Raw genomic sequence first — 57,671 nt, forward strand, 5'->3', positions numbered from 1 at the left:
TATATAACTTTGTTTATAGCGAATACTCATGCACCTAACAAGTTAAAAAAACTCATGAAGTGCACAAATAAACTACGATAAGCGCTTGTACAAAGTATATTCTTTCTCTTGAATTTAGCGACTAATTTAATTCGCTATCTGGCCAAAACTTCGTACCTTTAATTGTTGCTTGCAACGCTAAACCACTCTTTGTCATGGTGTAGACAGACATATCACCATAGTAAAGCTCTCCCTGCACGGACGCGCCCTTTTCTGACGCCTTCGCCGCAGCATCGGCATTACCACCAAATGTCCAACCGTGTTCAATAAAAGTATCTAGCGCTTTTTGAGTATGAAACACTAAAACGAGTCTATAGTCTTTCACCCCTAAGCCCAAGCCTACGCCACCTTCGGCCATATTCATGTAGGTAAAATTACCCGTCTTATTAGTGTGCACCACGCCATATCCTGTACCTGCTGAAACGAGTAGTAAGTTGACATTGGCATTAGAAAACACCGCATATCCCACCGCGGATCTTAATTGGGCCCGCGTATCAGGCTTTTCGGAATATAACTGTGAAAGCGTTTCATTTTTCATTTTTATGATATCAGATCGTTTTTGCGCGATATCTCCTCCCCCCATCGACGCGCACCCAGCCAATACCGCTGCAAACCAAAGCACAGTTACTTTAAGCATATATTTCATAATTTTTCTCCTAATCAGGTACTGTGAACTGCAGGTTGTGCATATGCGCACAACAATTGTCGGGGACTATGCACTCACCAAGTTTAGCCCAAGATGAACGAAGCTAAATTAAAATCAAAATGATAGTTGAACGGGCGCGATATTTACCCAGAGTATATTTCAAGCATTCAATAGCTAGCAGATTATATAACTTACAAAAACTCACAGTTTAAAGCCTTGCCGCAGATGAATCTAAGTGCATAGGTTTTCAGCTACAGTGAAAGCCAATCATGCTCAGTAATACGTTTTAGGCAATCATTGAAAAAGTAATAAAGTGCTGAAAATAAAAAGGCCGCCTGGGAAGGGCGGCCTTTAACACATCATGGGTAATCATGAAAGGGATAAATGTGAAAACAACTTCATTGTAACCATTGAGTAGTAAATTAAAATCATATTATAACGGTTATTTACTTCGTTATTTTCGAACTATTATATTTTCAATGAAGTTAGGTTTCCTTCTGAACACAGCTCCACTATATGAAATTTCTATCGATTTCATTTCTTATTACGCATAAAATGACTAAAAAACTCAGTCAATCTCTATGCTACATTTATCACTTGTCACCGCACTGTGGGCATTTTCATTTAGTCTTATTGGCGTTTACTTAGCAGGTCAGGTTGATTCTTGGTTTGCAGCAATGAGTCGCGTATTTATCGCGACGCTCATCTTTTTACCATTTATAAAAGTTGGGCAGGTCCCACTGCAAACAGCTTTAAGGCTCATGCTGATTGGAGCCATCCAAATAGGTGTAATGTACGGATTTTACTACCATTCATTTTTATTTCTTAGTGTCCCTGAGGTATTGTTATTTACTGTAATGACACCTGTTTACATAGCCTTGATTAATGATTTTTTGAATAAGCGCTTTCAAGCTCACCATATTCTGGTAGCACTTATCGCAACCTTAGGTGCTATTACTATTCGCTATGAACAAATCAATGAGAAATTTTGGGTTGGCTTATGCTTAGTGCAAGGTGCCAATTTGTGCTTCGCACTTGGTCAAGTGCTCTACAAACGATTAATTCAACATTCATCCATATCACAACATAGCAGTTTTGGCTTTTTCTTTATTGGTGCACTGATTGTCTCTGGCGCAGGCTTTATGTTATTTGGTGATAGTAATAAGCTCCCTACAACCACCAAGCAATGGGGGATTTTACTGTATCTGGGTCTCGTAGCATCAGGGCTTGGGTATTTTCTTTGGAATAAAGGCGCAACTTTGGTATCAGTTGGTACATTGGCAGCAATGAATAATGTGCTGGTACCAGCTGGAATTTTGGTTAACTTGGTTATTTGGAACAGAGAAACCAGTTTAGAGAAACTGGCTATTGGCAGTGTAATTATTTTCTTTGCTCTGTATCTGGATAGATATTTTGAAGCCAAACATTCTAAGACTCAGACATTCGAAAACGAGTAATAACTAGAGGCCACAAGCAAACATGAGGCCTCTCAACCTAACAGCTTTAGAAATTTGATTTTACTATCTGTTCCATCATTGACAGGGTTGCAAGCCACAATGTGATAATTATTTTTTAAAAGCATCATAAGCATAGATTTAAACTTATTCATGGACTTCACAGATATAAATTCATAGCCCTGCTCTAGACACCACCTTTCTTGTTCATTCAGTAATGATTGCGCAATGCCACTACCGCGATACTCAGGTATTACAGCACCTAACCAACTATAAAAGTGCTGTGTCGATTTCTCGTAGCCTAGTTTATACGCAACAGGCTTTCCATTTACCTTAGCAACCAACAGCAACGAGCGACGGTTTTGTAGACGTGCAACTATCGTATCTTTAGATTTAAGGAATTTGTTGTTCTATCTCAGACAGCTCGTCTAGCGTGCCTTGTTCAACCAAATACTGCACTTTGCTGTGACCCCCTTAGGTGTATTTATCAGTAACTCGTTAGATCTTTTTTAAAACTATTTGTCGGTAAAATAGTTTATTTTTTGAATGATGGTTGCTATTTCCCGATAGAAAAATTATAGCGATACTTTTCAACATATTATACATCATTACTCAATATTTTTTTAACCGCAAGGTCTAAAAACAACTGATGAAAAGCCCAATAATCTGACTATTTATCAAACCAAAAAAACGCGAAACAGTTAACCTAATGTAAAAAACCTTTGACAAAGTACATTTTACAACCAATTATTAAAACGTTCCAATAAATAATAACAGTGACAACGACACAAAAAATATGAGTTAAGCAAGAAAGAACTTATTGGAACATCAGGCAAATTCGAATAATTTTTGGAACGATACAAGGTTGCGTAAAAATGAATCAAAGACATACAAATAACGCTTTGAAGTACACAAAGCTTGCGTGCATAATTGCTGCTACTTTATCAATTTCGGCATATGCTAATACAGATCTCACATCAGCAAACCCAAATGCAATATCCGCTTCTGGTGAAAATGGCACTTTCGAAGGACGTACCAAAGCCTTTGATAATGACCAATACAGCAAATGGCTCACGTTTTCTCCATCAGGCTGGATCAGCTATCAGTTCGACCAGCCGCAGCGAATTACCAGCTATACACTCACATCAGCAAATGATGCACCCAGTCGCGACCCTCAAGACTGGCAATTGCAAGGATCTTCTGATGGCGTTAATTGGTACACATTAGATACCCGCAATAACCAGTCATTCGGCGCTCGCTATCAAACTAAACAATTCAATGTACCTAATCCGCAAGCATTTCAATTTGTTCGTTTAAACGTAACGGCAAACCATGGTGCCAACATTTTACAGCTAGCTGAGGTTGAGATGTTTGGTTCTAGCATAGTAACCCCACCAAATGAGCTGCCTATCACACAAACTAATTCATTAAATGCGCGCCAATGGCAACACTTTGGTCCATTTAATGTTGCAAATAAAGTGATTGCAACCACCAGCGGCTCTGGCGATGCTGACTTGTATATGCGATTAGGTGCTCAGCCAACAACACAGAATTTTGACTGTAGCAGTACATCACCTACCACAACTGAATCATGTAATTTACAGGGTAATGACCTCTATGTATCTGTGTACGCATACAGCAATACAAGCTATACCGTCAATATCCTAGAGCAAACCACAACGCCGCCCGATGGACAGTGGAAAAAGCCACAAGTCGATTTCGTTGATGTAGACCCGCAGACTCAAGGCTCAATTCTATTCAAACGTATAATATCTGATCCCTCTGGACATATGGCGAATCGATGTGTCGATGTTGCCAAGATCCTTTATAGCGATCCAATAGAATCGAACAGATTTAGAAATCTTAGGTTCGAGCTAAGGGCAAAAGATCACTGGGGCAATGAATTTGTCGCTTACAAAATGGGAGAAGATGGCTCTGGAGAAATGACCATTGTAGTCAGTACGACCCATCTAGCTAACCTTTATCGAGACAACGGAAATTCTGACGCAGCCATAAGAGATGAGATTGATGGTATTCTTTTTCATGAAGTAACTCACGGGTACAATAACTCACCGCTCACCCGCGACAGTTATGGTGATGGAAAAGCGTTTTGGGCATATACCGAAGGACTTGCCGATGCGGTAAGGATCGGAGAAGGCTTTCATAAAACGAGACAGCCTAACGTTACCGATCCAAAAAAATGGTTAGGTGGCTACACTACCACAGGCTTTTTCTTGCATTATGTCAGGGTCACACATGACCCAGAATTCTTGTATAAATTTAACAAGACAGCTAAAGATCTTGGTAATTATACATGGTCATTTGATTCCGCGTTTAGAAGTATTTTAGGAAGAGGTGTTGACGATCTTTGGCAAGAATATGCCAACTTTATCAATAGTGGTGGACAACTCCCATATTGAAAGGTGATAACTGATCCCTTCCCCGTCTAAAACCCTGCAAGCTGCATTTGGCTTTTAAGTTTGAAGCGGCTTGCTTTCACTAAAAATCAAACCAAATTATTCTGAACATAGATAAATAGCCCTAGCTAAGATCATATTTTTTTAGCGCATATAATCGTTCTACACTATGCTGTTGAGAGTGGTACATTTTATCTAGTTTTACCAGCTCACAGTAGGAGTATAAGAATCATGTCGGGCAACGCTAAGGTGCTAATAGTTGATGATGAAAAACCAGTGAGGGATATGATCCTCGCCGCACTCGAGCCTTGTTTTTCATGTGAGCAAGCCTCATCCGCACAAGAGGCCTATGAGATTCTTGAGAATTATAGCCCGCAAGTAATTTTGATGGATATTAGCATGCCAGGTATTGATGGGCTTGCAGCTTGCGAGAAAATCAAAAACGAAATTTTAACCAGCAATTGCGCCCTATTTCTGGTGTCCGGGTACAATAATTTAGATATGCGTTTACGCGCTTTTGATGTAGGCGCAGATGACTTCATTGCAAAGCCATTTCAAATCAAAGAACTCGTCACAAAAGTACAGAAGGTGTCTGAGTTTATTCAATCACAAGTGGAACTCAAAGCCAGCGAACAAGAGTCGATCACACTGGCCCTCTCTTCAATGCAACAGGCTTCCCACTATAGTTTGGTAATGCAGTTCTTCAAATCACTTAACCAGTGCAAAAATGAGCATCAAGTAATCAATCAATTTTTCGCTACCATGAAACAATTAGGATTACTTACAAGCGTCATGGTCAAAAAAGAAGAGATTACTTTTTATGGTCCAAATGGCGCAAGTATCAGCCCAATAGAGCAAAACATATTTGAGTTACTCTGTACAAAAGGTCGTCTGCATAGCTTTGGTAGACGATTGATTGTAAACGAAAAGCACATATCTTTTTTAATCAAAAACATGTCTGAATCACCCGAGGATAGCGGTGCTATCAATGATATCTCAGTTGCTATAATTGAGGGGCTGGAAGCCAAATTACTGGACTTGTACCGCCAGCAAGCAATGGAACAAATCGTTGTAGATATCACTTCAGGCATTGGCGAATTACACACTTTATCAGAAGAGTATAAATGTTTAATACATGATGTCATGCATGACTTAAACCAGCAAATTACGTCTAGTTTTCATATTTTAGATTTAACTGAAGAGCAGGAGCAGTTTATTGCCAATTTAATTGAAAAAGAGGCCAAAAGCCTCGGCTCAATTGAACCGAAAATTAATTTATTAAAATCAAACTTAACCAGCATAATCCAAAAAACTGATAAGTACTTTGAAATGGAGCAAAAAGTAGCTCCCGAGTTGGAAACGGACCTTGATTTAAACAATACTAAGCCAGAGTTATTTTGAGCAAAGTGTCGCTACTCTATTTAGTAACTCCTGAGGGCGAAACGGTTTGCGAATAATGTTTGCGTAAAGGGCACTATCAAAATCGCTGACTTTTTCAATATCCACATAGCCGCTTATCATCTGCACTTTTATCTCTGGATGAAGCCCCTGAGCCTGTTTGACTAGACTAAAGCCATTTACATCGGGCATTAGTACATCCGATATGATCAAATCATATGCGTTTTCTTTTAGTATCTCCAGCGCTTCGATACCACAAGTTTTAGTGTCTACAGTGTGACCCGCCTGACATAGAAGTTTTGCCATTACGCCTGCAAGTGATGCTTCATCATCAACAACTAAAATGCGGCATGGCGTTTGGTGTACATGTTCATAGTTAAGCTTAGCTTGAGACATCAGCTTGGACTTAGATTCCAACGCAGGAAAATAAATGGTAAATGTAGTGCCTCTTTGACAGCTCTTTACATCAACAACGCCCAGACTGCGTTGAATAAATGCATATACTTGGCTTAACCCCAAGCCAGTGCCTTGATCACCCTTGGTTGAAAAGAAAGGATCAAAAATATTGTCTAAATGCTGCTCTTTAATACCTTCTCCGGTATCTATTACTTCACACTTAACATGTAAACTCGTTGAGTGATCTATTTTATCATTTTGATACCAATCCAGACTTGTTTTGATGGTCACACTACCTGCTTCTTTAATTGCATGAACACTATTAATCACCAAGTTCAATATCATGTCATCAAAATCATGCCTATCAAGCTGCACATCAGGTAAATCCTCAGCCAAGTCAAAAATTAGCTTTATATCAGGCTTTAGTGACTTTTCTAGTAATTGGCGGCTATCAACAAGGGCGTCATTTAAAGAAAAAACCTCACTCAGTGCACTTTCTTTTTTTGAAAAGCTCAATAATTTGTGGGTGAGATTTGTTGCCCGCTCTCCTGCTTTTACTATTTCTTGTACATAACTTTTGATTTCAGGCTCAAGAGATGACTGCATCGTAATAATATCGCTATACCCCAGCATTATCCCTATTAAATTATTGAAATCATGCGCTATCCCTCCCGTTAATTTACCTAGCGCGTCCATTTTCATCGACCGCCTGAGCTGCTCTTCCTTATCTTTGATGTTGGTCAAGTCAACGCAGTTACCAATAAACCTTCTCACCCCATTTGGCATAATAGGCAATTCGCTAATAGACAAGTGCATAGGAAACACATCTCCACAGGCCCGCTTGCCCATCACTTGCCTACCGATACCAATTACTTGTTTGTGACCAGTTGTAATGTAGTTAAGTAAAAAGGAGTCGTGGTGCTTTGCAAACTCCTCTGGCATCAACATTTTGACATTTTCACCAATTACATGCTGCGCCTCATATTGAAATGCAACCTCTGCGGCTTTGTTAAATGTCAGTATTTGCCCTTTGTCGTTGATGGTAATCACAGGATCAACCATTGATTGGAGCACTTCGTCTTTTTCTGCTTCTTTAAGCTCAAGTGATTCAATCACCTCGCGTAGCATCGTAATATCAGAAATTAGCGAAGCATATCTCGCTGCCTCGCTGGTTTCATCAGAAAGAATGAAACTATGCCACTCAGTAACCCGTTGCCTGCCTTTTTTATCTGCTATAGCAATTAACTGTTTTGCATTGTGTTCGTTCGATATAGTTTGAAGTAAGTAACGCTCTAGATCAGAATAGAAGTCAACTGCAACGAGCTCCGACAAATTACTCCCTACAAGAGAGTGTTGGCAACTGCCAAAAAGATCTGAAGCAGCCTGATTACAAAATACAATGTTAAGCGCTTGGTCCCATTCAATAATTGCCATCGGAGCGTGGCGAACCAACTCAGCTAATCGTTTTTGAATCTGCTGTAGTTCATAATCAGTTTTCTTTTGTACCGTAATGTCTGAAATAAACCCAGCCATTGCATAATTGCTTTTATTTTGCTTGATAATTGGAAACAGCGTAATGGCACAATAATACGTTTCTCCGCGAAATTTATAATGTATTTCTTCTCTTATATAGCTATCTCCAGACATCACCGACTGCATACGAAGCTCTAAGAAAGTGGCGATATTTTTTGGACATGCCTTTAATAACTCTTCGGCATTCGATACCTTAGTATCCGTAGTTAGAAAACGCTTCAACTGCCCGTTGAGATAAGCAACCTCACCATTCTCCTGCAATAAAAATACGCTTTCAGGTAAGTTCTCAATGATGGAAAACAGTTTTCGCTCACTCAGCTGTAATTGCAACGTGAGTTCAAACTCTTTCTGTTGGTCTACAAATGCGATCAAATAGCAAGATAACCCCTGCTTTGCCATTGTCAGTTTAGTAATAGATAAGTTGATCGCATGCCATTTTTTCTGATTTAGCCAAAAGCTTTTTATACTTTTTCCCCTGTGGCTATCCGCTTCTTTTGAAAGAGATACTAACTGTTTGGTGTCAAAGTCATGAGATAATATGAACTGCTCGTTAAATTGCTTTGATTCAGCCAAACCCTTTGAAAGGCATTGCTTGGCAGTATGGTTCAAGTCCAGTATTGCACCTTGCTCATCCACAATGACGACGGCATCTGTAATGCCCTCAAATAGCGCTTGAAAATAGTCCTTTTGCTGACTAACCTCGGAGTGACTTATGGCTAGGTCTTGGAACAATACATTGCTCCTTCTAGCCAGTTCACTAAGTTCATCTTTTCCACCAATATCAATAAAGGTGATACCTTTTTCGGCATGGAAATTATCAAAGTGAGTAAAAATTTTTCGCAGCCGCTTTTGAATCGAGACATGAAAGATCATTGCAACTAACAATGCGGTAACGAGCATGATGACAAAGAGCGGTGTAAAGGCATGCATGGTGGAATTTTCTATGTATTTTTCTGCATAGGAATAATCCGCCAAGATCAATAAACGCTTGGCATTTTCTTGATGAGTGGTACTTTGCGAAACTATCGGGCCAGACATAACAAAAAGGTTTGACTCGCGGTCAAATGAATCCATTGTCTCCTTTTGCACTAACACGTTTGATAAATTTGATGACTCAGATTCATTGAATTCAAACTTCGCGAGTACTGCGCTTGCAGTCATGCCGATATACTCAGGTTGAGTAGCTAAAAACACTTCACCTTTATCATCAAATACAACGGCTAATTCAACGTCTGAGTGGGATTTCATTAAGTTTAAATATTTATCAATTGCATCCTCTCGATTCTCAGAGACCATAAACTCTAGAGCTGTTTGTGCTTGCACGAAAAGGCTCATAACCTCGTCCACACGCGTATTAAGATGACTATCAACGGTTTGTTTGAGGGTAAATAATTGTAAGGTCGCCACCTGAGCTAATAAACCAAACACCACTACAACAAAAATCTTCAGTGCAATAGGCAATCTGACAAAGTTTTTCACCGAGTGCATGTCAGTCCCCTACAGTGGTGGATTGACTTATTGTTTTTATGCACTTTTTATTCTGGGATTGAACGCAAGGAAGCAAACAACCAAGGGGATAAGATGAACGAAGCACTTTGCCTCTCAAAGCATATAGTTAATGCTCTGAGCATAGTACATAACAAAAAAACCACCCACTTATCAAAAAAAGGGCATCAAATTTACTACTTTGAAGATGAGAGAAATACAAAATTAAGCTTAGGTATTTACCTAAGTTGCCCCATTAAGAGGAACAACACCTAGCTGCTTTACACTCTTTAATATTTTTTAAATGTGAAAAGGCAACAATGAGGCTTCCTACAACGGTCAAAATCGTTTCACCATATTCTCCAAGAAAATCATGCCCAAAGAAAGCCGCGATTGATAGTACTGCCAGTCCTGTAATCCCAAACGAAAAAATGTGCCATTTACTATGTGTTTTACAGCCTGATACCAAAGCTAAAACACTTGTTAAAAGTACACCTCCAAGGAGCAATTGGTGAAATGCCTCTTCTTGTAAAAAGCTTACCGATAAGAAAGGCAATGCCACAAACAAAATAGGCAGCACAATACAATGAATGACACACATTGTTGCCAAGCCGATAGACACTTTGTCTCCAACTTGTTGAAATTGACCACGCAATTTAAATCTCCTCAAATTAAAAAGAAACAATATAACATAACAATGCTGAGCAAATAATTATAAATTTCATGTCTTATTTAATACCTCGGTCATCACATTCACCCTCAAGATCTCTATATCCAATCGATTTAGTACATTTAGCAAATCCATAAAAGTTAATAAAAAAGACATCAACAACACATTTTTTTGTGAAATAAATTATGGCTTTACAAACGATAAACAACGTCCTCCCATACACAAATGGCCCGAATTCAAGTCAAAAAAAACACAAAATTAAAAATTTAAAACACAGAATTAACCTTTACAAACATTTTTTCAGTAAACTATCCACAGCTTTAACATCAGAATACAAGGAATAAGCATGAGTACGACTACAGCAGAAATGAGCACAATAGATGAGCAATCCGAATCTCCTTTGCTCACCGGACCTATATTTAAACAGTTCTGCTTTTTAGCAATCCCAACAATTTTAGGTATGGTCATTAATGGGCTGTACACTTTTGTTGATGCACTGTTTATCTCTCAAGGGATTGGCGCGCAAGCAATGGGCGCTGTATCAGCAGTTTTCCCCATCCAAATGATACTCATCGCTATCAGCACAATGCTCGGCAGCGGTATGGCTTCTCTTGTGTCTAGATATCTAGGCGCTAAACGACAAAAAGATGCAAACGAAGTATTTTCTGCTTCATTTATGTTAGCCATATTGAGTGCATTGCTACTTTGTACTCTCACCTACTTGAACCTTGGCAGTATTTTTAGCCTGTTGGCTGTTCCAGAGTCTTTACAAGCTCAGGCAACTAGCTACATTACTCCCATTGTGTTGTTTTGGGTAATTGGGTTTATTTGTAACCAAATTACTGAAGGCTTTCGCGCATCAGGAAACCCAAAAGCTATGATGCAAGTACTCTCTACTGCATCTATATTGAACATATTGTTGGATGCTCTTTTTATTTTTGTATTTGAGTGGGGAGTTGCAGGTGCCGCTTGGGCAACTATCTGTGCTTTAAGTATTGCCTTAGTTATTGCAATTCAACTTCAATCTAAGGGCGAAAGCGCTGTTAAATTCCAACGTCGTAGTTTACTGAGCCCAATCCAAGTTCATCTCAAAATGCTAAGCCTGGGATTACCAGTTTTACTTTCACACGGTGGCTTTTCAGTGATCTTAGCTGCAACAGTGTATTCAATCTCTACTGTATTCGCGCAAAATTCTGAGCCCCTTATCACAGCCCACGGAATTTTGGTTCGATGTTACATGTTCTTGTTTTTACCAGTTATAGGCATGATGGTGGCGCTGCAAACCTTGGCAGGCTTTAACTATGGCGCTGGAGAGTTTTTGCGCGTTAAAAAGGCCTATCTGGTCGCGTGCCTAATCAGCACAATATGGGGATTGGTCGTTACCTTTATCCTGTGCTTAAACGCACAATGGCTTATTGCACTATTTACCAGCGATGAACTAGTAACGAATTTAGGGAAAGAGATTGCTTTAATTGCATTTGCAGGTTTTACCACTGCAGGATTCTGTATGATGTCTAGTGGATTGTTTCAAGGAATGGGTAAAGCAATCCCAGCTACCATGTTAGATGCCGCCCGCACTTATGTATTACTTTTACCTTTAATGGTAACTCTACCAAAACTATACGGTTCGGACGCTTTATGGTGGTCATTTCCCATTGCAGACGTGGCTGGTGGAGTTTTTGCCCTCAGCTTTTCAATTTTCACACTTAACAGGCTAATAAAAAAGAACTAGAAAAGGATGGAGTTATAAAAAATTCATCTTACTTTTTCCATTGCAAATAAACAAATACCGGGTTATCTATTGTTTTCCTACTCTAGGTAACCGGTACAAGCTAAGATCAAACTCTCGTTAAAAGTGCAATCTTTCACAAAGAAATTTTCTCAATTTAAATAACACGCTTTAAATTCTTCATATTCCCTTAAAAAAGAGTTGTTTTTTGCTATTAGTTCAGTTAATTCATGGTCTTATTCAATAGTCCTAAAGAACTATCTGCATAGTGACGTACACTTTGTAACCCGACTTGTAATACAATGAAATTACAGCTCCACATTTCCAACATATTTATCCCCAAATTGAAAACAAAAATTCATCGATTTATCACCCAACCTGCACATTGATTTATCCCCGAAAATAAAATTAAGGCTAACTTTGCAATAGAGCAAATGCACAAATTGCAATAATAAGGACAATGAAGGATTTATTTCAGACCGAAAATATCATTATTTTAATAACATTTTACTGATCTTTGTTAATTATGAGGAACAACAGTGGTATCATTTAATAAAACGCATACTGCGGGTTTGAATTATCGTAATCGATTGATTTTAGGGAATACGAATTTAATTTCATCGTGAACCAGTGAATAAACCGGCTTAAAAGTGATATTTGATATTTAATTAATGTTAATTATTGATGAAGTCTCATTTAAAGCTATAAGTTTTTAGGAAAACTCAAGGAAATATGGAACATGGCGATTAGAGAAAACACTATCTCGATCATAGGTGCAGGAATATCAGGCATTATTTGCGCGCTTACATTAGCAAAATCAAAAGCATGCAAAAAGAGTTCAATTAAGGTTTATGAACATAAGAAACGAGTTGGTGGTCGAGCACATGCAGTTAAAGTCAATGATCACTTTGTGGACCTGGGTGCAGGCAGATTTTCTTCCCAGCTTCATCACAATGTCAAGGAACAAGTGACGTCTTTAAACTTACCTTACGAAACATTCCCTTTTACACAACTAAAGCGTCCACAAGCATTGCATAAAAGTTTAAAGAGCATTTTAAAAAATTTAAAACCTCTATGTGATGAACACCCAAACGATTCTTTTGAAGAGTTTCTAACTATTTATGTTGGCAGACATCAAGCTAAGGAAATGATCAACGCACTAGGCTACGACTCTTTATCACTGCCCAACATTTCACCGCATATTGCTTTTGATATAATTGAGAAACACCCCGAAATACAGGGCTTTTCTGAAAATGCGGGATATGAGTGGTTTAACTTAAAAGAAGGCTTTTCAGCGCTAACAGAAAAGCTATATCAAGAAGCATTGGCACATGGCGTTGAATTTTACTTTGACCATGAACTTGCAGGTATAGAAACCAACAATAACGGCTCTGCACTCAAATTAATCAAAGATGGGAAGCAAGAGGTCACTATTTCTGAAGGTGAGATGATACTAACCTTTCCTCCAACAGCGATGAAAAAGCTCAATTGTGGCTTTCCACAAAATTGGAGTGACTACACTTACGGGTCCATTCCTTTGTTCAAAGGCTTTTTATTTTATGATGCACCTTGGTGGCAAGAGTTAGATCTGGCAGATCATGTTGTAATTACGAATAACCCTATACGTAAGCTGTATTTCAAGGACAACAGGTATGTATTTTTTTATACCGACAGCGATTACGCAAACTTTTGGCGTGATACGACCTTAAGGGGCGAAGCTCACTACCTAAGCACAGTAAAAACACTGATGGCTGAAGCATTGCGATGCCATGAAAGCCAACTGCCTGATCCGCATATCCATACCTACAAACATTGGACTCATGGCGTTGAGTTCTCTCAGGAGTGTTGCCCAAATCACCCTATGACATTAGTGCATAAAAAATCTCGCATAATCTCTGCGAGTGATGCCTATACACCGCACTGCGGCTGGATGGAAGGCGGTATTATGGCTGGCAGGAGTGCAGCTGAAACACTATTGAAGCGACTGGGTTCTGAGCAAGCTCAAAAGCAGAGAAGCGAAGAACTGGCACACGTTTAATTGTCATCTACACAGTACAGACTAAAGAAAAGTAACTAGGAAGTTTGAATTAAATGAGTATTCTCGATTTTCCCCGAGTTCATTTTAAAGGAATTGCACGGGTTAACGTCCCAACGGCAAATCGCAATATCAACAATACATTAGATATTGCGACCAATACGGCAATAAAAGATGGAAAGCCCTATGATGTGGCACAGCCACCAGCACATTTCCACGAATACTTAACAGATATAGGGCCCAAATTTGATGCGCAAGGACGTGTTGATGAATCTGGACCGTTTAACCTCGCTGCTGGATACAATATGCGAGGAAACAACCATTTCAGTTGGGAAAATACACTCATTACCAGTGTACAACTGAAGCCGGGGGAATATATTACCAACGATAAGCTAGTTGGTCACAAGCTATCTCTTTGGGGACACTACAACGAATACTTGCGGACTTCTTTTAATCGCGCTAGATGGGTAGATAATGATCCTACTAGGCGAGACTCTGCGCTTATATATGCGGGTCAACTAACAATTACAGATCCAAAAGCATCAGCAAATACGACCCACGTATTGTCGGCTGATATTGATTGCACTCACGGAGTGCGATGGATAAACAAAAGCTATATCGCTCAACCTATTTCTCACTTCTTATATGAAGAAATGAGCGAAGCTAGACTGTTCCAATTTTCGATAAGAAAAAACAGTGACGAGTTTCTATTTAATCAATTAGGGCTTAATTCAGAGTTTATGGCTGCCCTACAAGTTGCATTAGATGACCCTAAGGTTTTGGGGTTAACTGTACAGTATTGCGTGAGTAATTTATCTCCTCCAGCGGGCCCAAATATGCCAGTGTTTTGCGACTTGCATGGCACCATTGGCTTATGGCGCGAGGAAGACATGATGACTTCACCGACTGGGCGTATCTTAAGACCAGAAAACAGCGAGCAATATGCACCGATTGCAGTATCAATCGGGCAAGATTGGTTGAGTTTAAACGCTGCTGTAGGTTTACCGCATGGAAGTTACCAAGAAAGCCTCCCTGTCAATACTGGCATGCCACCAAAACTGAGTAGCAAAGTGGATTTAGGTAATCTATACCTCAAATCAAACAATGGGCAAATCATCGCAACAATTGCTCTAGATGATTACAAAGATAATGCGCTGAATTCAGGTATTATTGATATTACGCTCCAGCAGATTGATGAACAATTTCATCAGCAGTCACTCCGACTATGCTCTGAGGAGCATACATGGTATGAGAGTGACTGGCACATCCAAGCTGAACAGCATATTTTTTCCATGGAAAGCCCTAATCATATTAAGGGTGACAAGAGTACAACATCGGTTGCAATTCGCAGTTACTTTCACGGTAAGCCGATGCCAATTGCAAAACTGGCCTCTCATGTAAGAGATTCAAAAACTCTGAGTTGTGACCAATTTATAGCGACAGACTTAGAGGGCAAAGGTTCAATCACCATAGAAAGCCTAAAGCCCGGTAGTACCGAGTTATTTTTAGGCGAGTATCACAACGCCATCTTAGTGCGCGTTTTGCCAGACGATTGGGCACTCATGGATACGCCAACAGAGCAAGTCGACTACGACTTTTTGTATAAGCATGTTATGGCTTACTATGAGCTGTTCTACCCTTTCATGACCGAAGCGGTATTCAGTATGGCTGACAAATGTAAATGCGAAACGTACGCACGGCTAATGTGGCAGATGTGCGATCCTCGAAATCGCGACAAAAGCTACTACATGCCTAGCACCCGAGAAATGCCACAAGCCCATGCTCAACTCTTTTTAAAATACCTATGTAATGTTGAGCAATCGGCTATGCCAAAGATTTTACCTCCCCAAAAGCCACAATTTAAAGCTAAGGGGAACATTAAAAGTAAATCGCAATTAATCAGTGCACTACGTGATGCTGTAGATCTTGAGCTCTCAATTATGCTTCAGTATTTATACAGTGCGTACTCGTTACCAAATTACAGCGCCGGAGAACACTTCGTCAGTGCTGGAAGGTGGCAACAAGCGCAACTCGAGTTAGTCAATGGCGGTGCAGACAGACGTCGTAATAGTGGCTGGCGCGGTGCATTATTAGAGATAGCCCATGAAGAAATGATCCACTACTTGGTGGTTAATAACTTGCTTATGGCACTGGGAGAACCTTTTTATCCTGGCAAACCCGTTTTAGGTGAGGAAGCCAAAGAGAAATTCGGCTTAGATACCGAGTTTTCATTTGAGCCTTTTTCGGAGCATGTCATTGCCAAGTTTGTGCGCTTTGAGTGGCCAGCATTCTTTCCAACGGTAGGAAAATCAATCGCTGATTTTTATCACGATATCACGGTCGCGATTGGAGAATTACCAGATTTATTTTCATCAGAAAAGGTCAATCTAGGTGGTGAACATCACTTATTTTTGAATGAAATTGTTAATCGAGAGTATCCGGGTTATCAATTTGAAGTCTATGACAGAGAAACGGCAATTTTTGCTATCAACTTTGTAACAGAGCAAGGTGAAGGCGTTTCTGCCGACTCACCCCAATTTGACGTAAGTCACTTTAATCGACTGCGTTCGATTTCAAAAGCACTTACACACAGCGATATTCCGTTTGAGCCTTCCTATCCAGTGTTGAAAAACCCAGTGTTTGAACCTCGCCAGGGATGCAACCTCGTGACGGATCCAGAAGCGGCAGAATTAATGGCATTTTATAAAGGCTGCCATGAATTAATGTTTCAGTTGATGATGCAACATTTTGCCATCAAGCCTCTGGGCAGCATGCGCCGCTCACGCTTAATGAATGGCGCGATTGACCTGATGACCGGGATTTTAAGACCACTATCAGTACAGTTGATGACCCTGCCCTCTGGCGAGTTGGGACGCAACGCAGGTCCCCCTGTACCCGACGCAATTTCGACGGAAGTCTTCGACAATTTAGAACAAGGATGCATGGCCATCTCAAGGCAATGCAAAGATTTGGTAAGCATGGCTAAAAGTATGGTTTCGGCCACGCCACCACAAACACAAATTGAGTTATTAGAGTTTTTTCAAAATCAGATGCAAGAAATCGCAACTGGCAAACTTTCAAGGGAAGCGTAAATATGAAGAAAATAATTGTCATTGGCGGCGGTCTAGCCGGTGGCTTAACAGCCATTTACTTAGCAAAACGTGGATACGATGTTCACATTATAGAAAAACGCGGTAACCCTTTGCTAAGCCAAACAGACTATATTGATCAAGTCAGCTCGCGCGCAATTGGCGTTAGTATGACTGTGAGAGGTATTGAAGCGGTTGTCTCTGCTGACATTCCACAGGCTGAATTACAAGAGTGCGGTGTTGAAGTGTCAGGCATGTCATTTTTCGTTAAAGGTGAGCCTAAAACGCGTGAGCTTCCGCCTCTTGATAAACTTAAACCGTTATCACTTAGCCGCAGTGCATTTCAGGTGTTGCTTAATAAATATGCTGAACTAGCAGGAGTTCATTATCACTACGACCAACGCTGTATTGAAGTGGACCTAGATGGTTGCAGCTTAATGACCAAAGACAGCGAAGGTAACTTTACTACCCACAAAGGTGATTTACTCATTGGTGCAGACGGTGCTCGCTCTTGCTTACGTGAAGCGATGCAAGCCAACGGCCGACGCTTTGAATTCCACCAATCGTTCTTCAAACATGGTTATAAAACCTTGGTTGTGCCTGATGCGTCAAAAGTTGGTTTAAGAAAAGATTTGCTGTACTTCTTTGGTATGGACTCACAAGGACAATTTGCTGGACGCGCGGCAACTATTCCAGATGGTAGCATCAGCTTTGCAGTCTGTCTGCCATATACTGGACAAGTGAGCTTGCACAGTGATGATAGAAAAGCGATGAAGGCGTTTTTTGATCAGTACTACCCAATGGTGCCAGAAGATATCCGCCAAGATATGTTTGAGCAATTTATGGTTAAGCCGAGTAACGACTTAATCAATGTCCGTTCTTCAACTTTTCATTATAAAAACACGGCATTGTTGATAGGTGATTCCGCACACGCCACAGCTCCTTTCCTCGGTCAAGGCATGAATATGGCACTCGAGGACTCCTTCGCCCTTGATCAGCTCTTCGGTCAATACGGAGATGACTTCGAAAAGATTTTAAGTGAGTTTACTGAACAACGTAAAAAAGAAGCCGACGCGATGCAAGACATGGCCAGAGCAAACTACGAAGTACTCAGTTGTTCAGACCCAATATTCTTCATGCGTGCACGCTTTGCACGTTATATGAATCAAAAATTCCCAGACCATTACCCACCGGATATGGCTGAAAAATTATATTTCACTTCAATGCGTTACAGTGAGTTACGAGAAGAGCAAGAAAAGCAAAATGTTTGGTACAAAATAGGGAGAATGAATTAATGAAGATTTTAGTGATTGGCGCCGGCCCTTCAGGCCTTATGTTTGCAAGTGAAACAAAAAGATTTAAACCTGATTGGGATATCAAAATAATTGAGAAAAACCACCCCGATGATAACGTTGTTGGGTGGGGGGTTGTACTACCTGGGCGTGCCCCACACCACCCAGCTAACCCTCTGTCGTATCTCGCCAATTATGAAACTTTAGATGCGCAGTACCTTGAAGATTTTAAACTCACCCACCACAACCAGAGCGCCTTGAAAAGTACCGGTGTCACTTTATGTGGTGCTGAGCGTAAATCAATGGTGAGAGCGCTACGCCAAATGTGTATTGGTTTAGGTATTGACATTGAGTTTGAGCAACCAGTTTTAACGGATGCCGAACTGGCGTCTAACGACTATGATCTAGTAGTTGTGTCAAACGGCCTTAATCACACTACCACCTACTATCGTGACGCATTAAAGCCAAAGGTAGAATTCGGTAAAAATCGCTATATGTGGTACGGCACAACCAAAACTTTTGATGCAATGAACCTAATCTTTAAAGCACATTCAAAAGGTGTTTTTGTTGCGCACTCTTATAAATACTCCAGCAAAATGAGTACTTTTGTTGTTGAATGTAGTGAAGAAACTTACAAAAAGTCTGGCCTAGATGAAATGACTACAGCAGATGCAGAACGTTTCATTGCTTCGGTGTTTGAAGAAGAGCTAGATGGCAAAGCGGTCATTGCGCAAGAAGGTCTCAAATGGCGTAACTTTATGACGTTGAGCCATGAGAAGGCATACGATGGTAATGTAGCACTACTCGGTGACGCACTCCAGTCTGGGCATTTCTCCATCGGCCACGGAACAACAATGGCTGTTGTAGGTGCGCAAATATTAGTAAAAGCGGTCTACGATAACCCAGACAATGTTACTGCGGCACTTGAAGACTTTAATCAACATGTCATGCCTGTTATGCAACTGTTTGCTCAACATGCAACCGTGAGCCGCTTATGGTTTGAGTCAGTAGAGGACAGAATGCACCTATCTACAGGTGAGGTCGCGCAAGGGTTCGCTGAACGACGAGGTCAGCTTCCTCCATTGCCGGCCGCGCTTGGCCAAGCATTGGAAAGAGCTTTAGACCGTGGGGAAAAGTAACGTGGAACTAAACAAGCAAATAACCCCACCAAAATTGCCACAACAATGGAGCAGTAGTTACATTTCATACTGGTCACCCATGCAACCTGACGAGCATATAACATCAGGCTATTGCTGGTTTGATTACAATAAAAATGTATGTCGTATCGATGGGTTATTTAATCCATGGAGCGAGGAAAAGACAGGTCATAGATTATGGATGTCAGAAATCATGTACCCTGGCACAAATGAGTCGTTTAAAGCAAAAGTTGCTTATTCTCGTGAACACATGGACAAACAAAGTGAGTTCAAAGGTGAAGTACTAAATGACGAAGTAGACCCGTGTCACGAGCTGATTTTAATGCAAGATGTATTGCAAACGTGCAATGCTGAACATCAGGGCACTTGTGACGTACTGGGGTTTGAAGCTGACATTTGGCATTTCCAGAGACCGAATAGCAAAGGCCCGGCTACTTACTATTTAAAAGCAGGCACCAATGAGCTACTTAGAATGGTTACGGGTGACCCTAAGGTCATGGCATCTGTGAGAGATTTTCCTAACTTCAATACCAGAGAAATCGATGCAGATATCTTCAAGCATGAGCCCTTGAAGCAAGCATAAAATACCAAGTAACATTGGGAATGAGGCGTGCCGGCCACAATGTTTATTTTATTGTGGTCGGTCACATTGAACGATACATCCCCTTTCAAAGTACATTTAATCCAAACGCACCTTTTACTCGATTGAGCACTTGTTGAGACTGCTGATCAGCTTTCTCTGTACCCGCTTTTAATATTTCACGTAGCTGTACAGGATCCGATAGAAACATTTCACGCCTAGCACGTATCGGCGTAATAAGGTTAATCAAACAATCCGCTAAAATACCTTTCAGTTTACTGTCACCCAATCCACCGCGACGATAATTCGCCTTGAGCGTTGACACGTAATCTTTGTCCTCATGAAATGCATCTAAGTATGTAAAAACAACATTCCCTTCAACTTGGCCAGGATCTTCTACTCTAATATGGTTTGGATCCGTGTACATCGCTCGCACAGCCTTTACGATTTCATCATCACTGCTACCAAAGGTGATAACGTTACCAAGCGACTTTGACATCTTTGCTTTGCCATCTACACCTGGTAGCCTTGAAACCTCACTCAGGAGTGGCTTTGCTTCTACTAACACTTGCTTGTTTGCTACGCTGTTGAGCTTACGAACAATTTCGTTTGTTAATTCAAGCATGGGGAGTTGGTCCTCTCCAACAGGCACTAAGGTCGCGTCAAAGGCAGTAATATCAGCAGCTTGGCTTATAGGGTAATTCAGGAAGCCCGCGGGAATTGACGCGCCAAAGTCTTTGCTCGCGATCTCAGCTTTTACCGTTGGATTACGCTCTAACCGCGACACGCTCACAAGGTTTGCATAATACATACTTAGCTCAGCCAACGCCGGCAATGCGGACTGTAAGCAAATTGTTGTTTCTTCTGGGTTGATGCCAACAGCAAGGTAGTCGGCCATCACATTAAATATATTGTCGGCAACTTTCTGCGGGTTGTGGCCGTTATCAGTCAAGCCCTGCATATCTGCGATTAGAATTGTTTGAGCATGCTGAGATTGCAATGAGATACGGTGTTTTAAAGAACCCACATAGTGGCCCAAATGTAGAGGTCCTGTTGGTCTGTCACCGGTAAGAATTGTATGTTTCATGTCTGTCTCCTTATTTTGTTTGCTACCGAAAGAGACAGTGGTCATGTCAACTATTACCTTTCGGCAGCAGTTGAACACGTGTATTCAAGCGCCGCTCTAATAAGAGCGCCACCAAGAAATTGTGATGTGTCGTAAGCTTGATAAAATATTCATAACGGACAAAAAACTAACACAGTCAGTTTGACGCATCAAGTCTAATTTCTAGGTTAATACGATCGTATAATGGCTGGTATGTACAAAGTGAGAAAATTAAAAGCATCCCCTACACACTTGCCGGAAAGATACAATTTCACTTGCGTGAAAAATATTCAACACCCTATTATAGTTCTATAATAAAGAAAAAAATAGACCTAAAAACAAACCTTTAAACAAAAAGCCGTGTTAACCAGCTATATATAAAAACCCAAAAAACCATCACCATATTGAATACAAATATTTATCATTTGCATATAAATTCACAAAAATATACTTTGAAAGGCCTGCTTAAAAAATGTGTAGCTCACTGTGCACTCTTTAAATCACAGTGAGCACACCCGTTTTACTGAATTGGGTACACTATGAAACGATATTTATTTGATAGAGACCTAGATAAGTCTAGCTGTGGTGTTGGCTTTATTACCCACAAGCAGAGCTTACCAACTCATCAACTGATTAAACACGCACATCAAGCACTGTGTAGAATTCCGCATAGAGGCGGTATGAATGCTGAAGGAATTGGCGATGGTGCTGGTGTAAATATTGATTTATCTCTCACATTTTTTAGAAAAGTTACCGAAAGGCCAAACTTAACGCTTGGAGAGTTTGGTGTCGCAAACTTTTTTCTGCCAAATGAGCAGACTAACAATGAACTTGCGATGTCACTTATCTTAGAAAAACTGGCATCATATGAGTTACAGGTAATTAAGGTTCGTACTGTAAAAACGGATCAAAATGCCCTCAACACGGCAAGTCAAAAAGCCCAACTTGCCATTAAGCAAATCGTCTTTTTGCGCCCAAATCATATAGCGGATCAAAATGTATTTGAATCACTTATCCATGAAGCGCTTGAAGAAATTGAAATGCACGCATTTACTGGGCCTCAGTATGCAGGGTTATATCCTCTTTCTATGAGCTCAAGGACACAAGTACTTAAAGGTCGTCTAAATAGCTGGGAGGTTGTCCCCTACTTTGCAGATCTCAGTGCACCAGAGCAGCAGATCCATACACTTTTCTTTCATACCCGATTTTCGACAAATACTGCACCCAACCCCATGTTTGCGCAACCCTTTAGACGTATGGCCCACAACGGTGAGCTCAATACCGACCGAAAAAATAGGTTAAGTGAAAATGCCATTGCAAAATATAATAAGAAACGACTGATATTCCCTCAAGGACAATCTGACTCTGCACGATTAGACCAAACGCTTGCCCGACGAGTTATTGAAGACCAAATACCAATCGATGTCGCTGCATTAGCGATGATGCCGCCTGCATGGGAAAACGACAACGGACTACCAGCCTCAGTTAAATCTATGCTTGAGTACTTTTCTCTCTATGAGGAAAAAAACGATGGACCAGCAGCTTTTATATTTGGTGATGGAGTCAAAGTAGGCGCAAGGCTCGATAGACTCGGTTTAAGGCCACTCAGAAGCGTAGAAACTCATGATTATTTGGCCGTAATGAGTGAAGCTGGTCAGATTGATTTTGAGCCATCAGACATCATTCGACGCGGCCGTATTGAAGCCGGTGGCATGATTGTATTTGACCACGCCTCAAACCAAATAAAATATACCCAACAAATTTTAGAGGAACTTGCCGAACAAAAAGACTACGCTGAGTTGCTACACCAAGCGCAGGTTACACTCGCTGAATTACCACAAGTTTCACTGACTGAAGTTGCCAAAAATCAACATTTAAGTATTACGGCTCAGCATGTTGCATTTAGCATGAACCAAGAAAGCTTTAAGTTCATGCTCGACCCTATGTTGCAAGATGGCTCAGAAAAGATTTCGGCAATGGGTTATGGTTTAGCACCGAATGTGCTAACCAGAGAAGAGGGTGGTGTATCTCGATATTTCAGCCAACGCTTCGCGCAAGTGACTAACCCTCCGCTTGACAGTATTAGAGAGGTAGATGGCATGACACTCAGGGTTGCACTGGGGCCAAAACCCAATATATGCCCTACAAGCCATCGTCAAATCGTACTAGACTCACCTATTTTGCAACCGCATGATTTAACACAGATCACCAATCAGTCTGCACTCAGAGTCGAAACATTACCCATGCTGTTTCACATTGACATTATGCAAGCTGATCATCAACCTCAACTTTTAGACGCCATTAAAACGCTCGCCGCTCGCGCGGAGGAACTGGTTAAATCAGGCTGCGATGTGATCATTTTGAGCGATCTGAATGTGACCCATCAGCAAGGTGCTATTCCAGCGTTGCTTGCCATTGCAGCCATTAACCAAAAACTCATTTCTGAAGGGCTCAGATTTAACACCAGTATAATATGTCATACAGGACAAGCTGCCAGTACTCATGATATTGCCTGCTTACTTGGATTTGGCGCGTCCGCCGTTTGCCCTATCACTGTGCACAATCGTGCTATCGAATTGTTCCAACATGAAACTGATATTTTAAAAGGACTAGCAAGGTATCAAAAAGCTGTAGAAAAAGCGCTGATGAAAACGATGGGGAAATTTGGCCTTTGTACCGTAGAAAGTTATATTGGTGGTGAATTTTTCGAAGCTAACTTCATCGATACTCAGGACCCATTGTTAAAAGCAATATTTCCAAATATTCACTCGCCTGTGGGTGGCGCAAGGTTTAAAGATCTCGTGCAAAGCGCAATCAATTGGCACAAAAAAGTATTCGAAGTACAAGCCGAAGATCAAATTCCCGTACTCGGCCTATTTAAAGAACGAACGCAAGGTGCCGGTCACAGCTTTGGTACCACAGCGGTACGTGAGTACATTAATATGACTCAAGAGCGCATACAGTATGTGGACGAGTCTCAGCTTGAGTCCCATAATACAGGCGTTATCCTGCCACAAGACAATGGCTATGAAGACCTAGGTTTTGAGGCGAGAACACCAGAACAAATCGCTCAGTTTAAAGTGACACAGGCCTATAGAAAGTTCAGTAAAAATTTAAAGCACGAGCGCTACCATAGACCTGCAGCACTGCGTGATGTACTGGCACTACCTCTAGATTTCTCGCAGTTTAAAAGCTGCCAAGAGTTTATTGGTGCGCTTTCATATATTGATGCCTCGGGGTCATACAAAGTGCGCGTCAGAGGCTTAATGGTTGAAGCGATTTCACAGCGAAAATGGTTGCTTTGCCATACATCAAAATCCGATAGTATTCATCAACAATTGGTGTTAGCGTTAAATACACTTTACGAAGCTGAAGTATACGAAATAGTCCCAGCTTTGGACAAAATCCTTATTGAGACCAGAACAAATTCAACGCTAGATACATTGTGTGCCAAGCTCAGTACCGCGAGAGATACAATTGCACTTGAGCAAGTACAGCCAGCGTACGAAATCACCGCAACCTTCGCCTCTGGCGCAATGAGCCATGGCGCATTAGTCGAAAAAGCACACGAGGCGGTCGCGCAAGGAACTAATATTGCTGGCGCAATGAGTAACTCTGGTGAAGGCGGCGAAAACTCGCGCCGTTATAACACAGTCAAAGCCAGTAAAATTAAGCAGTTTGCATCCGGTCGGTTTGGCGTGTGGACAGGTTACTTAGCAGATCCTGCATTACAAGAGATAGAGATAAAAATAGGCCAAGGAGCCAAACCGGGAGAAGGCGGCCAACTGCCAGCTCCTAAAGTCAATGTTGTCATTGCCGCGGCACGAGGTGGCACACCTGGTGTTGAACTGGTCTCGCCCCCTCCCCACCATGATACCTATTCAATAGAAGACTTAGGCCAATTGATTCACGATGCCAAAGCGGCGAGGGTCCGTGTCATCGTTAAATTGGTATCATCAGAAGGCATAGGCACTATCGCAGTGGGTGTAGCCAAAGCTGGGGCAGATGTCATTAACGTTGCGGGTAATACCGGTGGAACTGGCGCGGCACAAGTAACCAGCCTTAAACATACCGGACGCGCAGCAGATATCGGCATCGCTGAAGTTCACCAAGCTCTGAGCGAAAATGGTCTTAGAGATAAAATTACATTACGTTGCTCAAATGCCCACCAAACTGGTAGTGATGTTGTAAAATCAGCTATGCTAGGCGGCGACTCCTTTGAGTTTGGCACCACAGCACTGATGATGCTCAAATGTGTTATGGCAAAAAACTGTAACTTGAAATGCCCCGCAGGACTCACCACAAACCCAGAAGTGTATAGCGGCGATCCCAGAGCGCTGGCCCAATACTTTATGAACGTAGCTCATGAAGTACGCGAGATCTTAGCAAGTATTGGTTATACGTCATTGAGTGAAATTCGCGGCCGTTCAGATCTGCTACACCTTGTATCTCATCCAGCCATGGTCGGAAAACTAGATATGACAGCCATGCTGCAACCTGCCGAGCAAGTCATAATAGCCAACCCTGTTTACCTCGAAGCTAATTTTGCACCGGACGATATTTGGCTAAAAGGAATCGAGGCACAATTTTTTGCGACACAGAGTGAATGCATCGAAACCACAACCCGAACCCTCGACAACAGCAATAAAACAGTTGGCGGTCAATTGGCAATCGATATTGAACGCAAACTCAATTATCAACTAGATGATGACCAAATTGCTGGACACCCAGCTGTTATGAAACTAAGTAATGGCCGAGTCGTGCTCAAACCAAACAGTGTAAAAATAAACACTCGTGGTTCGGCAGGACAAAGTTACGGGGCATTTCTCAATTCGGGTATGGTATTGCGCCACAAGGGAACATGTAACGATGGTGTAGGTAAAGGAGCCAGTGGCGGAAAAATTGTCATAGATAGCGAAGGCAGTCCCCTAGCCGAGGATGTGCTCATAGGTAATTTTGCGCTCTTTGGTGCAACCGGTGGCCAACTGTATGTGAATGGTCAAGCGGGAGATCGGTTTGGGGTGAGAAACTCTGGCGCTGTGGCTGTCATTGAAGGCGTCGGCGATTTTTGCTGTGAATATATGACCAACGGTTCCATTATCAACCTTGGAGGCTTTGGCAAAGGATTTGGTAACGGCATGAGTGGTGGTACGGCATATCAATATGATCCCACTGGCAATATCACCCACTTGTGCTCTAAAGACTCCGTAACTGCAATACAGATATCGCAACCAGATGCACTATGCCAAGGTCAGGAATCGGCACTACTTCAACACTTGCAAAGTCACATAGACGCAACACAATCAGCATTAGCAAATCGCTTGCTGAGTAATTGGCAGCAATCTAGACAACACTTTTATGTGCTTATTCCAAATGCACTTTACCAATATCACTGTGCAGAAAACATTGCGCAGCAACTCGACAGGCGGTCAATGTTGGAAGAGTTGGCTATTTATTGGGGTGACAAGTCCCTGAAAAGTATTCAACAAGCCTATAAAGCATACCAGCACACAAACCTGTGTCTGTTTAATGGTCAACTTCCTGATTACGGAGACAGAGACTCTGTGTTGATTTATCAATACATTATCCATGCAGGCATACTCCACCGAGGAGAGCAACTTGCACTTAAGCAACAGTCCCAAGGGTTCAGTGAGGTCAGCGCTCAATATTTGTTTGATACCTTAGATCATAAACTTGGAGACGCTTTAGCAAAAGATGCCAAAGAAGCACTAGCAAGCTATGACGACACAGCGCTCAGCTGCTTAGTCGCGCAAAAACGCATTCAGGACTACAAAGAAGCCCTGTCACTTCGAGAAGTTTGGGATACCGATGCACTTGGTACCAGCGTCTGGATTTTACATCGAGATATTCAGGCTAGAAATGCGCTCACGCAATACCGTGACCTTGATGAATTACTTGCAACGCATTATTGCCATGTGCTGTCAGAAGCAGTTAAAGCGGCTGTTTAAATAGGAGAATATGATGGAACAATTAAAAAGTAACAAAAAAGTCCCTTTTTTACCGCAAGACATCCCTTTTAATGATGATCAAAGGCAGTGGCTAGGCGGCTTTTTAGCCGGCTTGCACACCAGACTATTAGTGAAAGAAGAGCATGTCACTACTGTCAACACAGTCACTTCGCAGGTAAAGCCTTTGACCATCATTTATGGTTCGCAAACGGGTAATGCCGAAAGTGTCGCAGAAGAAGCCGCCGAAATTGCAAGAAATCATGGCCTGACGGCTCATGTGCAAGATATGGACGATGTCGATTTACATCAGCTTAGCAAGGTCGAGCGTTTACTCGTCATCACCAGTACCTATGGTGAAGGTGAAATGCCAGATAATGCACAGGCGCTTTGGGACGATATATCAGCAGATGATGCTCCGAGGTTTGATAGTACTTATTTCTCGGTATTAGCATTGGGAGATACCAACTACGATGATTTTTGCCTAGCTGGCATTGAGTGGGATGAGCGCTTAGAGGCACTCGGCGCGACACGTATTGCCAACAGAGTAGATTGCGATGTTGCCTTTGAATCACCGGCACAAGAATGGATTGCAGAAACACTGCCGACTATTGCTCAAAAAGGCAGTGATGGTAGCAGTGAAGTACTACCTGCCCCGTCTAACTCAACCAAGAAAGTTAAACCAAAGTACAACCGAGATAACCCGTTTGAAACTGAGTTAGTGCGAAAGTACACCTTGAATAATCCAGATTCTGGGAAAGAAACTTGTCACTATGAACTTTCTTTATTGGATTCTGGAGAGACTTACGAAGCGGGAGATGCCATTAACTTGCTGCCTCGCAATCGCCTCAAGTTGGTAGAAGAGCTTATTGGCTTACTCGGTGCCAGAAAAGAGCAGCACGAGCATTACGATGGACACACCCAAGAGCTACAAAAAATATTTACCGAAGATCTAGAAATACGCATTCCAAGTAAAGAATTTATAGCCGAGGTCGCAACACGCAGTGGCGATCAAGCGTTTATTGCCAAGCTTGAAGAAAGCACACAAGCACTCAATGAGTTCGTTTGGGGCCTAGATTGTGTGGATCTGCTCAGCCGCTACGCGCCCAATGCCTTTACAGCCAGCGACTTTATTCGCCTTGCGAAGCCTTTGGCACCGCGTGCTTACTCAATTTCTTCCAGTATCAAGCTGCATACCAATGAAGTGCACTTAACTATCGCAAGTGTGAGATATCACCAAGCGGATCGTGCACATAATGGTGTCTGTTCAACTTTCTTGGCCGACCTCTGCGAGCCTGGAAGTAAAATAAAGTGTTACTTTGCACCAAACAAACACTTTAGCGTGCCACAAGACCCTACAGCCCCCATTATTATGGTTGGTCCAGGCACAGGGATAGCGCCGTTTAGAGGTTTTTTAGAAGAGCGATTAGCCACCAAAGCAAGTGGCGACAATTGGCTATTCTTTGGTGACAGAACAAAAGAAAATGACTTTTTGTATCAACAAGAACTTGAGCAGATGCAAGAAGATGGTCTGCTTACTCGCTTAGATCTCGCTTTTTCACGCGATCAAGAACAAAAAATCTATGTACAAGACAAAATGCAAGTACAAGGCGAGCGATTATTTTCTTGGATTGAGCGCGGTGCGTATTTGTATGTCTGTGGTGACGCCTTCAGAATGGCCAAAGACGTAGACAAAGCATTACATGATATTATTGCTAAACATGGCGGTTTAAACGAAGAACAGTCTCAAGAATATGTCGCTAACCTTAAAAAACAAAAACGCTACGTAAGGGATGTTTATTAATTGTGAAGTGCCAAACAGATAATCCCTGTTTGGCACTCAGGTTCATGTGTTATTTCGCGTTATTACCTTGCTCTGCGAGGCCAATCATATCACCAGTAAATAAGCCTACCCCGTACTCTCTCAAGTCTGAACTTTTGGAATATGGTTGAGATTTTTGATACAGGTAAACTTCAGTACCATTTTGTTGTGCTCTTGCTGCAAATTGCTCAGGCCACCCCCATAAAATACGGCCAAATTGCTCAGGTAAAACAAGCGTTGTGTTGGCACAAGATGCTGGGTAATAACGAGACCAACCGATGAAGATATACTTCACCAAGCAACGTTTACCAACTTCTTTTGAATAGGTCATTTGCTCAGGAAACTTTTCGGCAATGGCTTCTGAGATACTCTGCATACCAATAAAGCTCAATCGGCTTCTTTGCTCTGGGTCCATATCATTTAGGTGTGTAGCAAGTACTTCTATTGCTTCTGGGCCAGCCGTTTTCATATTGAGCAAAAATGACTTTTCAGGAAAACGTGTTAACACCTCATCAAGTGATGGGATCAAACCAACCCCCAGCCCTCTCAAAGGATACACACCTTCTTCTTCACCAATTCGGTAACCATAACCTGCATCTAGCGTTTTAAGAAATGCCATTGACTGTTCTGAGGTAATACCTTCACCATTTGTTCTGCAATCTAGTGTCCAATCGTGAAATACAGCCAGCTCCTTATCAGATGTCGCATGGATATTTAAGTGCACGGTATCTGCGCCTAGCTCGAACGCTTTTCCAATTGCAGGGATGGTATTTTCAATGAAAGGATGCCCCACCTTGGTGAGTCTATCTGCTGTACAGGTTGTGTTTGTGACGCCGGTGTAGTCTGTAGGTTGTACTAATCCTTTGTACGATATGGTTTTGCCGTGATGATCAAGTTCTATACCTGGCTGCCTCGCAACCAAGATGATAATAAATAAGACGGATAGTCGTACAGCCCAGTGCTTCATGAAACTCCTCAAAAATAAGCTTTTAAGCCCGCTATTTTATCAAAGCTCTTAAAGTTAAGGAATTACCAAAATAAGCGATAAAATCCGAATTAGATTTATACTTGCTCAATCGGGCATAATTTGTGCCTTCTTTTTGCTGATCTACATGTTGAATGTGTCAAACGTTAAAGAATGTAATATCGTCAATATTGGCAATTACACAAAACTAGCTACCCCTCCTCTATTTTCTAAGGAATCAACATGTTGTTAGAAATTGCCATTGGTGACGCTTATCGTGCAGGTTTTGAATTTTCTGACAGAGAAAAAGTAACTCGATTCAACAATCTGAGTGCCTATCATGAACATGGCCTGGGTATTGCTTCTGGACACTATACGGACGACACTCAAATGTCACTTGCCCTGGCCGAACTGATTATTGATGGCGAAGCTTGGGATAAACACACCATCACCCGTAAATTTATCGACAGCTTTAAACGAGACCAGCGACTAGGTTACTCTAAAGGGTTTTATGCTTTTTTAGATTCTATTTCTAGCGCCAAAGAGTTTCTAGCCAAAATCAAGCCAAACAGCATCGCCGATGGTGCGGCTGTGCGTTTAGTCCCCCTTGGGCTATTTCCTAAAGTTGAAGAGGTACTCAATAAAACTGAAGTTCAAGTCTCAATTACACATAACACCCCAATAGGTATTAACTCCTCACAAGCAGTTGAACTTGCCAGCCATTACTTTTATTCCAAATTAAGTCCAAAAGCACAACTGGGCGAATTTGTTCTGTCCCATAATGATATTGAGTGAAATACCAACTGGCAAGGCTAGGTCGCTTACTGTGGCTACGAGACTGTCAATGCGTTACTCACTCAATCTGTGGAATTTGGTGGAGATGTGGATACTATCTCAGCCTGCGCACTTGGTATTGCAAGTTTAAGTGAAGAGTATAAAAACGATTTACCGCGCTTTTTATATGATGAACTTGAGAACAATGACTACGGTAAAGACTATTTAATCGAGCGGGCTAAACAACTTCACTCGATAGTGCTTACATTCAAATGACACCTGATTGGGCGCTACTTTAGGGCCCATTAGACTTGTCTAAGCAAAGGCACAATATTTCTACCAAACGGTGTAAATACCTGTACTAGATTTTTATCTATTAGGTTGAGCTCCTTTTCACACATAGCTTGAAAGCGCAAATTAGCAGAGCCTCTTCTATGATTTAGCACGAGGTTTCGCCTAACCCATAGCCTCAAATTAATTACCAAAAGCCGGTCTTCATCTTTTAAACAAATATCGATAAGCTTTTTGGCAGATCTGATGTACGCAGCGAGATTATCTATATTTGTGGGGCTGTGCTTTAGTACCATAGAGCGCACCGCTAGCTCTGCATTGGCATCTTGATATGCACGCATGTGGGCATCTTTAGCTTCTAAGTCGATATCAAACATAGTGAATATTTGGGCCAAAAAATTATTGATAATGATAATTAATATCAAATAAACTGTAAACCCAAATATAAGCTGATTTCGATGTGCTAACCCATAAACGTCACACGCTTGATTAAGTCGTTTTCGACTTCATACGCTGCTATCACCTTCACACTATAATCGATTTCTTTGTTGGGCTGTGTAGATGACTCGGCAAGCTCATGATCTACCAAAAAGCAACCTTGCACCATACGAGTCATTGACGTTGCGTTCAAATAGCTCAAACTCTCAAACTTTTTACCATAGCGTTCGACAAGCGCCTGTTTTCCCCTAAATACTATGTTTTGCCCTTGATAGATTTCGACATCGTCACTGTAAGTTGCCGCAAATGCATCGATATCTTGGTTGTTGTAGGCGTCGAGTTGTCTGTCTACGATGGCGATGGTTGCTTGTTCTATTTCTGTGTGCATAAAAAGTCCAAAAACTCATTTAGTTGTTTGGACCGTAATTATATACACATGTATCAAGACTGTTAAGACGCTCTTCAGCTTACCGGCTAACCTTTTGACATCAAGGACTTCCACCAGAAATCATTATTATGAGGCTCTCCTGCGGTGATCACCTCACCAACAATTGGCGTATTGATCGTCACTTTTTTTTGCGCGGCAGCCGTGGCTACACGTTCTAGCGGGTCATACCAAGAGTGAAACGCTAAATCGAATGTACCATTATGTATTGGCAACATCACCTCAGCATTAAGGTCAATGTGCGCTTGAACGCTTTGCTCTGGTGTCATATGAATATCTGCCCAATCTTTATCGTAAGCGCCTGTTTCAATAAAGGTGTAATTAAAAGGCCCGTAGCGACGGCCGATTTCTTTAAATCCATCAAAATATCCAGAGTCACCGCTAAAGTAAATGCTCTGTTCAGCCGCTTTAATGACCCACGATCCCCATAGAGTTTTGTTGCCATCACTTAAGCCTCTGCCAGAAAAGTGCTGAGTAGGAACAAATGCAACTAGACTGGTTTTATCCCCATGCTCTTGCCACCAATCGAATACTTTTACCTTATTTTTGTCTACTCCCCATTGCTGCAGGTCACCTTCAACACCTAAGGGAACAAAAATCTCTTTTGTTTTGTTCATAAGTGACAAAATGCTCTCTTTATCTAAGTGATCATAGTGATTGTGGGAAATTAAGATTCTATCGATTTGCGGTAAGTCTGCTAAAGCGATTGGCGCCTCATGGAATCGCTCAGGACCTGCAAAGCTAAAAGGTGACGCACGCTTTGAAAATACAGGGTCTAGCAACCAGTATTCACCAAACACCTTTAACAGCACTGATGAGTGACCCAATTTAACCATGTGTATTTGATCGTCTGAAAGTTGCGCCAGCATATTCGGGCTCTGTTGCATCATAGGTAGAGGAATGTTGGGCATTGGATCTTGCTTAGACTCTGTAATAAAGCGCCAAAAAATTCCTAACGTCTTTTTCAAGTTCGGCTGCTCTACCTCATTTGTATTGTAAAATTTACCGTCTTTAAATTGCTTGGAGCTGTATCCTGAATCGCTCACTTGCGCGTCTAAATTCGAAACCATTGCACATCCTCCAACTGTCAAAACAAATACCGATGCTAGTAAAGAAAATTTGTATATAGCTTTCATACGCCACCACAAAAAGTAAACTACACGGTGCAGTTTTCCATATTCTGGACTAAAAGTAAACTACCTAGTGCAAGTTTTTTCTAATTCCGCTAAACTACGCTCACTTTAGTAAGGAGTTCATATGAAGCTATCAGAAAAAAAACGCCTGCAAATCATTCAAGCAGCTGAGCAGCTGTTTTCTGAAAATGGTGCACAGCAAACCAGTATGGATCTGGTCGCGCAAACCGCAGAAGTATCTAAGCGCACGGTGTATAACCACTTTGATAGCAAAGAAGCACTTTTGTACGCTGTAATCGAAAACATGCTGACCCACGTTGAGCAAGGTAATACATTGGTTTATACGCCAGACAAGTGCATTCGGTCACAGCTACTCGATATTGCGAAGGCTGAGGCACTATTGCTCTCGTCAGATCCCTTTCTGCGTATTGCCCGTGTTGCGTTTTTAGAGTTATTGCAAAACCCAGATATGGCCGCGCACCTAAATAATACTAAAGTTGGCTGTATGCGTTATTTGGAAGAGTTTCTTGTCGCTGCCAATTCATCTGACGCCATCAATGTGGAAGATGTTACTTTCGCTGCCAAACAGTTTGTGTTCCAACTGAAGTCATTTATTTTCTACCCGCGCCTTTACGGCTTCGCTTTAGAGCCCTATATGGATCAAGAGTTTGTGATAAACCAAACTGTCGAAACATTTTTAGCCCGCTATCAAGTCAGTTAAAAAGGTGTTCAATGAAATTGGGAAAGCGCCTGTCGCAAATTAGCGATTTAGTGAACAATGACTACGCACACATTTGGGATTGCTGTTGCGATCACGGTCTACTTGGGGCGAGTTTATTAGATAAAGATCTGAACGCAAAAGTCCACTTTGTCGACATAGTACCGCACCTGATTAATGAATTAGGCGAAAAGCTCACACAGTTCTATGCCCATAAAAAGGCTCAATGGCAAACATATTGCCAAGACGTCGCGACTTTACCTTTATCACAATATTCGGGCAAGCATTTGGTGATTATTGCTGGCGTTGGCGGTGATTTGTGTAGCGCTTTTGTACAAAATATTATGCGTCAAAACCCAAATCTAAGTATCGACTTTATTCTTTGCCCAGTCCATCACTTATATACACTGCGCCAAACGTTACAATCGCTGGAACTGACCTTAAAAAATGAACTATTAGTAAATGAAAAAAAACGCAGCTATGAACTCATTCATGTTTCGACTAATAAAATCAATAGTGGCTCCGTTCATGCCGTTGGTGAGCGTATTTGGCGTTATAAAGATAAACAAGAATATGAGATAGCCAGGCACTATTTGAATAAAACAATAAGCCACTATCAACGTATTAACCAAGGTAGTGACGATGTGTCAGATATTATATCTGCCTATAAAAGTGTTCAATTAAAGTCTGTTGAGTGAATGGTGATGAAAACTTATGCGCTCACCTTCTTTAATGTATAAATATCTCGATATAATCCGTCAGGAAACAACATTCTGTCAGTTTTAGTGCCTCCCAGTCGCTCAACTAATTTGCGTGCAGCGTCATTTTCATCGTTCATATAAGTGCGCACTTGTACAAACTCGAGTTTGTCGTATGCATAATTAATAGCAGCAATAGACGCTTCTTTGGCATAACCTAAACCACGCGTTTGAGGAAGTAACCACCATGTAAGTTCGGTGGGCCAATTATAGCCTTGCCAAAAACCACAAGTACCAATGTACTTACCAGTGGCTTTCTCTTGTACAACCCAAACTCCGAAACCATGTAAATACCATGAGCCAAGATCTGCCTTTAACCTCGCAAGTACTTGCGCAGGCTCAATCGGCCCACCGTACATTTTTGATGCTTCACCATCAGTATAAAATTGTAAATAGGCGTCTAAACATGCTGTGCTGGGTGCCACTAAACGTAACCGTTCGGTTTCTATTGATGCTATTTGAATCATGTAGTCCCCTGTTCATTTATTATTTTTAGGCTGCAAGCGTCACAGCCAATACTTTACCTAACTTACTAAATGAAAATGCAAAAATGAGATTAACAAACAAAACAAGGGTACTAAGTAACACCCCAAGTACCAGTATTTACAATGTAAAAGACGAGTTACTATGGGTTAACTGCACGAGAAACACACTTAAGAACAATAGCGTTTTAGGATTCATTAAATTATTTAGAAAGCCTTTTAACACTAACCCCCGACTAACATTCTCACCACCGTTGAGAACAGTCTTTGGAGTGTTTTTATTCACCCACCAAGACTCAAACATATTTACACCGAGCCATGCTAAGCACAAAGCACCGAGTAGCTTTATTGCCATCACTATTAGCGGAAGTTGTTGCATCAATTGCCCAAGCCCGAGCGCCACAGCCAATGTCTGCACAATACTAGCAATAAAAATCCCTAATGCTAGGCGCGCCCCAGCCATAAACCCCTGCCCCTATGAATAAGCAGAAATTAGTACCAGAACAAGACCTGACGAAATAGCTAAAAGTACGCTCTTAATTATAAATAATGGCAGTATTGCAAACTCAGGCATAATTCATTCCTCGGTCTTTTATTTGCTAATAAAACCGTCAATACTGCCACATGGATTATCTAATTAAAAAGCGTCTAAATTATTAATTTTAGCGTTTTATACTCCATTTAAAGACTATTTAAATTTCATCTATGAGCGTGTCAGGTACTTACTGATCACGCTCTTTATTTGGCTTGGTACTGCCATACCAATTGATTTTACGTGTAAGTATCATAACAAGTGACAAAACGATAAAGCACATTAAGCTACCCATGAGCAGCGCATAATCTTCAGCGCCAAGCATGCCGTAAAGCAATGAGTACAGCATGATTAAGCCTGCAAAATAATAAACGCCCATCACACCACTTTTTAGGACACCACTCACATACCAGCCAAGCAACCCAGTCGCGGCAAATGATGAAATCACATATGCTAGCCCAAAGCCTAAATGCTCACTTAGCGAAATAAGTAATAGATAGAATATCGCCAGTGCAAGTCCCACAAATCCATATTGTACTGGGTGAATAGGCTCGTCTCTTACCATTTCCAATAAAAAGAAACTAGCAACCACGAGTAAAATGACCAACAATGCATAATTAACCGCTCGATGACTTTTTAAGTAATGATCGACAGGGTCAACTAGAGCTACACCCATAGTCCGCTCAGTTAAATCTCCACATTCACTGCGTAAAATACAACTTTCAAAAGTACTTTGCATATTGGTTGAAAAGTAACTTGCTTGCCAATTTGCACTAAACTCGTCGCCGTTAATATTTGAGGTTATTGGTAAATAAGTCCCAACAAAGCTCGGGTGCGGCCAGTCTGCGGTCATACTAACGCGAGTTTCCCTGCCCAGTGGCGAGATAGCTAACTTTTCCATCCCTTGCAAATGTATATCTGCCGAAAATGACAGCTCTGATGATGCAAATAAGTGAGCGCTCTCAAGTGGGGCGTGCACCCCCTCTTTTAACCTTTTGACTCCTGTTCCAGGCAAGATTTTAGCGTCTTCACCCGCAACTTTAACCACCGAGTCTAACCCAATGCCTCGAATATCTGAGATCCCAAAAACAAGGCTTACCGATGTTACACGCTGATCTTTTAATATATGAAGGTCAGAGGTTTTGAATACACCTGAAATAGTGTTATTTGAACGATACAAGGTCGCTTTATAAATACTGCGAAATTTTTCGAACGTATCAAGCGCACTGTGGATATTGAGCTTTTCAGGCAACAAAAAAGTATTTTCCTTAATAACGCTCACCGTGCTCTGTCGCTCTATGTCTCGTTCATATTCTACGTAAATGAACGGGCCGACAAGGCGCTGTTGTGCACTGCTACTTTTTGCAATTTCTTGCTGCACTTGCTTTTGCATGTTACTGCGTTCAGATATCAGCTCTTCTATCATGATCATTGGGATCATTAATAAGATAATTAGCCCTATTAGCATGCCAAACTTGACACCAATTTTTTCTTTATTTTGATTGTTCATCATTCACTCCTTAGGTTTGCCCAAACTTTAGCAAGGCAGCTTGGGCAATCTATGGAGCTTATATGGAGAGTTTATGGAGACTTGATGGCGAGCGACACTTCAACCCCTTGCTGGCAATTTTTTACCTTTAAATACCCAAAATGAAGCTTTGCAACTTGTTCAACGAAATTAAGTCCAAGGCCCGTACTTTTATTTCCCGCAGCCCGCGGTAATGAATAAAACCGCTCAGTTAGACGAGACAAGGCATAATCGGGGATTAACGGACCATCGTTATATATTTTAAAACAAACATGTGTTTGCAACTGCTCAACAGATACTTGGATTTTTCCATCTTCACATACAAAGTCCAACGCATTTTCAAATATATTGAACAGCGCTTGGCGAAGCAAAAACTCATCACCGTTAATCATAATATTTGACTCAGATTTGAGGGCGTAATCAATCGACTTGTGCTCTATTTTCACACTCATCGCTGTAACCACATAATCGACCAATTCCTGACTTTGCATTGATTTCGGTTTTTCAAGCTCTGGCAACTTTTCTAATCGCGTAAGCTCTAAAAGTTTATCGATAAGTAACTGCATGCGCTGGGATTCGCGCTCTATATTAAACGCAAATTTTACTCTCTTTTGGTCATCTAGTGGCAATTGCAGTAACTCACTCGCCCCTTTAATACCTGAAAGTGGACTCTTTAACTCGTGCGTTAGAGTTTCAACGTAAGTTTCAACATACTGTTTTCCATCCAGTTGCGAGCGCATATTCGCCAATGCATCGCTTAATTGGCCATATTCATAAAATACTCTAAATACTGGCTTATTGGCCTTTTCACCTTGACCCATTTTATAGGCGTACAACGACAGCTTGCTAAGTGCAGAGTTAATTCGCCACGCGATGACCGCCCCAACGAGCAGTACCAACACACTCATCACCGCAAGCCAATTAAAAACGCGTTGTTGCGAAAGCTCAATGAATGGCTGTACTGATCGATTTGCCTTAGCAACCGTTAAACTGCCAATGGTCTTTTTATCGAAAATGACCGGTGCCGCCACATGCATAACGGTTGAAAGTGGATCACTAGGGTCAGTAGCTGTAGAGCGCGCGCCATATTCCCCCCGCAGCGTGAGGTAAACATCATTCCAACGCGAAAAGTCATTGCCGATGTCTTGGTACCACGAGTCAGCTACCACTATACCATTGATATCAGTAACATAGATGCGATTCGACATCACAGTTTTATCAACTCCCCAAATTGCCGCGTCGACACTTCGGTTACCAAACTGCTGTAAAAGCGTCGAAATTTGGCTAGTTTCCAATGTTCCGTTAGCCAGCTCTTCAGCCACCAGCACCGCTAATAAGTTAGCCATGTCGACCAAAGTTTCTTCTGTCGTTTGGCGTACTGTGGGTTTAATTTCTTTGATCAGTGTCGAGCTAACAAAGTAAGTCGTCATAATCACTATGACAAAGTACAATAAAAACAATCGCAACCCGAGTGGGATCTTAGGCCAGCGGCTCACGCTCTATTCCTTTTCAAAATAGTAACCAAAACCCCGTTTGGTTTTTAAACATTCAGCAAACTCTACCTTTTGCAATTTATTGCGGATAGACTTTATGTGGGAGTCGACATTACGCTCATATGCTTCTTCACTTGGCATGCTAGAAAAGTCCATAAGCTGTTGACGGCTCAATACTCTGGGAGAAGATTTTAGCAAAGCATCTAACAACCTAAACTCTAATGCTGTCAGGCCCAGTGCAATGTTCCCTCTAAAATAGTCAAAGTTTTCGACGCGTAGAACATCTTGCCCTTGTTCACTAGTGGACTCAGCTTGTCGCCGTATCGATTTCAGTCGCAGCTTTACCCTTGCCAACAACTCTCTAGGACTAAATGGTTTAGTTACATAATCATCTGCGCCTATCTCAAGCCCCACCACCCTGTCTATTTCATCCGCTCGCGCGGTCAAAAATATAATAGGAATGTCAGAAAAGCCTCTTATTTGCTTACACAACTCAAACCCATTGCCATCAGGTAACCCCACATCTAGTATTAGCAAATCCGCCGATTTTGTTTTTAAATGCGCCAACCCAGCGCCAGCGGTATTAAACCAGTGAGCTTTAAAGCCATCCATTTCCAGCACATGAATGAGGGTATCAGCAATGGCAGACTCATCTTCTATGATGACAATATTCACGTTATTTCCCCAAAATACAGACTGGCTTTATATATTTACGTTATTCAATTAAAGCCACAAATACCTATCTCAATACATCATAAGTATAAGTGATTGCCCATGCAGCCACTACAGATAAAAACTTAACATTATGAAATAGCTGGTTTTGTCATTAGCTTCATGGTGAGAACTTTACAACCGTAACTTTTACATTGCTCTCAATGGACTCTAACGTATGTAACATGCATTCTAATGACCATTTTTCAGAGCGATTACCAGAGCCAGCACCGATTAATGGCATTGCTAAGGTTTTAAAACTGTTCGCTTCTGCCAACTTGATTGCATTAATGACCGACTGCCTAACCGAATACTCAGTGGCATACCAGCATAAATTAATACCCGCGACGTGAATAATTCCCTTAAAGTTCAATGTTCCCGCAGAGGTCAGCCGCGCCTCCCCTAACGGAATTGCACCATATTTTGCCACTTCTTTGAATGGCTCAGTACCAGCTCGGCGCTTTATCGCCCCCGAGACTCCCTGAGGTAAGAGCAACCACCAAGGTATTATGTTGCGATTCCAGCTATTTACAATTACATCAACTTGTCGATCTAAAATATCACCATGTACGACAACGACATTTACGCCCACAATTTTGCCACCTGTGGTTGTTCAATTACTTCTAACACTACTGGCATAACAGATAACGCCAGCAGTATAGCCATCACATAATTAAACCGGATTCTATATTTATCTTTGGTTAACACCCGCTTTAAAGCTGAACCACACAGTAGCCAAGCGCCAACACAAGGGAATGCCGCAATAAAGAAAACCAAGACGATTATGAAGTTTTGCGTATAGTATCCATCCCCAATGCTCGTAAATGCAGCTATCGCGCCCGTTGCAACCACCCATGCTTTAGCATTGACCCACTGAAATAGCGCGCCATTCATAAAAGTAAGCGGCTTAGCTTTGTCTGTATCAATTGGTGCACTTGCAGATTTTGCAATAGCCCATGCCAGATATAGTAAATAGGCTACACCTACACATTTTATAATTAGGTGTAAACTTGGAAATGCCGTAAATACTTGCCCGAAGCCTAACCCTATTACTAACAACATCACACTGAAACCTGCACAAATACCCACTAACAAAGGCAAGGTCTTTTTAACGCCAAAGTTGAGTGCTGATGTCATCACCATAATATTATTAGGTCCAGGGGTAATCGATGTTGAAATGGCAAATAAAATCACTGGCAGCATGTATTCCATGTTTTTCTCCATTTCCTTTTTACAATTGAATTGCCGAGTTTGGCGATACTTGCACTTTCTATCACCTAACCAATTTACACATATTTGGCCCATTGGCAAATAGCTTATCAATATCCATCTGATAGCAATAATTCTATAGGTTAAGCGAACTTCTGCATGATCCTAGCTTTTCATTTAAGGCTTTTGGACTAAAGTTATGCTGTATACCCTACTAAACGATGAAAAATGTAGCATCTTAGGAAATCCTTAGCTGGCTCACAGCCACCGTATCTATGGGGAAAAGGACCACATGACTTACACCAAGTTACTTGTCGTTGACGATGATGTAATAGACAGAAAAACAATAATTAGAACCCTGTCTAAAGAGCAAAACCATTATGATATTGTCGAAGCAAACAATGCCGATGAAGCGTATGCTTACCTTGATGAAATGCACTTTGATGTGATTCTAATGGACTACAATATGCCGCAAATTAACGGCGTTGAGGCTATTGTAAAGCTAAGGAGCCAACCGCAACTGAAACACACAGCCATTGTGATGATCAGTAACCTCTATAACGAAGCGCTGGTATTGGATTGTATCAATGCCGGGGCACAAGACTTTTTACTCAAGCAAGAAGTCACCAGTACACAATTAACGCGCTCCATATTGCAAGCGCGCAAGCGACATGAGCTAGAACAACAGCTTTATGAAAGCTACCATCAAGTGAAACAACTAGCAGAAAAAGATTCGTTAACCGGTCTGCACAACCGCTTTCACTTTGACGAAATGTTGAACCGTCTGTTGCTAGCAAGGCAGCGGCGACATCGCGAAATAGTTGCCGTGATGATGCTGGACTTAGATAAGTTTAAGCACATCAATGACAACTTTGGTCATGAGGTTGGCGACCAGCTTTTGGTGGCAGTGGCCGGAAGAATAAAAGAAGTACTGAGAGAGAATGAGCTTCTCGCTAGGTTAGGGGGTGACGAGTTTGCTTTTGCTTGTGGTGAACTCACTTCTATCAGGCAAATTCAAGCAATTGCCAAACGAGTCTTAAATACATTTCACGTCCCTTTTGAAATTGATGGCCATGCAATTCACTGCTCGGGTAGCATTGGGATTGCAGTAGCGCCCATTAATTCTGAGAATCGTAAAGAGCTCATGAAACTCGCAGATATTGCGATGTACCGGGCAAAAAATGGCATCAGCGACAAAGTTTGTATCTTTCAAGATAATATGCAAGAAGCCTTTTTACTCAAATATCAGATTGAGTCTGAGCTTAGGTTGGCAGCGCAAAATCAACACTTTGAACTCAACTATCAACCCATCATCGACAGCCAATACGATACAATCAGTATGATTGAAGCGCTGATCCGATGGCCTCTGGCTAATACCACACAGTTACCAGAAGAGTTTATACCTATTGCTGAAGAAGCGGGCCTTATTCAAGCTATAGGGCAATGGGTGTTAGAAAGTGCTTTAGAGCAGTTTAGCCAGATGTTATGTGATGACCAATACCAGTTCAGACTGTCTGTTAATATCTCCCCTTGTCAGCTATGTGACAGCGATTTTGCCGACATGGTTGAGCAAACTCTTCGAGCTATCTCGGTACCACCTAATAAGCTTGTGCTAGATATTACTGAGGCTGCCCTGTTGCAAAATGATCAAGCTATTAATGATACGCTTCTCGCATTATCGGACATTGGCGTAGGCTTAGCATTGGATGATTTTGGCAGTGGCCTTTCTTCGATATCTCACCTGCTGCAACATCCGTTTGAAATAGTGAAAATCGACAGTTCAATTGTACAGCAAATCGCGCAACAAGAATCGAAACAGCACGATATGCTACAAGGCTTGTCATTTATGTTAAACAAGCTCGATATCAAGGTCGTTGGTGAAGGTGTTGAAACCACGCTGCAAGCAAAAGTATGCGATAGCATGGGGATTTCCCTTCAACAAGGTTTTTTGTTTTATCAGCCGATGAGTGAAGACAAAGTCAAAAATATCTTAAAAGATGAGTGCAAAGCCAGCCGTCTATCTCTTGTCAATTGTGACGCAAAAACACATGCAGGCAGTAACAATGGAAAAAGCTAAAGCAGAATCCAGCAAGCGCGTAACTCACTGCATAACGTAACTATTAGCTTTTGTTATCTACCAGATAAAGACATTTCAGCCTTGAGCTGCTCAATGTCATATTTTCCTTTTACTAAATAGGCTTTCACTATTGAAAGCCCCGAAGCCCTGTCAACATCCTCTTTTCTGTCAGAGCTGCTGAACATAATAATAATGGGGTCTAAGCCATGATTGGATTGTATTTTTTTAAACTCCTCCAAAAATTCAAATCCATCCATAAGCGGCATATTGATATCCAGAAAAACAAACGTAGGCGGGTAGCCATTCGAATAACGCTCAACATTTTTAGCGTAGTCCACGAAAAAACGCAAAGCTGACGCACCCTCACTACATTCAAAGATTTGACTGATTGGGATTTTTGTATCTTTAAGCTGTCTTGTTAGGATGTATCGATCGTCTTCGCTATCGTCTACAATCAAGACCGAAATGGGATTCATTGATTTTATTTCCTTTTAATATCTACTCGAAAGGTTGAGCCTTGCTGCGACGATGTAAGATGAATGCTACCCTGCATTCTTTCGACATGTTTTTTGACAATCGCAAGACCCAGCCCAGATCCAGACGCTAAGCTGGGATGAAATCGCTTAAACATCTGATATATTTCACTATGGTGCTTATCTGGTATACCTACACCATTGTCTTCAACCGTGATTGACAAGCGTTCACCGGCACTGACAACATGTAATTTAACGTAAGGGTTTTGTTTCGTTTCATCTTTGTATTTAAACCCATTAGAAACCAAGTTTTCTATTATTTGTTGATATCTAATTTTATGTCCGCTGATTATGGGATCTGTTAAATCAACAATTACCGAAAATGTGCAACAATCTTCTTCAAAGAAGGTCTTACGCTTATCGACTATGTCATCAATGAGCGCTTTAATATTGAACTCAACTTCATTTTCTGTAATTAAGTCTATTTTGGTAAGAGATAAAACATCGTCAACTAGACTTTCTAGTTTAGTAACCTGCGATTGAACCCGTTTGACACTGCTTTTTGCCTCTTCAAAGTCACCACTTTCTATGTCTTGTAAAATGTATTCAGTTAACTTTTTAGAAGCTGTTAAAGGCGATTTTAAATCATGGGATGTGCGATAAGAAAACTGGCTTAATTCTTCATTCGCTTTTTCAATCCTACCGATATTTTCAGTTAAGCTAATTCGCATTCTGTCTAGGTGTTTACTCAGCACCCTAAACTCTTCTGGTGACTTAATTCTCAATCGTCCTTCCAAATGTAAGTGAGATAACCGCTCTGAAAATGAACTTATTTCACTCAAAGGCTTAATGACAAAATATCTATACATTAGAGAAGTCACAGTAAATAACACGACCAAAATCAGACCACATACAAGAAACGCTGCAAATGCAACTTCTCTCAATAGCTCACTGGTTTCTTCAACAGGGTAAAGACCATATATATCCCATTTCCAAGGTGCAAATTGCAGCTTTGAAAAGACGTACTTTTCGCCGCTCAAGTTTAGTATTCTGTCACCGCGCTGTAATCCAGCTAAGCTTGAGTTCAGCTCCAAATCAGTCACTCCGACAAAGTATCCCTTATTATAGAAAAAGCGTTCCCCTTGGTTTTCGACAATAACAAAACTGCCCTTGTAGGACTCATCTTCGGACTGAGCCTCTACAACCACTTCATCTTTATAGGCTTTGACGTAATTTTTCAGACCATCCATCTTATTCTTCACTAAGATGTCATGCCGTGCATTAACATGTAATTCGACAAAGTCCTTCGTATGAAGCGCGTTTACAACTTGAAGCTTATCAAAGGTGATTTCCTTTAAAAACTGGTATGAGATAACGCCCACCAATATCGGACCGATAACCACTAGCGGAAACGAGGTGATAAATATCAGATCCCTAAGCTTCATTGATATCAAGCTCATTGAAAAATATTATCGCCAGCAATACTAAGCAAGTCATAAGGAATGACTATTCCAAGCCGTGTAGCTGTCTTCACATTAAATGCGACTGTACTACGTGGCGCAGGTTTTACTGCTATGCTGTGCGGACTCACGCCCGAAAATATAGCTTTTACGATTTGTGCAACCTGCTCTGCAGCGCTTTGCACATCGGGGATAACTGTGAAAAGCGCGCCTTGCATTACTGAATTAACATTGGCGCCATACAATACAGGTTTAATCTTTGAAGTTTCAGGGACAAAGCTTTGTTTTTCACTAAATGGCCCATTCACTGACCAATAAAAGTCCACCTCAGGCTGAATGGAAACGACAGCATTCTTTGCTTGCAGATAGGTATCCGTCAGCTCCACATCATTGGTATCTTTATAATCAACAACCCTTTTTACAAGATTAATATTTTTATATTTATTAGAGATCGACTCGAGTTTGGCTATGTCCGTCAGTGCCGATGGGTACGTTGTTGCAACAATACCAATGTCTGTCTGTTTGCCTTTCAATAACTGATTCGCAATTTCAAGTTTGGTGCCTCTTTTTACCGAATAGATTGACCCAGCAATAAAGTTTAAGTCAGTGCTATCTTTGCTAGGGACCAAGCCTGCACCATGCGGGTCAGCCACCGTCACAAAGACCATAGGGATACTTTTCCCTTTAAGAACACGCTTACCAATCTTTGATGCCAGTGTACCGTTAGTGATTACGAGGTCTATACAATTACAATTTAGCTTTTTTGATATATGGTTGGCTATTCTTTCGCTCTGACCATCACCGTTGTATATTTCTAATTTAATATCCATATTTAGGCGACTTAACTCGGCCGAGATGTATTGTGTATGCGTGGTAACGATAGGCACTGGTAGTGTTTCAATTATAAGTACTTTCTTGCTCTGTGCATTTGCCAATGAGTAAGTTAAAAGCGCAAATACATACAAAAAATAAGTCACTAAATTCATTTTACCCTCTCAATATCTGTTTGAGACCCATTACCACACTTCACAGCTCAACAGGCTTTTTTTAATGGTAAAATTGAGCTTACTTCCCTCATTTTCACAATCAGAAAAATAGATAGCTCCGCCGTGTTTATTGATAATTCTTTTCGCAGTTGCAAGCCCCAATCCAGTGCCTTGGTAGGTATCTGCGCTATGCAACCTAAACAAAGGGTCAAAGGCCTTTTCACGAAATTCTGTTGGAATACCTATGCCATTGTCTTGAATAGAAAAATACCAATGCGTCTCATCACTTTGATGGCTAATGGTTAAATCGGGCTGCTTCTCACAGTACTTTAGTGAATTATCAATAAGAATTTGAAATAGCTGAACGATAAAACAGGGGATAGCATTTATAACAGGGAGCACACTAAATTTAATTTGTGCGTTACTGTTACTCACCTCAGTCGCAAGATTAGCAAGTGCAAGTTCAACACAGTTGGTAACATCGGTACTTTCGATTAAATGTTCTGCGTGTAAATCCATCTGAGTGTATGAAACCAGTGCATCGATAAGCTGGAACATCTGTAAAGAAGACTCAGTAAGTAAATTTAATTGGTTCAATGCCTCTTGGGGCATATCTTGAGCAAATTTATTCGTTATCAACTGCCCCATTTTAAATATGGCATTTGCTGGTTGTTTTAAGTCATGTGCTAACACATGCGCAAATTGTGTCAGTTCCTTATTCTGCTCTTCGATTCTTTGCTGTAACTGCATCGACTCTATCGCATTATTCACCGCTTTGAGCAATGCATAATGCGTTAGCCCACCTTTACTGATGTAATCTGAGGCCCCTTTTTTTATAGACTCAACGGCCACTTTTTCATTGCCCTGACCTGTTAACATGACAACAGGAATAAAGGGGTGAGCTCGCTTAATTTGAGGCAATGTGTACAACCCATCAGAACCTGGCAGAGAATAATCTAACAAAATCGCGTCAATCTTTACTTCATGTAAGATTTGCAGCCCATATTCACCTGACTCGGCTTCTTGTATGCTCCATCTGGGGCTGTGCTCTCTCATCAAACGTTTTATTAAATACCGATCGTCTTCACAGTCATCAATCAATAAAAGTGTATTGGCTTCCATAGCTAGTTACCTTTAGGAAGAATCGCAATTTGAAACCAGTAGTCTGTGAGCTTTTGTATCGCCTCAAACAAGGAGTCGAGTTTCACAGGCTTTTGGATATAGGTATTTGCCCCTAGGTCGTAACACTCTTCTATGTCTTTTTCGTCGTTTGAAGTTGTTAATACCACAACGGGGATATTACACAGGCGCTTATCCTGCTTTATTTTTTTTAATACGTGCCTGCCGTCTAAACCCGGTAAATTGAGGTCAAGCAATATGATCGCTGGTTTCAAATGTTCATCGGACCACGGTGCTCTTAAATAATCCAAAGCCTCTTGGCCATCTTCGCAACGTCGTAATGGGTTAGATAAATTACCATCTCTTTTAAAAGCTCGTAACGTGGCGTAAAAATCATCATCACTATCTTCAACGATTAGAATAAGTTTACTGTCCTTCATTGTTCTGATTATCATCCTTTAACGTAAAGTAAAAGCGCGTTCCACTTCCTATCTCTGACTCATACCATATCCGGCCACCGTGCCGTTCAACTATTTTCTGTGCGATGGTCAATCCAGCTCCAGAGCCTTCCCCAAACTTTTTGGGACTATTTAACCGTTTGAATATTTTAAAAACATCACTCCCAAACTGTGAATCGATCCCAATGCCATTATCTTCAACACAAAACGCTTTGAGATTTTCATCAAAACGTACATTGATAACTTTTTCATCCGATAGATTATATTTATAGCCATTCACAATTAAATTGTATAACAGCTCTTCAATTCTAGTTCGATTTCCGTAAACTGTCGGAAAATCACTTGAAATTGTTACAACTGCGTTGTGTTCTTCTAACAATTCTGACAGTCGACTTTTGGTGCTTGTAACAGCAGACACCATATTAAACCTATCCATATTAGGCTCTTCCCTACCCAGCCTCGAGTAGTACATTAAATCAGATATTAAGCGCTCCATTTTCGCACCCAAATAAACCAATCTATCTAATTTGTATACGCCATCACTGCCGAGTATCGACTCATAGTCCTCTTTTAAAAAACACGCGTGGTTTTGAATTGCGCGCAGCGGCTCTTTTAAATCATGCGAAGCAATATAGGCAAAGTTATCTAACTCTTCATTTGATTTTGAGAGTTGTTTAATCAACTTCTCTTTTTCTTCAGCAAGCTTCACAGCTACAGACACATCTTTCACAACGCAGCAAAATAGCTGTTCTTTGTGTATTTCGAACGAGGTGATCCCTAAGTCTAATGGGAACACATGACCATTTTTGAGCATGCCTGCAACTCTTTGTACTTTGCCAATCTCGACACAGCCCTCGTCCAGTTGTTCTTCACGCCACACACACTGTTCATAGTCAGTCCTAAATGGCTCTGCAAATAGGGCACTCAACTTTCGACCAATCATGTTCCCCCTCTGACGATCGAATATCTGCTCTACGGTACTGTTTACACTTAGAATAACCCCGTTATTGTCTAGGGTGATAATTCCGTCAATGGCATTTTCGAGTGTTGCTTTTTGCTCTGCATCTTTGGCGCTAATGATAGATTCTGAGATGAGGGACTTAAGTAGGTAAAATAATGCAACGCCCGCCAATAGAGAGATAAGTACACCATTTATAAGCGCAATATAGTGAATATGAGAGTCTTCAGTTCCCTCTTTTATTTTTCTGGGCCACACTGCAATATCCCATTTAACATCATATAGTGTAAACGAGTGGGTATGCCCCGTTCTTTTATTATAAGTTAGTTCAGCTTCTTTTTTGCTGTACATCACTTCATTACCCGAAAGAATTTCAATATTGTAATCTTCAATAAACTCGTGCGGTAGTAGGCTGTCTACCAACGGAGAAATATCAAATACACCAAGAATAAACCCTTCAAAGTCACTTTCCATGAAAATTGGAAAATAGGCTAAAAACCCCTTCCCGCTTTGTACTAGTTGCACAGGTTTGGATAAGGTATAGGTTTTTAAATCTCTAGCTTGATCCAATGCTTGTTTACGATCGACTTCAAAAGTCAGGTCCAAATCAAACGCTGATTCATTGCCTTCGAGTGGTACAACCCATTTAACGATATAGTCCTTGTTCACCCATTCAACGGCCCTTAACCCCGCATGATCATTGACATAGTCTTGTGCATCTAACTGCCACTCTGAAAAGGGCGGGCCTTGACGTGCAATCCAACGATTTCTCATTCTTTCAAGGGCGTTGATGATTGCAGGCATGGAGCTAGCAAAATGGTGCTCAATAAGCTCTGATTTAGCAATCGAAGTGCGTTTTATTAATGAGTTATGTTGTTCAATTGAAAGCGACCAGATACGGACAGAAACCATAACACTGATTAGCACACCCGATAAAACCACCGCCACGGCTATTTTCAGGCGCTGTGATGGGTTTCCAATATTATTTATCAACTAATTATCCTTAGTTAGCAGTATAAACACGTACACGCTAATACAAAGTTAGTAACTAATTGCCCAGTTGGCTAGCTCATTGCACCAGCTTGAACTAGTCTTTTCGTATCAGATTGCTGTATTCGCCTGCATGGTTTGGGCGTATTTTGGGAATAAGGAGCAACAGCAATGAATATTTTACTGGTTGACGATCAGAAAATAGACCGTGAACTCGTCAAAGAAGCACTAAATTGCTCTTTGCAAAAGTTTGATCTCAAGGAAGTCAACAGTGCTGAAGATGGTTTAAGTGCTATTCAAGCAGCCCAATATGACGTCATTTTGTTGGATTATCAGATGCCTAGACGAAATGGCCTACAAGTACTCGTCGAGCTGAAGTCGCAAAAAATGTGTGAATGTTCCGCCATTATTATGCTGACAAACAATAGTGATGAAGAGTTACTGATCAATTGCATAAATGCAGGTGCGCAGGACTTATTGCTCAAAGATGAAGTGACCTCCACTCAGCTACTTAGATGTATTAAACAATCACAAAAAAGAATTGAACTCGAAAACAAACTCTCCAAAAGCTATCAACAAGTCAAACAACTGGCTGAACGAGATCCCCTTACAGGTTTATTCAATCGTAGTTATTTTGAAACCGCCTTAAACTCACTGTTAGTTAACATGCGTAGCTTAGAGGGCTATGTCGTTGTAATGCTGCTTGATATCGATGGTTTTAAAATGATCAATGACAGTCTTGGACACTCTGCTGGAGATGCCGTTTTACAGGAGCTTGCAAATAGAGTGAGGTATTCATTTCGTGAAAGCCCGTTGTTCGCGCGCCTTGGTGGTGATGAATTTGCTTTTATGTTTTCAGGCGTACGTGATGCCGATGCAGCTCTGATTATCGCTGAGCGGGTATTATTAAGCTTTGAAAAGCCCTTTATTTTCTCCAAACATGAGATCCACAGTACAGCAAGTATTGGCATTACACTCAGCGCATCAAAAACAACAACAGAAGATCTCCTTAAGCAAGCTGATATTGCCATGTACAAAGCAAAGAATGGCGGAAAAAATCAAGTTTGTTTTTACGATGAGATACTAGAGCAAGAGTTCTTTAAGTTATTTCAAATTGAAAGTGAGCTTAGAGAAGCCATTAAAACCCAAAATTTTGAGGTATATTATCAACCCATTCTCCACGGTAAAAACGACGCGGTAAAATCTCTCGAAGCACTTGTTAGGCTACCTGTAAAAGCCTCGGGAGCAAGCCCTGCTGAATATATCCATATATCCGAGAAAACCAGGCTCATAGAAGCTTTTGGTCGTCTTATTATTCAAAAAGCACTCAGCCAATATGCAGATCTATGTCATAGCAATATAAATAATCAGGTCGAATTGGCCATTAACTTATCACCGCTACAAATTCACGACTTAAACTTGCCTACTTTTTTACAGCAGCAAGCTAAACACTACAATGTAGACTTGACGAAGGTCATCATTGAAGTAACAGAAACTGCACTGCTTGAAAATAGTGAGTCAACAATGGATACACTCAAGTCCATTAAATCAAAAGGCTGTAAAATTGCACTTGATGATTTTGGTACTGGCTTTTCTTCAATATCTCACCTCTTAAACTACCCTATCGACATCGTAAAGTTTGATAAAAGCTTGATAGAAAGAACATTACAAGATGAGAAAGCAAAATTAATGCTGGTAGGTTTGGCAAATATGCTGCGCAGTTTGTCTATCGAAACGGTTGCAGAAGGCGTGGAATTTGAGGCCCATGTAACGCTTTGTAAGCAAGCCAACGTTTCTTGTCTACAGGGCTATTACTTTTCTAAGCCCTTGTCATTTTCTGAAGTTAAGGCAACCCTCAAGAAAATATAAAAGAGTGAAGCTGGCACGTCCACTCATCTACATGGTTATTCCGCTTATGCTTTTTTGACAAACTTTGCAGTAACCATCATTTCACCAACACCATCCACTTTACAGTCAAGTTCATGGTCTTTTTTGTCTAGAACTCGTCTCACAAGCGCTTTAGTACCAATTTTAATTACTTGAGAACTACCTTTAATTTTTAAGTCTTTTACTACGGTGACTTTATCACCATCGACCAACAAAGTGCCATTTGCGTCTTTTACTTGTGGCGTGTCGTCTTCTTCTACTGCTGACGGATCCCATTCGTAGGCACACTCAGGGCAGATCAATTGATTTTGATCCTGATATACGTATTCAGAGCTACATTTAGGGCAAGGAGGACAAGACATACTTTACTGCCTATATAAGTTTCTTTGTCGCGCATAATAATGCTTAAGCACAACATGCGCGAGCAGAAATCGCTATTTTATGAGACTTTTCTGTTTTAGAAACACGCTATGCGCTTTTTGGTCTAATTTAATACCCAACCAATTCGCCATACCCTGTTGCATTAAACCCACCGCTGCTTTTCACTCTTCCCTCCCAATAAGGAATACTGAGTTTGTTGCGTGAGTCCGGGTTAATGCTTTGAATGTCAATCGGTGCAAGCCCGGCCACTTGCAAACGCCACTTTTGCGGGTAAACCTTGCCGTCTAGTTTTCGCGATTGAAGCACTTCAAGTGACACTTGATCGCTGCTATAAGCAATACTGGCTCCCTGAGTATTAATGGTCGTCGCGCTACAGTATTCATAACTCTGATCTGCGCCACGGATACAAAATGCCATCAATCCGCCTTCATTGGTATCTGTTGCTTGTAAACTAAACCAGTCCCACCCCGCTTGATTCGGATCTATAAACGCAGAAGACCACTCCCGATCAAGCCAAGCTCGGCCTGTCACTTTAAATGCCTGCCCCGCAAATTCGACACTACCGGAGGCTTGGAGAAATGGGTAGCTGTAGTACATAGAGGCGTGACCATCATGTGTTTTCTGGCTATAACCATTGTCACCATGTAGCACCCTCGGGCTATTGTCGAGCGTCAGATTGACGCCATAACCAGACGTACTAGCTTGCAGATTAAGTGGTAAATACGCTTCGCCCTCACTTGATAATTGCCAATCTTGAATTTGAGCTATAAATGGGGAGGCATTAACCACGACAGACCCCGAACGGCCTGACTTTTCAAATGCCACATGACTTTCATCAGTTTGCAGTGCAAAGTGCGCAAAGTAAAATTGTCCATCCCACCACGCACTATTAGTGTCGCTGGAAAGGTGCGGTGTACTCACCCGAAATAATGTCCACTGAGCACCAAATTGTTGTTTCGACTCACTTTCAAGGTTGGCAGTTATGTACCACCATTCAAGCCCCTGCTCAGGGTGGATCCCATGATCTTTTGGAAACTCTAATTTTGTGCCCGGTTTAACAGCTTCACCAATATGCTGAGAAAATGAAAACTGCGACGCAGTGGTTGGTTTTTGTTCACTGCACCCTGCAAATAATGTGCAGGTCATGATTAGATAGATTGCGTGACGATACATATAACTTAGCCTCTACAAACTTGTGACACTATCAGCAACATTGCGTCGAATTAATTTAATCAGTGGCAAAGCACTGGCTATCAAAGCCAGAAAAAGTACCACCAAACAAAAACCAAAAATATCCGGCCAACTTAAAACGAGTGCCATACTCCAACCGAATGCAATTGGCATCACATAAGCCAGCAACACCCAGCCAAGCAGAATGCCCAGTGGAATTGCCAGTAATGTGGTGACCACTAATATCACACACGCTTGCAGCAACTTACTCCAAAACAACTGTGACCTTGTTACACCAAGCGTTTGCAATACAGCCATAGGCTGCAACTGCTGGCGACCCAACGTTAAGAAACTAACCCAAATACCAAACAGTGCAATCATCATAATGAATAAGTTAAGCGCATGAGTTACCTTGAAAGTATTTTCAAATAATTGTTTTGCAAACTCTTTAAAAGTTTTGTTCACACTGACTTGACTCGTTTCAAGGGCGTAAGTTTCTTTGAGATGTTGTGCAACAACATCGATGTCTTGATTTTGTTTCAAGGTCAAAGAATAGCCGTACGCTTCATAAACAAACTTTGCATTTTCTATCTCCGAGGTTGTTACTAGAATTGTGGTGCTTTGTTCCCCATAGTCATAATAAATACCGCTTACCCGACAGCTCATTAACTTAGCGCCTTGTTGCAACTCAATGATCTCGCCAACCTCAATACCATAAATTCGCCACCCTGGTTCGTTTACCATACAACGCGCCAACTCTCGGCTCGTTTCAGGCGCTATATGCGCGGCGCTAACAGGTATTTGACCAAGCAAAGTGATATGACTGTGGAAATCTACGCTTTGACCAAAGCTCACGAGCTTTACAGCTAAACGCTTCGCGTTATACGTCAGCTCTGTTTGTGCCTGCCAATATACGCCAACTTTTTCAAATTTGTCAGATCCTTTCAGCTCATTCCCCATGCGTTCTGATACGACTGATGGCCGAATGTATAAATCTGCACTGAGGCGCTTTTGTAGATGGCTGTCCAACGCAGTACTGAAGCTGTTTACCATCACCTGCATGCCAATGGCAGCGCCCATCGCCATAAGGGTTGCCAATACTGCGCTCAGTAGCTCATTAATTTGATTTTTGCTGTCTGCTTTAATCCATAAAAGCAATGGAGAGTGAGTCGGCCACTTACAACCGAAAACCCATTTAAGTATGCCTGGCGTGACGATAAAAAAGGCGACTAACACACAAGCACACAACATCAGTGCCGTAAATTTATTGTCGGCGTTGAGCCACAGAACTATAGAGCTAACTATGCTCAATCCGAACAGGCCCCCAACAGCTCTTTTTTTGAATATTGGTGCAATCGTTTTTTGCGAAATTAAAAAACACACCAGTACTAAGGTATTTAAAGCAAAACCCAGCAGCACCATAGAATAATCAAAACCAACGACTAGGCCTCTATCTAGCTGATAAAAACTACGTAGAACCCGCCCAACATCAGTGACTAAGACGTTAGCAAGAGACACCCCGAGTAGTGTCCCTAAATAAGCAGAAATAAAGCCCAAGCATAATAATTCAATAACAACAGCTTGCGTAAGTCTTCGTTGTTGGCAGCCGAGTACATATAACTGCTGCTGTAGCTTTTTACGCGCAGAAACCGCCAATTTAATCGCATTAAAGCTCAAAAAGGCACCTACGATGTAACCTAAAAATGCTAAAGCTTGAAGATTGAAGAAAAACGGCCCTGAGAGCGTATCAAATGCTTGTTCTGTCGCACTCTCCAAACGTGCTTTTTGCGTCAACACGGTAGTCATTGATTTTGCGCTTGCGTCATCCAATTCAATCACTTCTACAAAGCTCAGCTCACCATTCGCATGTAATAACTTGTCAGCTAAGCTGATGTCCATAAGTGCTTGGTGGCCCAGCCCTTCCATCGGGCTAACTTGATATTCTGTATCATCAATTGTCACCGCTTGTTGCGCTGTTTTTTCTCCTAATCGCGCAATCACTTTTGGATCTAAAAACACCGTATCAAATAAACGCCCCCTATTGGGCTGGCCTTGGTTTAACTGATCTGACACACCATTACCTAACTTAACCCACTTGAGTAAATCAACACCTCGAATACTTAACCAACGCCTGTCTTCAAGCTGCACGCGCCCTTCAAGTACCGGCTCCAAGTTTAAGTTTGGTTGTCGAGAGAGGCTCTGCCAGAGCTCGTGGGAGATCCGTCCTTCACCCAATTTCGGTTTAATAAAGTGAGTAACTGGGTTTTCAAGTAGTGCACTGCTATTACTGTAACGCTTTGATGCTTCTAAATTTAGTCCATAAATTGCACTGATAAGTGCACTGCCCAAACTAAAACCTAGCATGAATAGCAGCAGCAACCCTTTATGTCTCAGATAGAACTGGCTATAAGAATAGAAAATAAGACGCAGTTCAGTCATACAGCTTTCCATTTTTCAGGCGAAGTTGCGTTTGAAATTGTTTAGCCAGCCTTTGACTGTGGGTTACCATCACAAGATTTATGTTACTTTCACTACATAGCATTTGTAATAAATCCACCACTTCTTGGCTGCGCTCACTATCCAAGTTGCCAGTGGGTTCATCCGCAAGAATAACTTTAGGCCGATTTATAATCGCTCTTGCGATCCCAACACGTTGTTGTTCACCACCACTTAGCTGGTTGGGTAAAACATCTAGTTTATCAACAATACCGAGCCGCAAAGCCAAAGAATCTAGTTGGGAGCGCTCAACTATAAAGCCGTTTAACCTTACTTGAAAGCTTATATTGTCAGCCACAGTCAATGATTCAAGTAGTTGATAGTGTTGAAATATCACACCGATTGTTCGACGATAAAGAGCTAGCCGATTGTCATTAAAGTGAGAAATCAGATTGTCGTTTACAATGATTTCACCTTGGGTAGGCACAAGCAAGCCTGCTAATAAGTTGAGTAACGTGGTTTTGCCGGAACCACTGTCACCTACTAGTGCAACTTGCTGTCCGTCACCAATAGTGATGGATAAGTCATCAATAATACGCCTTTGAGTTGAGCCGTCAGTCCTAGAAAATGTCACCTGATTTAGCTGGATCATTACTATCTCTGTAATTGCATCGAGTGATTAGTTTGCACTAAATTGCAACTAATGATCCAGTTCTAAGACTATGAAAATTACAACAAAATGTGTTTTTATAGAGATGAGCCCACACATATTTACATGAGCAAGTCGAACAGCAAAGTAGTGCAATAGTGCAAAATAAAGGTGCGCTATTTAGGTTTTTCTATTGCAAGCAGGCCATAATACGTCAAACCTTGCGCCGTTTTGATGTGTTGCATTGAGTACGATAGATCCTTCATAGTACTCCAGTACTTTTTTAACCAGTGCCAAGCCCACCCCACTGCCTTCAATCACGTCTTTTGATTGCAAAGTTTGAAACATTTCAAATATTTTCTTGCTGTATGTAATTGGAATACCCGGCCCATCATCAATAAATGAAATTTGATTACCTTTGGGGTTAGCTTTAACCCAGATGGTTATCTCACCACAGCCTTTGTGATGATGTTTAATAGTATTACCGATTAAATTCATAGCCACGATTTGAAACGCTACGCGCGGCAGTTTTAATCTAGGCCCAACAACTTTAACCGTAAATTTATTTGATTGCTCAATCACAGATAAGACTGAATCTACGACCACATCTAAATAGCCCCATTCTTCATCCTCTAGGCATTTTTGTACCCTTGAATATGCCAACAAGTCATCAAGCAGCGTTGCCATACGAATACTGCGACTTTTAATTAAGCGAAAGTTTTCTTTGGCCCCTTCAGGAAATGCATCAAAATAGTCCTCCTCTATCCAGCTGGCTAAGTTCTTGATGGCATTAAGCGGTGACTTTAAATCATGTGAAGCGCTATACGCAAACCGCTCCAAGTCTTGATTGGACTTAGTTAGCTTTTTGATAAGATCTTCTCGTTCAGTAACATCTGTTGCAATGCACAGAATGTAATCCTGATTATGTTCATCTGTGAATTTCTTTTTTTGCGTAAATAATATTCGCGAATCACCGTTTGGAAATTGGATTCTCTCTACGGTCTCGCTATAACCACAAGCGAACGCTTCACTGTCTTTTTCTAAAAACTCTTTGGCCTCATCGGGGTCATAGTCTTCAATCGTGGTTGAGCCAATAACCTTATCTCTGTAAGACTCTGGGTATAAAGATAAAAATGTTTGGTTAGCTCGTACAATTCTAAATTGTGTATCTTTAACAAAAAGGTAGTTGGGGACACTTTCTATCACCAGATCTAAAAATTCAGCATCAAATAGTGAGTTTTGATTACGACCAATGTCTGCATTTTGCGAGTGAGGTAAACATACTGAGTCCAAAATTTCTGCCATCACATTGCATACATTGGGGCTGTTCAAATCAATTGTTGAGAGTTCACCATGAGCTTGCGTATCAAGTCGGTGTTTCCCCGTGCCAAACGCAATGTAAATACTTGACGTAACATGTAAAAGCTCATCAATGGCCTCAGCTTTAAACAACATGTTATCTATGAATACAAAGTCTGCGCTGATGTCTTCAGCCTTTTTCAGCCCGTCAGCCATTGATGATGATAAATATAGCTTTTGCTTGCCACCGCTGTCTTTTACAGCGTGTATAAACAACTCGATACATTCAACATTATCAGAGATAAATAAAATATAAGATTTAAGCACTAGTCGTACCCGTCCGTTGTAGGTAATAGAGCCACGTCAAACCAAAAGTCTTTAAGCTTTTTAAACGCAATGGCTAAGTCATCAAATTCGACCGGTTTTTGAATATAAGCAGAAGCGCCAAGTGCATAACAAGACTCAACATCCTGCGGGTCGCTGGACGTGGTTAATACCACAATCGGAATAGAGCACATTTTGGAGTCGGCTTTTAATTCACGTAGCAATTGTCTGCCATCTAGCCCAGGCATATTTAAATCAACGAGTGCCAATACCGGCCTTTTTAAATGCTCATGTTTTTTATATTTCCCCATTTTATACAAAAAATCCTTCGCATCCTGACCTGATTGACACCACTGAATTGGGTTCATGAAGTGGCTTTTTCTTAAACTCCGTAAAATCGCTTCAAAGTCGTCTGGATTATCATCTACCAGCAAAAGCAGACCCAAGTCTTTATCCATCTGTTAGTCTCCTAGCTTCAATGTAAAGTTAAAGCAGCTACCTCGGCCGAGTTCCGATTCAACCCAAATCTGCCCGTTATGGCGTTCAATAATTTTTTTAACAAAAGTGAGTCCAACACCAGTACCCCGCACTGAGTCATCCTCTTCATTCAAACGTTTAAATATTCTAAAAATATCCTCAAAAAAGCGACTGTCTATGCCCTGGCCGTTATCTTTCACGTAAAAAACACGCGTCTCTAAGGTGTTGTTTATAGGTT

At 41.3% G+C, this 57,671-nt stretch carries 46 protein-coding genes (1 of these 46 only partly in view); 17 read left to right on the plus strand and 29 right to left on the minus strand.

The genetic code is table 11. The features are described from left to right. Window positions 1–121: 121 nt before the first annotated feature. Window positions 122–685 carry a YSC84-related protein gene (locus N482_RS16845; protein WP_063378140.1) on the minus strand — a complete coding sequence of 188 codons (564 nt, stop codon included), beginning with the start codon at window positions 683–685 and terminating at the stop codon, window positions 122–124. Between the two features lie 581 nt (window positions 686–1,266). Here N482_RS16845 and N482_RS16850 point away from each other — a divergent pair. Continuing rightward, the gene (locus tag N482_RS16850) at window positions 1,267–2,142 is read left to right on the plus strand and encodes a carboxylate/amino acid/amine transporter (RefSeq protein ID WP_063378141.1); all 876 of its coding nucleotides are present in this window, start codon (window positions 1,267–1,269) and stop codon (window positions 2,140–2,142) included. A 32-nt stretch (window positions 2,143–2,174) separates the two neighbouring features. On the opposite strand, the gene N482_RS16855 is transcribed toward N482_RS16850, so the two are convergent. Next, complete coding sequence (locus N482_RS16855; protein WP_331245820.1) at window positions 2,175–2,489, minus strand: GNAT family N-acetyltransferase; 315 nt, start codon at window positions 2,487–2,489, stop codon at window positions 2,175–2,177. Between the two features lie 525 nt (window positions 2,490–3,014). Between N482_RS16855 and N482_RS16860 the strand changes: the two genes are divergently transcribed. Continuing rightward, window positions 3,015–4,559 (plus strand): basic secretory protein-like protein, encoded by a 1,545-nt coding sequence (locus N482_RS16860; protein ID WP_063378142.1) that lies wholly within the window; start codon window positions 3,015–3,017, stop codon window positions 4,557–4,559. Between the two features lie 228 nt (window positions 4,560–4,787). Further along, complete coding sequence (locus N482_RS16865; RefSeq protein WP_063378143.1) at window positions 4,788–5,957, plus strand: response regulator; 1,170 nt, start codon at window positions 4,788–4,790, stop codon at window positions 5,955–5,957. On the opposite strand, the gene N482_RS16870 is transcribed toward N482_RS16865, so the two are convergent. Both N482_RS16870 and N482_RS16880 read right to left on the minus strand, forming a co-directional pair. Beyond that, a complete protein-coding gene (locus tag N482_RS16870; protein ID WP_063378144.1) occupies window positions 5,949–9,371 on the minus strand; it encodes a PAS domain S-box protein in 3,423 nt (1,140 codons plus the stop codon). The genes N482_RS16865 and N482_RS16870 overlap by 9 nt on opposite strands. A gap of 253 nt (window positions 9,372–9,624) precedes the next feature. After that, complete coding sequence (locus N482_RS16880) at window positions 9,625–10,023, minus strand: MerC domain-containing protein (protein ID WP_081228027.1); 399 nt, start codon at window positions 10,021–10,023, stop codon at window positions 9,625–9,627. Window positions 10,024–10,384: 361 nt separating this feature from the next. On the opposite strand from N482_RS16880, the gene N482_RS16885 reads away from it, so the two are divergent. The 6 genes from N482_RS16885 (at window position 10,385) to vioE (ending at window position 19,923) form a co-directional block, all read left to right on the plus strand. Continuing rightward, window positions 10,385–11,770, plus strand: a complete 1,386-nt coding sequence (locus tag N482_RS16885) for an MATE family efflux transporter (protein ID WP_063378146.1) — start codon at window positions 10,385–10,387, stop codon at window positions 11,768–11,770. A 736-nt stretch (window positions 11,771–12,506) separates the two neighbouring features. Beyond that, complete coding sequence (locus tag N482_RS16890) at window positions 12,507–13,805, plus strand: FAD-dependent oxidoreductase (RefSeq protein WP_063378147.1); 1,299 nt, start codon at window positions 12,507–12,509, stop codon at window positions 13,803–13,805. A 53-nt stretch (window positions 13,806–13,858) separates the two neighbouring features. Beyond that, window positions 13,859–16,894 (plus strand): iminophenyl-pyruvate dimer synthase VioB, encoded by a 3,036-nt coding sequence (gene vioB, locus N482_RS16895; protein WP_063378148.1) that lies wholly within the window; start codon window positions 13,859–13,861, stop codon window positions 16,892–16,894. A 2-nt stretch (window positions 16,895–16,896) separates the two neighbouring features. Then, the gene (locus N482_RS16900; RefSeq protein ID WP_063378149.1) at window positions 16,897–18,186 is read left to right on the plus strand and encodes an FAD-dependent oxidoreductase; all 1,290 of its coding nucleotides are present in this window, start codon (window positions 16,897–16,899) and stop codon (window positions 18,184–18,186) included. Continuing rightward, window positions 18,186–19,322 (plus strand): hypothetical protein, encoded by a 1,137-nt coding sequence (locus N482_RS16905; protein ID WP_063378150.1) that lies wholly within the window; start codon window positions 18,186–18,188, stop codon window positions 19,320–19,322. Before N482_RS16900 ends, N482_RS16905 begins: the two co-directional genes overlap by 1 nt. Before the next feature lies 1 nt (window position 19,323). Continuing rightward, a complete protein-coding gene (gene vioE / locus N482_RS16910) occupies window positions 19,324–19,923 on the plus strand; it encodes a violacein biosynthesis enzyme VioE (protein WP_063378151.1) in 600 nt (199 codons plus the stop codon). A gap of 85 nt (window positions 19,924–20,008) precedes the next feature. Here vioE and trpS read toward each other — a convergent pair whose 3' ends face one another. Beyond that, complete coding sequence (trpS, locus tag N482_RS16915) at window positions 20,009–21,007, minus strand: tryptophan--tRNA ligase (protein WP_081228029.1); 999 nt, start codon at window positions 21,005–21,007, stop codon at window positions 20,009–20,011. A 557-nt stretch (window positions 21,008–21,564) separates the two neighbouring features. On the opposite strand from trpS, the gene N482_RS16920 reads away from it, so the two are divergent. Both N482_RS16920 and N482_RS16925 read left to right on the plus strand, forming a co-directional pair. Then, window positions 21,565–26,994 carry a glutamate synthase-related protein gene (locus N482_RS16920; RefSeq protein WP_063378153.1) on the plus strand — a complete coding sequence of 1,810 codons (5,430 nt, stop codon included), beginning with the start codon at window positions 21,565–21,567 and terminating at the stop codon, window positions 26,992–26,994. A gap of 13 nt (window positions 26,995–27,007) precedes the next feature. Further along, window positions 27,008–28,795, plus strand: a complete 1,788-nt coding sequence (locus N482_RS16925) for a diflavin oxidoreductase (protein ID WP_063378154.1) — start codon at window positions 27,008–27,010, stop codon at window positions 28,793–28,795. A gap of 49 nt (window positions 28,796–28,844) precedes the next feature. On the opposite strand, the gene N482_RS16930 is transcribed toward N482_RS16925, so the two are convergent. After that, window positions 28,845–29,780 carry a glycerophosphodiester phosphodiesterase family protein gene (locus N482_RS16930; protein ID WP_063378155.1) on the minus strand — a complete coding sequence of 312 codons (936 nt, stop codon included), beginning with the start codon at window positions 29,778–29,780 and terminating at the stop codon, window positions 28,845–28,847. A 240-nt stretch (window positions 29,781–30,020) separates the two neighbouring features. Here N482_RS16930 and N482_RS16935 point away from each other — a divergent pair, with 240 nt between their 5' ends. Next, window positions 30,021–30,572 carry an ADP-ribosylglycohydrolase family protein gene (locus N482_RS16935; protein ID WP_081228030.1) on the plus strand — a complete coding sequence of 184 codons (552 nt, stop codon included), beginning with the start codon at window positions 30,021–30,023 and terminating at the stop codon, window positions 30,570–30,572. Window positions 30,573–30,659: 87 nt separating this feature from the next. Further along, complete coding sequence (locus tag N482_RS24450) at window positions 30,660–30,827, plus strand: hypothetical protein (protein ID WP_155730624.1); 168 nt, start codon at window positions 30,660–30,662, stop codon at window positions 30,825–30,827. Between the two features lie 29 nt (window positions 30,828–30,856). Here N482_RS24450 and N482_RS16940 read toward each other — a convergent pair whose 3' ends face one another. The 3 genes from N482_RS16940 to N482_RS16950 form a co-directional block, all read right to left on the minus strand. After that, complete coding sequence (locus tag N482_RS16940; RefSeq protein WP_063378156.1) at window positions 30,857–31,219, minus strand: hypothetical protein; 363 nt, start codon at window positions 31,217–31,219, stop codon at window positions 30,857–30,859. An 86-nt stretch (window positions 31,220–31,305) separates the two neighbouring features. Further along, window positions 31,306–31,668 (minus strand): nuclear transport factor 2 family protein, encoded by a 363-nt coding sequence (locus tag N482_RS16945; RefSeq protein WP_063378157.1) that lies wholly within the window; start codon window positions 31,666–31,668, stop codon window positions 31,306–31,308. Window positions 31,669–31,754: 86 nt separating this feature from the next. Beyond that, window positions 31,755–32,795, minus strand: a complete 1,041-nt coding sequence (locus N482_RS16950; RefSeq protein ID WP_063378158.1) for an MBL fold metallo-hydrolase — start codon at window positions 32,793–32,795, stop codon at window positions 31,755–31,757. Between the two features lie 187 nt (window positions 32,796–32,982). Between N482_RS16950 and N482_RS16955 the strand changes: the two genes are divergently transcribed. Together N482_RS16955 and N482_RS16960 are read left to right on the plus strand one after the other, a co-directional pair. After that, complete coding sequence (locus tag N482_RS16955; protein ID WP_063378159.1) at window positions 32,983–33,579, plus strand: TetR/AcrR family transcriptional regulator; 597 nt, start codon at window positions 32,983–32,985, stop codon at window positions 33,577–33,579. A gap of 11 nt (window positions 33,580–33,590) precedes the next feature. Further along, window positions 33,591–34,274, plus strand: coding sequence for a tRNA (adenine(22)-N(1))-methyltransferase (locus tag N482_RS16960; protein WP_063378160.1), 684 nt, complete (start codon window positions 33,591–33,593; stop codon window positions 34,272–34,274). 14 nt (window positions 34,275–34,288) lie between these two features. On the opposite strand, the gene N482_RS16965 is transcribed toward N482_RS16960, so the two are convergent. The 7 genes from N482_RS16965 to N482_RS16995 form a co-directional block, all read right to left on the minus strand. Then, window positions 34,289–34,801: a GNAT family N-acetyltransferase gene (locus N482_RS16965; RefSeq protein ID WP_063378161.1), complete on the minus strand. Its 513-nt coding sequence runs from the start codon at window positions 34,799–34,801 to the stop codon at window positions 34,289–34,291. 136 nt (window positions 34,802–34,937) lie between these two features. Then, complete coding sequence (locus tag N482_RS16970; protein ID WP_063378162.1) at window positions 34,938–35,279, minus strand: LysE family translocator; 342 nt, start codon at window positions 35,277–35,279, stop codon at window positions 34,938–34,940. Window positions 35,280–35,538: 259 nt separating this feature from the next. Continuing rightward, complete coding sequence (creD, locus tag N482_RS16975; RefSeq protein WP_063378163.1) at window positions 35,539–36,858, minus strand: cell envelope integrity protein CreD; 1,320 nt, start codon at window positions 36,856–36,858, stop codon at window positions 35,539–35,541. 71 nt (window positions 36,859–36,929) lie between these two features. Then, window positions 36,930–38,372 carry a two-component system sensor histidine kinase CreC gene (gene creC, locus N482_RS16980; RefSeq protein ID WP_063378164.1) on the minus strand — a complete coding sequence of 481 codons (1,443 nt, stop codon included), beginning with the start codon at window positions 38,370–38,372 and terminating at the stop codon, window positions 36,930–36,932. Window positions 38,373–38,375: 3 nt separating this feature from the next. Continuing rightward, window positions 38,376–39,044 carry a response regulator gene (locus tag N482_RS16985; protein ID WP_063378165.1) on the minus strand — a complete coding sequence of 223 codons (669 nt, stop codon included), beginning with the start codon at window positions 39,042–39,044 and terminating at the stop codon, window positions 38,376–38,378. Between the two features lie 157 nt (window positions 39,045–39,201). Beyond that, window positions 39,202–39,672 carry a macro domain-containing protein gene (locus tag N482_RS16990; protein WP_063378166.1) on the minus strand — a complete coding sequence of 157 codons (471 nt, stop codon included), beginning with the start codon at window positions 39,670–39,672 and terminating at the stop codon, window positions 39,202–39,204. Further along, window positions 39,663–40,292 (minus strand): LysE family translocator, encoded by a 630-nt coding sequence (locus N482_RS16995; protein WP_063378167.1) that lies wholly within the window; start codon window positions 40,290–40,292, stop codon window positions 39,663–39,665. Before N482_RS16995 ends, N482_RS16990 begins: the two co-directional genes overlap by 10 nt. Before the next feature lie 289 nt (window positions 40,293–40,581). Here N482_RS16995 and N482_RS17000 point away from each other — a divergent pair, with 289 nt between their 5' ends. Further along, window positions 40,582–42,366 (plus strand): GGDEF domain-containing response regulator, encoded by a 1,785-nt coding sequence (locus N482_RS17000; protein ID WP_063378168.1) that lies wholly within the window; start codon window positions 40,582–40,584, stop codon window positions 42,364–42,366. 53 nt (window positions 42,367–42,419) lie between these two features. On the opposite strand, the gene N482_RS17005 is transcribed toward N482_RS17000, so the two are convergent. Genes N482_RS17005 through N482_RS17030 form a run of 6 tightly spaced genes read right to left on the minus strand, consistent with a single transcriptional unit; the run spans window position 42,420 to window position 48,813 of the window. Beyond that, window positions 42,420–42,842 carry a response regulator gene (locus tag N482_RS17005; RefSeq protein WP_063378169.1) on the minus strand — a complete coding sequence of 141 codons (423 nt, stop codon included), beginning with the start codon at window positions 42,840–42,842 and terminating at the stop codon, window positions 42,420–42,422. A 5-nt stretch (window positions 42,843–42,847) separates the two neighbouring features. Beyond that, entirely contained in the window at window positions 42,848–44,284 is a 1,437-nt protein-coding gene (locus N482_RS17010; RefSeq protein ID WP_063378170.1) for a sensor histidine kinase, read from the minus strand. Window positions 44,285–44,295: 11 nt separating this feature from the next. Next, window positions 44,296–45,285, minus strand: coding sequence for an ABC transporter substrate-binding protein (locus N482_RS17015; protein ID WP_063378171.1), 990 nt, complete (start codon window positions 45,283–45,285; stop codon window positions 44,296–44,298). A gap of 30 nt (window positions 45,286–45,315) precedes the next feature. Continuing rightward, window positions 45,316–46,407, minus strand: a complete 1,092-nt coding sequence (locus N482_RS17020) for a sensor histidine kinase (RefSeq protein ID WP_063378172.1) — start codon at window positions 46,405–46,407, stop codon at window positions 45,316–45,318. 2 nt (window positions 46,408–46,409) lie between these two features. After that, entirely contained in the window at window positions 46,410–46,844 is a 435-nt protein-coding gene (locus N482_RS17025) for a response regulator (protein ID WP_063378173.1), read from the minus strand. Then, entirely contained in the window at window positions 46,831–48,813 is a 1,983-nt protein-coding gene (locus N482_RS17030; RefSeq protein WP_063378174.1) for a sensor histidine kinase, read from the minus strand. The genes N482_RS17025 and N482_RS17030 overlap by 14 nt, the downstream gene beginning before the upstream one ends. Window positions 48,814–48,981: 168 nt before the next feature. On the opposite strand from N482_RS17030, the gene N482_RS17035 reads away from it, so the two are divergent. After that, window positions 48,982–50,679, plus strand: a complete 1,698-nt coding sequence (locus N482_RS17035; RefSeq protein WP_063378175.1) for a GGDEF domain-containing response regulator — start codon at window positions 48,982–48,984, stop codon at window positions 50,677–50,679. Window positions 50,680–50,723: 44 nt separating this feature from the next. On the opposite strand, the gene N482_RS17040 is transcribed toward N482_RS17035, so the two are convergent. The 7 genes from N482_RS17040 to N482_RS17070 all read right to left on the minus strand — a co-directional run. Further along, window positions 50,724–51,059, minus strand: coding sequence for a zinc ribbon domain-containing protein YjdM (locus tag N482_RS17040; RefSeq protein ID WP_063375044.1), 336 nt, complete (start codon window positions 51,057–51,059; stop codon window positions 50,724–50,726). A gap of 127 nt (window positions 51,060–51,186) precedes the next feature. Continuing rightward, a complete protein-coding gene (locus N482_RS17045) occupies window positions 51,187–52,251 on the minus strand; it encodes a lipocalin-like domain-containing protein (RefSeq protein ID WP_063378176.1) in 1,065 nt (354 codons plus the stop codon). Between the two features lie 12 nt (window positions 52,252–52,263). Continuing rightward, on the minus strand, window positions 52,264–54,687 hold the full coding sequence (locus N482_RS17050) for an ABC transporter permease (RefSeq protein WP_063378177.1): 2,424 nt from the start codon (window positions 54,685–54,687) through the stop codon (window positions 52,264–52,266). After that, a complete protein-coding gene (locus N482_RS17055; RefSeq protein WP_063378178.1) occupies window positions 54,680–55,336 on the minus strand; it encodes an ABC transporter ATP-binding protein in 657 nt (218 codons plus the stop codon). The genes N482_RS17050 and N482_RS17055 overlap by 8 nt, the downstream gene beginning before the upstream one ends. Window positions 55,337–55,513: 177 nt before the next feature. After that, window positions 55,514–56,959 (minus strand): sensor histidine kinase, encoded by a 1,446-nt coding sequence (locus N482_RS17060; protein ID WP_155730625.1) that lies wholly within the window; start codon window positions 56,957–56,959, stop codon window positions 55,514–55,516. After that, on the minus strand, window positions 56,959–57,414 hold the full coding sequence (locus tag N482_RS17065) for a response regulator (RefSeq protein WP_063378179.1): 456 nt from the start codon (window positions 57,412–57,414) through the stop codon (window positions 56,959–56,961). Before N482_RS17065 ends, N482_RS17060 begins: the two co-directional genes overlap by 1 nt. Window positions 57,415–57,417: 3 nt before the next feature. Beyond that, a protein-coding gene (locus tag N482_RS17070) for a sensor histidine kinase (RefSeq protein WP_063378180.1) crosses the window boundary here: on the minus strand, window positions 57,418–57,671 show its final stretch. Its footprint extends 1,243 nt past the window's final position; 254 of the gene's 1,497 nt are visible here — the last part of the coding sequence; its start codon lies beyond the right edge, outside the window; the stop codon is at window positions 57,418–57,420.

This window comes from Pseudoalteromonas luteoviolacea NCIMB 1942 (assembly GCF_001625595.1).
Classification (GTDB): domain Bacteria; phylum Pseudomonadota; class Gammaproteobacteria; order Enterobacterales; family Alteromonadaceae; genus Pseudoalteromonas; species Pseudoalteromonas luteoviolacea_A.

Bases quoted from the DNA above. Each gene is read 5' to 3' on its own strand.
- N482_RS16870 (WP_063378144.1), bottom strand. From the start codon at position 9,371: ATGCACTCGGTGAAAAACTTTGTCAGATTGCCTATTGCACTGAAGATT.
- N482_RS16925 (WP_063378154.1), top strand. From the start codon at position 27,008: ATGGAACAATTAAAAAGTAACAAAAAAGTCCCTTTTTTACCGCAAGAC.
- N482_RS17020 (WP_063378172.1), bottom strand. From the start codon at position 46,407: ATGGAAGCCAATACACTTTTATTGATTGATGACTGTGAAGACGATCGG.
- creD (WP_063378163.1), bottom strand. From the start codon at position 36,858: ATGAACAATCAAAATAAAGAAAAAATTGGTGTCAAGTTTGGCATGCTA.
- N482_RS16935 (WP_081228030.1), top strand. From the start codon at position 30,021: ATGTTGTTAGAAATTGCCATTGGTGACGCTTATCGTGCAGGTTTTGAA.
- N482_RS16965 (WP_063378161.1), bottom strand. From the start codon at position 34,801: ATGATTCAAATAGCATCAATAGAAACCGAACGGTTACGTTTAGTGGCA.
- N482_RS16955 (WP_063378159.1), top strand. From the start codon at position 32,983: ATGAAGCTATCAGAAAAAAAACGCCTGCAAATCATTCAAGCAGCTGAG.
- N482_RS16970 (WP_063378162.1), bottom strand. From the start codon at position 35,279: ATGGCTGGGGCGCGCCTAGCATTAGGGATTTTTATTGCTAGTATTGTG.
- N482_RS16885 (WP_063378146.1), top strand. From the start codon at position 10,385: ATGAGTACGACTACAGCAGAAATGAGCACAATAGATGAGCAATCCGAA.
- N482_RS16845 (WP_063378140.1), bottom strand. From the start codon at position 685: ATGAAATATATGCTTAAAGTAACTGTGCTTTGGTTTGCAGCGGTATTG.
- N482_RS17005 (WP_063378169.1), bottom strand. From the start codon at position 42,842: ATGAATCCCATTTCGGTCTTGATTGTAGACGATAGCGAAGACGATCGA.
- N482_RS16905 (WP_063378150.1), top strand. From the start codon at position 18,186: ATGAAGATTTTAGTGATTGGCGCCGGCCCTTCAGGCCTTATGTTTGCA.
- N482_RS16995 (WP_063378167.1), bottom strand. From the start codon at position 40,292: ATGGAATACATGCTGCCAGTGATTTTATTTGCCATTTCAACATCGATT.
- N482_RS16865 (WP_063378143.1), top strand. From the start codon at position 4,788: ATGTCGGGCAACGCTAAGGTGCTAATAGTTGATGATGAAAAACCAGTG.
- N482_RS16960 (WP_063378160.1), top strand. From the start codon at position 33,591: ATGAAATTGGGAAAGCGCCTGTCGCAAATTAGCGATTTAGTGAACAAT.
- N482_RS17055 (WP_063378178.1), bottom strand. From the start codon at position 55,336: ATGATCCAGCTAAATCAGGTGACATTTTCTAGGACTGACGGCTCAACT.
- N482_RS16900 (WP_063378149.1), top strand. From the start codon at position 16,897: ATGAAGAAAATAATTGTCATTGGCGGCGGTCTAGCCGGTGGCTTAACA.
- N482_RS17045 (WP_063378176.1), bottom strand. From the start codon at position 52,251: ATGTATCGTCACGCAATCTATCTAATCATGACCTGCACATTATTTGCA.
- vioB (WP_063378148.1), top strand. From the start codon at position 13,859: ATGAGTATTCTCGATTTTCCCCGAGTTCATTTTAAAGGAATTGCACGG.
- N482_RS16945 (WP_063378157.1), bottom strand. From the start codon at position 31,668: ATGCACACAGAAATAGAACAAGCAACCATCGCCATCGTAGACAGACAA.
- N482_RS16940 (WP_063378156.1), bottom strand. From the start codon at position 31,219: ATGTTTGATATCGACTTAGAAGCTAAAGATGCCCACATGCGTGCATAT.
- N482_RS17040 (WP_063375044.1), bottom strand. From the start codon at position 51,059: ATGTCTTGTCCTCCTTGCCCTAAATGTAGCTCTGAATACGTATATCAG.
- N482_RS17025 (WP_063378173.1), bottom strand. From the start codon at position 46,844: ATGAAGGACAGTAAACTTATTCTAATCGTTGAAGATAGTGATGATGAT.
- N482_RS17015 (WP_063378171.1), bottom strand. From the start codon at position 45,285: ATGAATTTAGTGACTTATTTTTTGTATGTATTTGCGCTTTTAACTTAC.
- N482_RS16920 (WP_063378153.1), top strand. From the start codon at position 21,565: ATGAAACGATATTTATTTGATAGAGACCTAGATAAGTCTAGCTGTGGT.
- N482_RS17065 (WP_063378179.1), bottom strand. From the start codon at position 57,414: ATGGATAAAGACTTGGGTCTGCTTTTGCTGGTAGATGATAATCCAGAC.
- trpS (WP_081228029.1), bottom strand. From the start codon at position 21,007: ATGAAACATACAATTCTTACCGGTGACAGACCAACAGGACCTCTACAT.
- N482_RS17000 (WP_063378168.1), top strand. From the start codon at position 40,582: ATGACTTACACCAAGTTACTTGTCGTTGACGATGATGTAATAGACAGA.
- N482_RS16890 (WP_063378147.1), top strand. From the start codon at position 12,507: ATGGCGATTAGAGAAAACACTATCTCGATCATAGGTGCAGGAATATCA.
- N482_RS17010 (WP_063378170.1), bottom strand. From the start codon at position 44,284: ATGAAGCTTAGGGATCTGATATTTATCACCTCGTTTCCGCTAGTGGTT.
- N482_RS16860 (WP_063378142.1), top strand. From the start codon at position 3,015: ATGAATCAAAGACATACAAATAACGCTTTGAAGTACACAAAGCTTGCG.
- N482_RS16950 (WP_063378158.1), bottom strand. From the start codon at position 32,795: ATGGTTTCGAATTTAGACGCGCAAGTGAGCGATTCAGGATACAGCTCC.
- N482_RS17050 (WP_063378177.1), bottom strand. From the start codon at position 54,687: ATGACTGAACTGCGTCTTATTTTCTATTCTTATAGCCAGTTCTATCTG.
- N482_RS17035 (WP_063378175.1), top strand. From the start codon at position 48,982: ATGAATATTTTACTGGTTGACGATCAGAAAATAGACCGTGAACTCGTC.
- N482_RS16930 (WP_063378155.1), bottom strand. From the start codon at position 29,780: ATGAAGCACTGGGCTGTACGACTATCCGTCTTATTTATTATCATCTTG.
- N482_RS16850 (WP_063378141.1), top strand. From the start codon at position 1,267: ATGCTACATTTATCACTTGTCACCGCACTGTGGGCATTTTCATTTAGT.